General features: G+C 37.1%; 68 protein-coding genes, 1 rRNA gene, 1 pseudogene and 2 other annotated features (1 of these 72 running past the window's edge). All 70 genes and pseudogenes read left to right on the forward strand.

Annotated features, from left to right (window positions below):
- Positions 1–100, forward strand: a 5S ribosomal RNA gene (gene rrf / locus CAB05_RS20195); the annotation flags it as partial.
- A 305-nt stretch (positions 101–405) separates the two neighbouring features.
- Positions 406–867, forward strand: a complete 462-nt coding sequence (locus CAB05_RS20200) for a CtsR family transcriptional regulator (RefSeq protein WP_088003714.1) — start codon at positions 406–408, stop codon at positions 865–867.
- 20 nt (positions 868–887) lie between these two features.
- Positions 888–1,436: a protein-arginine kinase activator protein McsA gene (gene mcsA / locus CAB05_RS20205; protein ID WP_088003717.1), complete on the forward strand. Its 549-nt coding sequence runs from the start codon at positions 888–890 to the stop codon at positions 1,434–1,436.
- A gap of 5 nt (positions 1,437–1,441) precedes the next feature.
- Positions 1,442–2,506 (forward strand): protein-arginine kinase McsB, encoded by a 1,065-nt coding sequence (mcsB, locus tag CAB05_RS20210; RefSeq protein WP_088003719.1) that lies wholly within the window; start codon positions 1,442–1,444, stop codon positions 2,504–2,506.
- 20 nt (positions 2,507–2,526) lie between these two features.
- Positions 2,527–4,968: an ATP-dependent protease ATP-binding subunit ClpC gene (gene clpC / locus CAB05_RS20215; protein WP_088003722.1), complete on the forward strand. Its 2,442-nt coding sequence runs from the start codon at positions 2,527–2,529 to the stop codon at positions 4,966–4,968.
- Positions 4,969–5,143: 175 nt separating this feature from the next.
- Entirely contained in the window at positions 5,144–6,517 is a 1,374-nt protein-coding gene (gene radA, locus CAB05_RS20220) for a DNA repair protein RadA (RefSeq protein WP_088003725.1), read from the forward strand.
- A 10-nt stretch (positions 6,518–6,527) separates the two neighbouring features.
- Positions 6,528–7,601 carry a DNA integrity scanning diadenylate cyclase DisA gene (gene disA, locus CAB05_RS20225; protein ID WP_088003728.1) on the forward strand — a complete coding sequence of 358 codons (1,074 nt, stop codon included), beginning with the start codon at positions 6,528–6,530 and terminating at the stop codon, positions 7,599–7,601.
- A gap of 80 nt (positions 7,602–7,681) precedes the next feature.
- The gene (locus tag CAB05_RS20230; protein WP_088003731.1) at positions 7,682–8,749 is read left to right on the forward strand and encodes a PIN/TRAM domain-containing protein; all 1,068 of its coding nucleotides are present in this window, start codon (positions 7,682–7,684) and stop codon (positions 8,747–8,749) included.
- 25 nt (positions 8,750–8,774) lie between these two features.
- Positions 8,775–9,461 carry a 2-C-methyl-D-erythritol 4-phosphate cytidylyltransferase gene (ispD, locus tag CAB05_RS20235; protein WP_088003734.1) on the forward strand — a complete coding sequence of 229 codons (687 nt, stop codon included), beginning with the start codon at positions 8,775–8,777 and terminating at the stop codon, positions 9,459–9,461.
- 11 nt (positions 9,462–9,472) lie between these two features.
- Positions 9,473–9,952, forward strand: coding sequence for a 2-C-methyl-D-erythritol 2,4-cyclodiphosphate synthase (gene ispF, locus CAB05_RS20240; RefSeq protein ID WP_088003737.1), 480 nt, complete (start codon positions 9,473–9,475; stop codon positions 9,950–9,952).
- 42 nt (positions 9,953–9,994) lie between these two features.
- Positions 9,995–11,455 carry a glutamate--tRNA ligase gene (gene gltX, locus CAB05_RS20245; RefSeq protein ID WP_088003740.1) on the forward strand — a complete coding sequence of 487 codons (1,461 nt, stop codon included), beginning with the start codon at positions 9,995–9,997 and terminating at the stop codon, positions 11,453–11,455.
- Between the two features lie 42 nt (positions 11,456–11,497).
- Positions 11,498–11,722, forward strand: a binding site (T-box leader).
- Between the two features lie 91 nt (positions 11,723–11,813).
- On the forward strand, positions 11,814–12,452 hold the full coding sequence (cysE, locus tag CAB05_RS20250; protein ID WP_088003743.1) for a serine O-acetyltransferase: 639 nt from the start codon (positions 11,814–11,816) through the stop codon (positions 12,450–12,452).
- Positions 12,453–12,456: 4 nt separating this feature from the next.
- The gene (cysS, locus tag CAB05_RS20255) at positions 12,457–13,857 is read left to right on the forward strand and encodes a cysteine--tRNA ligase (RefSeq protein WP_088003746.1); all 1,401 of its coding nucleotides are present in this window, start codon (positions 12,457–12,459) and stop codon (positions 13,855–13,857) included.
- A 4-nt stretch (positions 13,858–13,861) separates the two neighbouring features.
- The gene (locus tag CAB05_RS20260; RefSeq protein ID WP_088003749.1) at positions 13,862–14,278 is read left to right on the forward strand and encodes a Mini-ribonuclease 3; all 417 of its coding nucleotides are present in this window, start codon (positions 13,862–13,864) and stop codon (positions 14,276–14,278) included.
- A gap of 1 nt (position 14,279) precedes the next feature.
- Complete coding sequence (gene rlmB / locus CAB05_RS20265; protein WP_088003752.1) at positions 14,280–15,023, forward strand: 23S rRNA (guanosine(2251)-2'-O)-methyltransferase RlmB; 744 nt, start codon at positions 14,280–14,282, stop codon at positions 15,021–15,023.
- Positions 15,024–15,057: 34 nt separating this feature from the next.
- Positions 15,058–15,537, forward strand: coding sequence for an NYN domain-containing protein (locus CAB05_RS20270; RefSeq protein WP_235821574.1), 480 nt, complete (start codon positions 15,058–15,060; stop codon positions 15,535–15,537).
- 91 nt (positions 15,538–15,628) lie between these two features.
- A complete protein-coding gene (gene sigH, locus CAB05_RS20275; RefSeq protein WP_088003875.1) occupies positions 15,629–16,252 on the forward strand; it encodes an RNA polymerase sporulation sigma factor SigH in 624 nt (207 codons plus the stop codon).
- Positions 16,253–16,339: 87 nt separating this feature from the next.
- Positions 16,340–16,489, forward strand: coding sequence for a 50S ribosomal protein L33 (gene rpmG / locus CAB05_RS20280; protein ID WP_088003757.1), 150 nt, complete (start codon positions 16,340–16,342; stop codon positions 16,487–16,489).
- Positions 16,490–16,628: 139 nt separating this feature from the next.
- Positions 16,629–16,811, forward strand: coding sequence for a preprotein translocase subunit SecE (secE, locus tag CAB05_RS20285; protein ID WP_088003760.1), 183 nt, complete (start codon positions 16,629–16,631; stop codon positions 16,809–16,811).
- A 112-nt stretch (positions 16,812–16,923) separates the two neighbouring features.
- A complete protein-coding gene (gene nusG / locus CAB05_RS20290; RefSeq protein ID WP_088003763.1) occupies positions 16,924–17,457 on the forward strand; it encodes a transcription termination/antitermination protein NusG in 534 nt (177 codons plus the stop codon).
- Between the two features lie 166 nt (positions 17,458–17,623).
- Entirely contained in the window at positions 17,624–18,049 is a 426-nt protein-coding gene (gene rplK / locus CAB05_RS20295; protein WP_142283142.1) for a 50S ribosomal protein L11, read from the forward strand.
- Positions 18,050–18,164: 115 nt separating this feature from the next.
- A complete protein-coding gene (gene rplA / locus CAB05_RS20300) occupies positions 18,165–18,854 on the forward strand; it encodes a 50S ribosomal protein L1 (RefSeq protein ID WP_088003769.1) in 690 nt (229 codons plus the stop codon).
- A gap of 54 nt (positions 18,855–18,908) precedes the next feature.
- Positions 18,909–19,044, forward strand: a sequence feature (ribosomal protein L10 leader region).
- A 44-nt stretch (positions 19,045–19,088) separates the two neighbouring features.
- Complete coding sequence (gene rplJ, locus CAB05_RS20305) at positions 19,089–19,589, forward strand: 50S ribosomal protein L10 (RefSeq protein ID WP_088003772.1); 501 nt, start codon at positions 19,089–19,091, stop codon at positions 19,587–19,589.
- Positions 19,590–19,643: 54 nt separating this feature from the next.
- Entirely contained in the window at positions 19,644–20,006 is a 363-nt protein-coding gene (gene rplL / locus CAB05_RS20310; RefSeq protein ID WP_088003775.1) for a 50S ribosomal protein L7/L12, read from the forward strand.
- A 106-nt stretch (positions 20,007–20,112) separates the two neighbouring features.
- Positions 20,113–20,712 (forward strand): annotated as a pseudogene (locus tag CAB05_RS20315) (class I SAM-dependent methyltransferase).
- Between the two features lie 246 nt (positions 20,713–20,958).
- Positions 20,959–24,492 carry a DNA-directed RNA polymerase subunit beta gene (gene rpoB, locus CAB05_RS20320; RefSeq protein ID WP_088003779.1) on the forward strand — a complete coding sequence of 1,178 codons (3,534 nt, stop codon included), beginning with the start codon at positions 20,959–20,961 and terminating at the stop codon, positions 24,490–24,492.
- A gap of 41 nt (positions 24,493–24,533) precedes the next feature.
- A complete protein-coding gene (gene rpoC / locus CAB05_RS20325) occupies positions 24,534–28,142 on the forward strand; it encodes a DNA-directed RNA polymerase subunit beta' (protein WP_088003782.1) in 3,609 nt (1,202 codons plus the stop codon).
- 248 nt (positions 28,143–28,390) lie between these two features.
- Positions 28,391–28,813: a 30S ribosomal protein S12 gene (gene rpsL / locus CAB05_RS20330; RefSeq protein ID WP_088003785.1), complete on the forward strand. Its 423-nt coding sequence runs from the start codon at positions 28,391–28,393 to the stop codon at positions 28,811–28,813.
- A gap of 32 nt (positions 28,814–28,845) precedes the next feature.
- Entirely contained in the window at positions 28,846–29,316 is a 471-nt protein-coding gene (rpsG, locus tag CAB05_RS20335; protein ID WP_088003788.1) for a 30S ribosomal protein S7, read from the forward strand.
- Between the two features lie 234 nt (positions 29,317–29,550).
- Positions 29,551–31,629, forward strand: coding sequence for an elongation factor G (fusA, locus tag CAB05_RS20340; protein WP_088003790.1), 2,079 nt, complete (start codon positions 29,551–29,553; stop codon positions 31,627–31,629).
- Positions 31,630–31,749: 120 nt separating this feature from the next.
- Positions 31,750–32,937 (forward strand): elongation factor Tu, encoded by a 1,188-nt coding sequence (gene tuf / locus CAB05_RS20345; protein ID WP_088003792.1) that lies wholly within the window; start codon positions 31,750–31,752, stop codon positions 32,935–32,937.
- 333 nt (positions 32,938–33,270) lie between these two features.
- The gene (gene rpsJ / locus CAB05_RS20350) at positions 33,271–33,579 is read left to right on the forward strand and encodes a 30S ribosomal protein S10 (protein ID WP_088003795.1); all 309 of its coding nucleotides are present in this window, start codon (positions 33,271–33,273) and stop codon (positions 33,577–33,579) included.
- A gap of 33 nt (positions 33,580–33,612) precedes the next feature.
- Positions 33,613–34,242: a 50S ribosomal protein L3 gene (rplC, locus tag CAB05_RS20355; protein WP_088003797.1), complete on the forward strand. Its 630-nt coding sequence runs from the start codon at positions 33,613–33,615 to the stop codon at positions 34,240–34,242.
- A gap of 26 nt (positions 34,243–34,268) precedes the next feature.
- The gene (rplD, locus tag CAB05_RS20360; RefSeq protein WP_088003799.1) at positions 34,269–34,892 is read left to right on the forward strand and encodes a 50S ribosomal protein L4; all 624 of its coding nucleotides are present in this window, start codon (positions 34,269–34,271) and stop codon (positions 34,890–34,892) included.
- Positions 34,892–35,182, forward strand: a complete 291-nt coding sequence (rplW, locus tag CAB05_RS20365) for a 50S ribosomal protein L23 (protein WP_088003801.1) — start codon at positions 34,892–34,894, stop codon at positions 35,180–35,182. Before rplD ends, rplW begins: the two co-directional genes overlap by 1 nt.
- A 31-nt stretch (positions 35,183–35,213) precedes the next feature.
- Positions 35,214–36,044, forward strand: a complete 831-nt coding sequence (rplB, locus tag CAB05_RS20370) for a 50S ribosomal protein L2 (protein ID WP_088003803.1) — start codon at positions 35,214–35,216, stop codon at positions 36,042–36,044.
- 57 nt (positions 36,045–36,101) lie between these two features.
- Positions 36,102–36,380: a 30S ribosomal protein S19 gene (gene rpsS / locus CAB05_RS20375; protein WP_088003805.1), complete on the forward strand. Its 279-nt coding sequence runs from the start codon at positions 36,102–36,104 to the stop codon at positions 36,378–36,380.
- Between the two features lie 17 nt (positions 36,381–36,397).
- Positions 36,398–36,739: a 50S ribosomal protein L22 gene (gene rplV / locus CAB05_RS20380; RefSeq protein ID WP_056467425.1), complete on the forward strand. Its 342-nt coding sequence runs from the start codon at positions 36,398–36,400 to the stop codon at positions 36,737–36,739.
- A 3-nt stretch (positions 36,740–36,742) separates the two neighbouring features.
- Positions 36,743–37,402, forward strand: coding sequence for a 30S ribosomal protein S3 (gene rpsC, locus CAB05_RS20385; protein ID WP_088003807.1), 660 nt, complete (start codon positions 36,743–36,745; stop codon positions 37,400–37,402).
- Between the two features lie 2 nt (positions 37,403–37,404).
- Positions 37,405–37,839, forward strand: a complete 435-nt coding sequence (rplP, locus tag CAB05_RS20390; RefSeq protein WP_088003809.1) for a 50S ribosomal protein L16 — start codon at positions 37,405–37,407, stop codon at positions 37,837–37,839.
- Positions 37,829–38,029: a 50S ribosomal protein L29 gene (gene rpmC, locus CAB05_RS20395; protein ID WP_088003811.1), complete on the forward strand. Its 201-nt coding sequence runs from the start codon at positions 37,829–37,831 to the stop codon at positions 38,027–38,029. Before rplP ends, rpmC begins: the two co-directional genes overlap by 11 nt.
- Positions 38,030–38,050: 21 nt before the next feature.
- Complete coding sequence (rpsQ, locus tag CAB05_RS20400; RefSeq protein WP_088003813.1) at positions 38,051–38,314, forward strand: 30S ribosomal protein S17; 264 nt, start codon at positions 38,051–38,053, stop codon at positions 38,312–38,314.
- Positions 38,315–38,360: 46 nt separating this feature from the next.
- Positions 38,361–38,729, forward strand: a complete 369-nt coding sequence (rplN, locus tag CAB05_RS20405) for a 50S ribosomal protein L14 (RefSeq protein WP_088003815.1) — start codon at positions 38,361–38,363, stop codon at positions 38,727–38,729.
- Between the two features lie 56 nt (positions 38,730–38,785).
- A complete protein-coding gene (gene rplX, locus CAB05_RS20410; protein ID WP_056467443.1) occupies positions 38,786–39,097 on the forward strand; it encodes a 50S ribosomal protein L24 in 312 nt (103 codons plus the stop codon).
- Between the two features lie 28 nt (positions 39,098–39,125).
- Positions 39,126–39,665 (forward strand): 50S ribosomal protein L5, encoded by a 540-nt coding sequence (rplE, locus tag CAB05_RS20415; RefSeq protein WP_088003817.1) that lies wholly within the window; start codon positions 39,126–39,128, stop codon positions 39,663–39,665.
- A 34-nt stretch (positions 39,666–39,699) separates the two neighbouring features.
- A complete protein-coding gene (locus CAB05_RS20420) occupies positions 39,700–39,885 on the forward strand; it encodes a type Z 30S ribosomal protein S14 (RefSeq protein ID WP_069716795.1) in 186 nt (61 codons plus the stop codon).
- A gap of 33 nt (positions 39,886–39,918) precedes the next feature.
- On the forward strand, positions 39,919–40,317 hold the full coding sequence (rpsH, locus tag CAB05_RS20425; RefSeq protein WP_088003819.1) for a 30S ribosomal protein S8: 399 nt from the start codon (positions 39,919–39,921) through the stop codon (positions 40,315–40,317).
- Between the two features lie 30 nt (positions 40,318–40,347).
- Positions 40,348–40,884 carry a 50S ribosomal protein L6 gene (rplF, locus tag CAB05_RS20430; protein ID WP_088003821.1) on the forward strand — a complete coding sequence of 179 codons (537 nt, stop codon included), beginning with the start codon at positions 40,348–40,350 and terminating at the stop codon, positions 40,882–40,884.
- 31 nt (positions 40,885–40,915) lie between these two features.
- Entirely contained in the window at positions 40,916–41,278 is a 363-nt protein-coding gene (gene rplR, locus CAB05_RS20435) for a 50S ribosomal protein L18 (protein ID WP_088003823.1), read from the forward strand.
- Positions 41,279–41,298: 20 nt separating this feature from the next.
- On the forward strand, positions 41,299–41,799 hold the full coding sequence (gene rpsE, locus CAB05_RS20440) for a 30S ribosomal protein S5 (protein WP_088003825.1): 501 nt from the start codon (positions 41,299–41,301) through the stop codon (positions 41,797–41,799).
- Between the two features lie 15 nt (positions 41,800–41,814).
- Positions 41,815–41,997 (forward strand): 50S ribosomal protein L30, encoded by a 183-nt coding sequence (rpmD, locus tag CAB05_RS20445; protein WP_088003827.1) that lies wholly within the window; start codon positions 41,815–41,817, stop codon positions 41,995–41,997.
- A gap of 30 nt (positions 41,998–42,027) precedes the next feature.
- Positions 42,028–42,468 carry a 50S ribosomal protein L15 gene (gene rplO / locus CAB05_RS20450; protein ID WP_088003829.1) on the forward strand — a complete coding sequence of 147 codons (441 nt, stop codon included), beginning with the start codon at positions 42,028–42,030 and terminating at the stop codon, positions 42,466–42,468.
- Positions 42,468–43,766: a preprotein translocase subunit SecY gene (gene secY, locus CAB05_RS20455; protein ID WP_088003831.1), complete on the forward strand. Its 1,299-nt coding sequence runs from the start codon at positions 42,468–42,470 to the stop codon at positions 43,764–43,766. Before rplO ends, secY begins: the two co-directional genes overlap by 1 nt.
- A gap of 59 nt (positions 43,767–43,825) precedes the next feature.
- Positions 43,826–44,476, forward strand: a complete 651-nt coding sequence (locus CAB05_RS20460) for an adenylate kinase (protein ID WP_088003833.1) — start codon at positions 43,826–43,828, stop codon at positions 44,474–44,476.
- Positions 44,477–44,762: 286 nt separating this feature from the next.
- Positions 44,763–44,981, forward strand: coding sequence for a translation initiation factor IF-1 (infA, locus tag CAB05_RS20465; RefSeq protein WP_056467475.1), 219 nt, complete (start codon positions 44,763–44,765; stop codon positions 44,979–44,981).
- A gap of 38 nt (positions 44,982–45,019) precedes the next feature.
- A complete protein-coding gene (rpmJ, locus tag CAB05_RS20470) occupies positions 45,020–45,133 on the forward strand; it encodes a 50S ribosomal protein L36 (protein WP_000868344.1) in 114 nt (37 codons plus the stop codon).
- Positions 45,134–45,154: 21 nt separating this feature from the next.
- Positions 45,155–45,520, forward strand: coding sequence for a 30S ribosomal protein S13 (rpsM, locus tag CAB05_RS20475; protein WP_088003835.1), 366 nt, complete (start codon positions 45,155–45,157; stop codon positions 45,518–45,520).
- Between the two features lie 26 nt (positions 45,521–45,546).
- The gene (gene rpsK / locus CAB05_RS20480; RefSeq protein ID WP_056467481.1) at positions 45,547–45,936 is read left to right on the forward strand and encodes a 30S ribosomal protein S11; all 390 of its coding nucleotides are present in this window, start codon (positions 45,547–45,549) and stop codon (positions 45,934–45,936) included.
- Between the two features lie 169 nt (positions 45,937–46,105).
- Positions 46,106–47,050 (forward strand): DNA-directed RNA polymerase subunit alpha, encoded by a 945-nt coding sequence (locus CAB05_RS20485; RefSeq protein WP_088003837.1) that lies wholly within the window; start codon positions 46,106–46,108, stop codon positions 47,048–47,050.
- Positions 47,051–47,137: 87 nt separating this feature from the next.
- Positions 47,138–47,500, forward strand: a complete 363-nt coding sequence (gene rplQ / locus CAB05_RS20490) for a 50S ribosomal protein L17 (RefSeq protein WP_088003839.1) — start codon at positions 47,138–47,140, stop codon at positions 47,498–47,500.
- Positions 47,501–47,612: 112 nt separating this feature from the next.
- Positions 47,613–48,455 (forward strand): energy-coupling factor ABC transporter ATP-binding protein, encoded by an 843-nt coding sequence (locus CAB05_RS20495; RefSeq protein WP_088003841.1) that lies wholly within the window; start codon positions 47,613–47,615, stop codon positions 48,453–48,455.
- Entirely contained in the window at positions 48,431–49,297 is an 867-nt protein-coding gene (locus tag CAB05_RS20500; protein WP_088003843.1) for an energy-coupling factor ABC transporter ATP-binding protein, read from the forward strand. The genes CAB05_RS20495 and CAB05_RS20500 overlap by 25 nt, the downstream gene beginning before the upstream one ends.
- Positions 49,294–50,088, forward strand: a complete 795-nt coding sequence (gene cbiQ, locus CAB05_RS20505) for a cobalt ECF transporter T component CbiQ (RefSeq protein WP_088003845.1) — start codon at positions 49,294–49,296, stop codon at positions 50,086–50,088. Before CAB05_RS20500 ends, cbiQ begins: the two co-directional genes overlap by 4 nt.
- A gap of 12 nt (positions 50,089–50,100) precedes the next feature.
- Positions 50,101–50,844: a tRNA pseudouridine(38-40) synthase TruA gene (gene truA / locus CAB05_RS20510; RefSeq protein WP_088003847.1), complete on the forward strand. Its 744-nt coding sequence runs from the start codon at positions 50,101–50,103 to the stop codon at positions 50,842–50,844.
- Positions 50,845–51,000: 156 nt separating this feature from the next.
- Positions 51,001–51,438, forward strand: a complete 438-nt coding sequence (rplM, locus tag CAB05_RS20515) for a 50S ribosomal protein L13 (protein WP_088003849.1) — start codon at positions 51,001–51,003, stop codon at positions 51,436–51,438.
- Positions 51,439–51,459: 21 nt separating this feature from the next.
- A complete protein-coding gene (gene rpsI, locus CAB05_RS20520; protein WP_056467505.1) occupies positions 51,460–51,852 on the forward strand; it encodes a 30S ribosomal protein S9 in 393 nt (130 codons plus the stop codon).
- A 251-nt stretch (positions 51,853–52,103) separates the two neighbouring features.
- On the forward strand, positions 52,104–53,375 hold the full coding sequence (locus tag CAB05_RS20525; RefSeq protein WP_088003851.1) for a cation:dicarboxylate symporter family transporter: 1,272 nt from the start codon (positions 52,104–52,106) through the stop codon (positions 53,373–53,375).
- A gap of 18 nt (positions 53,376–53,393) precedes the next feature.
- Positions 53,394–54,830, forward strand: coding sequence for an aspartate ammonia-lyase (gene aspA, locus CAB05_RS20530; RefSeq protein ID WP_088003853.1), 1,437 nt, complete (start codon positions 53,394–53,396; stop codon positions 54,828–54,830).
- Between the two features lie 128 nt (positions 54,831–54,958).
- Positions 54,959–56,650 carry an NAD-dependent malic enzyme gene (locus CAB05_RS20535; RefSeq protein WP_088003855.1) on the forward strand — a complete coding sequence of 564 codons (1,692 nt, stop codon included), beginning with the start codon at positions 54,959–54,961 and terminating at the stop codon, positions 56,648–56,650.
- Positions 56,651–56,784: 134 nt separating this feature from the next.
- Positions 56,785–57,671 carry the 5' portion of an ATP-binding protein gene (locus CAB05_RS20540; RefSeq protein ID WP_088003877.1) on the forward strand. It continues 412 nt past the right edge of the window, so 887 of the gene's 1,299 nt are visible here — the first part of the coding sequence; the start codon lies at positions 56,785–56,787; the stop codon falls past the right edge of the window.

Raw genomic sequence — 57,671 nt, forward strand, 5'->3', positions numbered from 1 at the left:
AAGAGGTCACACCCGTTCCCATACCGAACACGGCAGTTAAGCTCTTCAGCGTCGATGGTAGTTGGGGGTTTCCCCCTGTGAGAGTAGAACGTCGCCTGGTAAATGAAAAACATCAGCTAATAAGCTGATGTTTTTTTGTGTTTGTAAAGATAGAGGATTGTTTTTAAAATGATCAGCAGGAATTTGAAAGAATTAGGAGTAATAAATAAAGTACTTCATTATTCAATGTAACTTATTAAAAATAACTACATAATAAACATTCATTTACATATATTTATATAATACAAATCAGATTAAGTCGTTCATACTTTGGCAAAAATAATAAAAGAGTTATTAGTTGAAATTTTTCTTGAAAGGAATATAATAATAGTCAAAGATAGTCAAAGTCAGTAAGGGTGGTTTGTAATGAAAAATATATCAGATATTATTGAACAATATCTAATGCAGTACTTTGATGTATCAGACAAAGATTATGTTGAAATAAAAAGAAGTGAAATTGCTAATAAATTCGATTGTGTACCATCACAAATTAATTATGTTATTAATACAAGGTTTACGTTAGAAAGAGGATATGTAGTTGAAAGTAAACGTGGTGGTGGAGGTTACATCCGAATTATCAAAGTGCAATTTCATGATAAGGCCAGCGTAATTGATCAGATAATGAATAGTTTTAACGCTAGTATCGCTCAATCCAGCTCAGAAGATTATATACATTTACTCCTTGAGAGAAATGTAATCACAGAAAGAGAAGCAAAAATGATGCTAAGTGTATTAGATCGCTCAGTTTTAATGGTCAATTTACCTTATCGTGATGAATTAAGGGCAAGGTTATTAAAGGCAATGTTAAGGAGTTTAAAATATAAATAGAATATGGAGGTTGCCCCCCAATGATATGTCAAGAATGTCAAGAACGTCCGGCAACATTACACTATTCTAAGATTATAAATGGTGAAAAGACAGATATTCACTTATGCGAGAAGTGTGCAAATGATTCAAACAACAAATATATTTTTTCCGAAATAGGTGGATATTCTGTAAATGATTTGTTAGCCGGATTATTTAAAGGTAATAATGGTATTTATGAAATGAAAAAAAATACAATTCATAAAGATCAACAAATTGAGTGTCCTAGATGTAAGATGACATTTCAAAAGTTTACTAAAATCGGACGCTTAGGTTGTTCAACTTGTTATGAGACATTTAAAGAGCAAATGAAACCAATTGTAAAAAGGATTCATAGCGGAAATGTTTCTCATACAGGAAAATTGCCTCAGAAAATTAGTGGAGCAATTTCATTAAAAAGAAAGTTGAATGATCTCAAAACGCAAATGAAGACTTTTATTGAAAAAGAAGAATTCGAGCAAGCAATCAAATTACGGGATGAAATTCGAACAATCGAAAAAGATTTACAAATCCTTCAAAAGGAGGGGGAGTAAGTTTTATGTCAATTCATCGCATTATAAATGAAGCAATTAGTCCTTGGATGAAGCAAGAAGGTCCCGATGATGACATTGTACTAAGTAGTCGTATAAGGCTTGCTAGAAATTTTAGCTCATATTTATATCCGACTTTATTAAGCCAAGACAAGGCAAAAGAAATTTGTCACTTAGTAAAACATTATTTTGAAGGAAGTACAGCTTTACCAAATGCACCTTTTGAATATATTGAAATTAATAAGTTAGAACCTGTAGAAAAACGTGTACTCATTGAAAAACATTTGATTAGTCCAAATTTAGTTGAATCTGTACATGGTGCATGTATTCTTTCTCAAAATGAACAAATTAGCATAATGATTAATGAGGAAGATCATTTACGTATTCAAGCCTTATACCCAGGTTTACAACTTAGAGAAGCATTAACAGAGGCGAATAATATAGATAATTATATTGAAAGTCAACTAGAGTACGCTTTTGATGAAACGATTGGTTATCTAACAAGCTGTCCAACTAATGTAGGTACTGGTTTAAGAGCATCTGTAATGATGCATTTACCGGCACTTGTCATAACAAAGCAATTTAATCGTTTGATCCCAACAATTAATCAACTTGGATTAGTTGTAAGAGGAATTTATGGTGAAGGTAGCGAAGCTTTAGGTAATATCTTTCAGATTTCTAATCAAATCACATTGGGGAAATCGGAAGAAGAGATTATTGAAGATTTGATTACAATCGTTCAACAGTTGATCAAACATGAAAAGTCAGCTAGAGACGCTCTTGTAAAAACTTCACTAATCAGACTGGAGGACCGAATCTATCGTTCTCTAGGGATACTAAAATATGGTCGAATTATTGAAACAAAAGAAAGTGCAGTTTGTTTATCAGATGTACAATTAGGTATCGATTTAGGTTTAATAACCGGTCTATCTAAAAACTTTTTAAATGAATTAATGATCCTAACCCAACCAGGTATACTACAACAATTTGTTGGTAATCAACTTACACCTGAAGAAAGGGATATAAGAAGAGCATCATTAATTCGAGAAAAACTATCTAGTAAAAATAACTAATTATATGGGAGGAACCAATTATGATGTTTGGTCGATTTACAGAACGTGCTCAAAAAGTATTAGCTCTTTCTCAAGAAGAGGCAATCCGAATTGGACACTCAAATATAGGAACAGAACATATATTATTAGGGCTTGTACGTGAAGGAGAAGGAATTGCAGCAAAAGCATTACTTGCTCTTGGATTAAGTCCTGAAAAAGTACAACAAGAAGTAGAAACTTTAATAGGTCGAGGTCAAGGTGTAGCACAAACAGTACATTATACACCTAGAGCTAAAAAAGTAATTGAGTTATCTATGGATGAGGCTCGAAAACTAGGTCACTCTTATGTAGGGACAGAACATATCTTACTTGGCTTAATTCGTGAAGGAGAAGGTGTTGCTGCAAGAGTATTAAATAATCTTGGTGTTAGCTTAAATAAAGCTCGTCAACAAGTGCTTCAATTATTAGGTAGCAATGAAAGCTCATCTAATCATCAAAACGGATCAGCTAACCAAGCAAATACACCTACGTTAGATAGCTTAGCTCGTGATTTAACTGTATCTGCTCGAGAAGGTCGTTTAGATCCTGTTATTGGCCGTAGCAAAGAAATTCAACGTGTTATTGAAGTATTAAGCCGTCGTACGAAAAATAACCCTGTTCTAATTGGTGAACCAGGTGTTGGTAAAACAGCAATTGCTGAAGGATTAGCGCAACAAATTGTAAATAATGAAGTGCCAGAAATTCTTCGTGATAAACGAGTAATGACTCTTGATATGGGGACTGTTGTAGCTGGAACTAAATATCGCGGTGAATTTGAGGATCGCTTGAAAAAGGTAATGGATGAAATCCGTCAGGCAGGAAATATTATCTTATTCATCGATGAGCTTCATACATTAATCGGTGCTGGTGGCGCTGAAGGTGCAATTGATGCATCTAATATCTTAAAACCATCACTTGCACGTGGTGAATTACAATGTATCGGTGCTACGACAATTGATGAATACCGTAAATATATTGAAAAGGATGCAGCTTTAGAGCGTCGTTTCCAACCAATTACTGTGGATCAACCAAGTGTTGATGAGTCAATTCAAATTCTACAAGGGTTACGCGACCGTTATGAAGCGCATCATAGAGTATCAATTTCTGATGAAGCGATTATTGAAGCAGTAAAATTATCTGACCGTTATATTACAGATCGTTTCTTACCAGATAAAGCGATTGATGTAATTGATGAGGCTGGCTCAAAGGTTCGTTTACGTAGCTTTACAACGCCACCAAACTTAAAAGAATTAGAATTGAAATTAGATGAAGTACGTAAAGAAAAAGATGCGGCTGTTCAAAGCCAAGAGTTTGAAAAAGCAGCATCATTAAGAGATTCAGAGCAAAGATTACGTGAACAATTAGAAGATACAAAACGTCAGTGGAAAGAAAAGCAAGGTAAAGAGAATTCTGAGGTGACTGTAGAAGATATTGCTAATGTTGTATCTTCATGGACGAATATCCCAGTTACTAAGCTTGCACAAACTGAAGCCGATAAGTTGTTAAACATGGAAAGTGTTTTACACAAACGTGTAATCGGTCAAGAAGAAGCTGTTGTTGCTGTATCTAAAGCAGTAAGACGTGCAAGAGCTGGCTTAAAGGATCCTAAACGTCCAATCGGTTCATTTATCTTCTTAGGGCCAACTGGTGTCGGTAAAACAGAATTAGCGCGAGCTCTAGCAGAAACAATATTTGGTGACGAGGATGCAATGATTCGTATTGATATGTCTGAGTACATGGAGAAACATGCAACTTCAAGACTAGTTGGTGCACCTCCAGGATATGTAGGATATGATGAAGGTGGTCAATTAACTGAAAAAGTTAGACGTAAGCCATATTCAGTTATTCTATTAGATGAAATTGAAAAGGCTCATCCAGACGTATTTAATATCTTACTTCAAGTATTAGAAGATGGTAGATTAACTGATTCTAAAGGTCGAACTGTTGACTTTAGAAATACACTAGTGATCATGACTTCTAACGTTGGAGCAAGTGCATTAAAAACAAATAAATACGTTGGATTTAATATTAATGATGGAGCGAAAGACTATCAAGATATGAAAGGGAAAGTAATGGAGGAATTAAAGAAAGCATTCCGACCAGAATTCCTTAACCGTATTGATGAAACAATTGTGTTCCATTCATTAGAGAAAAAACACATTAAAGAGATTGTTCATTTAATGGTAAATAGTTTAACAAAACGATTAAAAGAGCAAGAAATCGAATTAGAACTATCTGATGCAGCGATTGATAAAATTGCAGATGAAGGATTCGATCCTGAATATGGTGCTCGTCCATTAAGAAGAGCAATCCAAAAGCAAATTGAAGATAGATTATCAGAAGAACTATTAAAAGGTGCTGTTGAGAAAGGACAAAAAGTTGTACTTGATGTTCAAGAAAATGAATATGTCATTAAATCAGCTGCCGAAATTGTAAATCAATAATTAATAATTGTTTCTTATCCTTTTAAAATAGGATTATAGAATACGGAAACAATCAATTAACTAATTTTTGAAAAAGGGCGTGAAGCCCTTTTTCTTATATCATAAAAAAGGTAGGATAGACTTAGAATAAATATATTAAATTAAGTAATCATGTTGCATGAGAGGTACAATACATATGGCTAAAAAGAAAACTAAATTTGTCTGTCAATCTTGTGGTTATGAATCTGTTAAATGGGTAGGAAAGTGTCCAGCTTGTAATGAATGGAATACAATGGTTGAGTTCATGGAACAAGCACCAAGTTCTAGAAGATTAACATTTAATACAAGCTCTTCTACTGAAGGTTCTAAGCCAATCTCCATTATGGAAGTTGAAATTGGGTCTGAAACGCGTATTGAAACGACTTTTCAAGAGTTTAATCGTGTATTAGGTGGAGGAATTGTTTTAGGTTCTTTAGTATTAATTGGTGGAGACCCTGGTATCGGGAAGTCGACGATGCTTTTGCAGGTTTCTTCACAATTAGCAAAAAAGGATCATAAAGTGTTATACGTTTCTGGAGAGGAATCACAGAAACAAATAAAACTTAGAGCAGAACGTCTAGGAATTGTTACAAAAAACTTATTTGTGTTATCAGAGACTGATCTTTCTTACATTGCTAGATTTATGGATGAAATGGCACCAGATTTTGTTGTAATAGACTCGATTCAAACAATTTATTTGAATGAAGTAACCTCAGCTCCTGGCAGTGTTTCACAAGTAAGGGAATGTACATCTGAATTAATGAAAATTGCTAAAACAAAAGGTATACCTATATTCATAGTAGGTCATGTTACGAAGGAAGGGGCAATTGCAGGTCCTCGTTTATTAGAACATATGGTAGATGCAGTTTTATATTTTGAAGGTGAAAGACATCATACATATCGCATTTTAAGAGCGGTAAAAAATCGCTTTGGTTCAACAAATGAAACTGGCATTTTTGAAATGAAGGAATTAGGTTTGGTCGAGGTGTTAAATCCTTCTGAAATTTTCTTGGAAGAGCGTCCTTTTGGCGTAGCTGGTTCTACAGTCGTTTCTTCAATGGAAGGGACAAGACCTGTTTTAGTGGAGTTACAAGCGCTTGTATCACCTACTAGTTTTGGAAATGCAAGAAGAATGGCAACGGGAGTCGATCACAACCGTGTATCTTTAATTATGGCTGTTCTTGAAAAAAGAGTCGGTCTATTATTACAAAATCAAGATGCATATTTGAAGGTTGCAGGAGGCTTAAAGTTAGATGAACCTGCTGTAGATTTAGCTGTTGCGGTCAGTATTGCTTCAAGTTTTCAAGACAAGCCTACGAAACCAACAGACGTCGTAATTGGTGAAATTGGCCTAACCGGTGAAGTACGAAGAGTATCTAGGATCGAGCAAAGGGTACAGGAAGCTGCCAAACTTGGTTTTAAACGAGCAATTATTCCTGCAAAAAATATTGGAGGATGGAGTTTTCCTGAAGGAATGGAAATAATAGGGATAAACTCTGTTCAAGAGGCTTTAAAACATTTGTTAAGTTAGGAGGGTATAGATGGAAGATCAAAAGCAAAAAACCAAAACGATGCTACCGGTACTAGAGATGATTTCACCTGGTACGCCATTACGTGATGGGATTGACAATGTTTTGCGAGCACAGACAGGTGGTTTAATTGTACTGGGCTTCAATGATGAAACAAAACAAATGGTAGATGGCGGCTTTCATATTAATGATCCATTTTCTCCAGCAAGCTTGTATGAGTTAGCGAAAATGGATGGTGCAATTATTTTAAATGAAAATGGCTCTAAAATTCTTTTGGCAAATGCGCAATTAATCCCTGATCAGTCTATTTTTACAAAAGAAACTGGTATGCGTCATCGTACTGCTGAACGTGTATCAAGACAAACTGGAAATTTAGTGATTGCAATCTCACAAAGAAGAAATGTCATTACTTTGTACAAAGGGAACCTACGTTATACTTTAAAAGATATAGGGGTCATTTTAACAAAAGCAAACCAAGCGATTCAAACGCTTGAGAAATATAAAAGTGTATGGAATCAAGGGATTACTTCTCTTAGTATTTTAGAATTTGAGGAATTAGTCACTTTATTTGAAGTTGTCAATGTATTACATAGTGTTGAAATGGTATTACGTATTAAAAATGAAATTAATAATTATGTTATAGAACTCGGTGATGAAGGTAGATTGATTGAATTACAATTAATTGAAATCATTTCGGACCTTGAGGAGGAGGCATTATTATTAATTAAAGATTATCATTATAATAAAGAGCAAAATCCTAAATATATTTTGCAAAAACTACAAGAGTTAGCAAATGAAGAGTTATTAGAGGACCACGTCATTATTAAACTGCTTGGCTTCCCTAATAATACGAATTTAGAAGAAATGGTTGAGCCGAGGGGTTATAGGATGTTAATGAAAATTTCTAGATTACCACCTTTGGTCATCGAGAATTTAACAGAGCGGTTCAGACATTTAAAAGGGATATTTAGAGCTTCACTTGATGAGCTTGATGATGTCGATGGAATAGGTGAAATCCGTGCTAAAAAAATCAAAGAAGGATTAAAACGAATCCAAGAGCAATTGTATATCAATAGACATAATTGAGTTGTTTCGTCTAAGATAGAGTTAATTACAATATAAATAACCATAGTTGTAATTATATATTATTGATAGGAGGTGGCGAAGTGATAAAAAGGATAGTACAAGTAATTTATATCTTTGTGGGAAGTACATTATGTTTAGTATTGTTTCCACTCTTAGATAAGTTGTTAAAAACAGAGATGCCTTCAATATTACTTAATTCATACGTACAAGCATTAAGTGGGGCAGTAATCTTTTTCATTTTATCGCTTTGGTTAGTAGATCCAACAGTAATGTTTATTAGGTATATAGAGGAGAAATTGTTAAAGGCTCCTATTTCAATGATTTTGTTTGGTAGTTTAGGACTTGTTTTTGGACTTATTCTGGCATTTCTTATTTCATTGCCAATTGACTCGATTAGATTACAATATGTGTCATCAATTATTCAGATTGTCGTTACGATTTTGTTAGGTTATTTAGGATTCCAAGTTGGGATTAAGAAAAGAGAAGAATTACTTGGGTTATTTACTTTATCAAAAGCTTCTAAGAGAAAAGCAACAGATGAGCAGGATACAGTAGAAACGCCGGTTAAAATTTTAGATACGAGTGTCATTATTGATGGACGTATCGCTGACATTTGTCAAACCGGGTTTATAGAAGGAACGATTGTTATTCCGCAATTTGTATTAGCTGAGCTACAGTACATAGCAGATTCTTCTGATACGTTAAAACGAAACAGAGGTAGAAGAGGTTTAGATATTCTAAATCGAATTCAAAAAGAGCTTGCTATGAACGTAGAAATTTATGAAGGTGACTTTGAAGATGTTCCAGAAGTTGATGCGAAGTTAGTTAAACTTGCAAAGCTAAAGAACGGTATTCTAGTGACGAATGATTTTAATTTAAACAAAGTAAGTGAACTACAACAAATTAAGGTATGGAATATAAATGATTTAGCAAATGCTATCAAACCTGTTGTATTACCAGGCGAAGTGATAACGGCATTTGTGGTAAAAGAAGGTAAAGAGAAACTGCAAGGTGTTGCTTACCTGGATGATGGAACGATGATTGTTGTAGAAGATGGAAAAGAATCAATCGGAAAACGCATAGATACAATCGTTACTAGTGTTCTGCAAACATCTGCAGGCCGTATGATATTCGCAAAAGTAAAGTAAGGTAAAGTAAAGGGGTAACAGAGGCATGCAATATAAAGTTATTATCCCAGCAGCGGGTTCAGGCTCTCGAATGGGCGCAGGCTTCAATAAATTATTTCTTAAGATAAAGAATTCACCTATTATCGAATTAACAATTAAAATATTTGGTGAAGATCAGAGATGTAATGAGATTATATTACCAATCAAAGAAGCTGAGAAACATCTATTTGAAACATTGAACCTACCTAATTCCATTAAACAAAAAATCACATATGTACAAGGTGGGTCTGAAAGACAGGAAAGTGTATATAATGGTTTACTGTCGATTAAAGATGCAGCGGACTATGTTCTTGTACACGATGGTGCAAGACCTTTTGTATCAAAAGATGTCATTGAACGAATTTTAGAAAGGCTGAATGACCATCAAGCAGTTATTTGTGCAGTTCCTATGAAAGACACTATTAAAAAAGTAATTGATGATCAAGTAGTTGAAACAATTGATCGATCTACACTTTGGGGAGTACAAACTCCCCAAGCTTTTACTTATGAATGCTTGGTGCAAGCTCATCAAAAAGCGATTCAAAATGGTTTTTTAGGGACTGATGATGCAAGCTTAGTTGAATGGAATGGACAAGTTGTTTCAGTGGTAAATGGTGATTATAATAATATAAAAGTTACAACAAAAGAGGATTTGTTTTTTGCTGAAACAATCTATGAACAATATCGAGATTAGAAGGTGTTTACATGTTTAGAATCGGACAAGGGTTTGATGTTCATGCTTTTGCAGAAAATCGCCCATTAATTATTGGTGGCATTGAAATTCCGTATGAGCTTGGCTTACTTGGACATTCAGATGCTGATGTGCTTCTTCATACAATTTCAGACGCTTTATTAGGCGCGATAGGAGAAGGCGATATTGGGAAACATTTCCCAGACACGGACCCAGCTTTTAAAGATGCTGATTCGGCAAAGCTCTTAATTCATGTTTATCAACTTGTAAAAGATAAAGGTTATGAATTAGTCAATGCTGATTGTACAATTATTGCACAAGCACCAAAAATGGCGCCATACATACAATCAATGAGAAGCAGAATTGCAGAATTACTAGAAACGTCTTCTGATCGTATTAATGTAAAAGCAACGACAACTGAAAAGTTAGGTTTTACTGGAAGAAAAGAAGGAATTGCCTCACAAGCGGTTGTATTGTTACAGAAGAAGGCTTAAACTAATAAAGTATAATTATAAATCAGTGGAGAGTGTCTACAAATGTCAAATAGAGTAAGAGTTCGTTATGCACCTAGTCCAACAGGTCATTTACATATTGGTAACGCGCGTACTGCATTATATGTTTATTTATTTGCGAAACATTTTAACGGCGATATGGTATTACGTATTGAGGATACAGATATCGAGCGTAACGTTGAAGGTGGCGAAGAAAGCCAAGCTAAATATTTACACTGGTTAGGAATCGACTGGAATGAAGGCCCAGATAAGGGTGGAGAATATGGTCCATACCGTCAGTTAGAACGTTTAGATTTATATAAACAATACGCTAACGAGTTAATTGAAAAAGGTCACGCTTATAAGTGTTATTGTACAGAAGAAGAACTTGCAGCTGAACGTGAAGCTCAAATTGCTTCTGGACTTCCAACTACTCGTTATAGCGGTAAATGCCGTCATTTAACAGCGGAAGAAAGAACAGCAAAAGAAACAGAAGGTGCAGAATATACAATTCGTTTTGCAGTACCAACATCTGATACTTACGAATGGGAAGATATTGTACGTGGAAATATCAAATTCGAATCAAAAGATATCGGTGACTGGGTTCTTGTGAAAAAGAATGGAATTGCTACGTATAACTATGCAGTAGTAGTAGATGATGCGTTAATGAAAATTAGCCATGTATTACGTGGAGAAGAGCATATTTCGAATACACCAAAACAGTTAATGGTCTACCGTGCATTAAATTGGGATGCACCTGAATTTGGACACATGGCTGTAATTGTGAATGAAAACCGTAAAAAGCTTTCAAAACGTGATGAATCTGTATTACAATTTATTGAGCAATATCAAAACCTTGGTTATTTACCAGAAGCTTTATTTAACTTCATTGCACTTCTTGGATGGTCACCAGTTGGTGAGGAAGAAATTTTCAGTAAAGAAGAATTTATTAAAATTTTCGACCCTAGCCGTTTAAGCTCAGCACCAGCAATGTTTGATAAGCAAAAGTTAACTTGGATTAACAACCGCTATATTAAAGAGCAACCATTAGAGAAAGTTGTAGAAATTTCATTACCACATTTAATCGAAGCTGGTTATGTAAAAGAAGAGCGTACTGCAGATGAAAATCTTTGGGTAACGAATCTTGTTGCACTTTACCAAGATCAAATGAGCTTTGGTGCTGAAATTGTAGAACTATCTAGCTTATTCTTCAAAGATGAATTAACATTTGGTGAAGAAGAGCAAGCAGTTATTTCTGAAGACCAAGTAAAAGAAGTTCTAGCTGCTTTAGTTGAAGAATTAAATTCTTCTGCTGAGTTCACTGTAGATTCGATTAAAATTTCTATGAAAAATGTACAAAAAGCTACAGGACATAAAGGTAAAAAATTATTTATGCCAATTCGTGTTGCAACAACTGGACAATGTCACGGACCTGAATTGCCAGCTGCAATGACTTTATTAGGAAAAGAAAAAGTTATTGCTCGTTTACAACAAATTATTGGTTAACAATTTTGCATTCGTGTAATATATATAAATAACATTCATATAGGAAAAATGTTGATAGGGAAGAGTAAATGATTGTTCGTTATCCAGAGAGAATCACAGGTGGTGGGAGTGATTTTAACGATATACATGGAAGTGCGCCCTTGAGTCTTTAGCCGAACGATTATTTTAGTAGGTTAAAGCGGTGGAAACCGTTATATTACATGAGTTGAGATGATTTTTAATAATTATCTAAACAGAGTGGAACCGCGCAAAACAAGCGTCTCTGTGTTTAATTACACAGGGACGCTTTTTTATTTTTAGTACCATATTGAGATAGAGAGAACGGAATTCTTAATAAATTCTTTAAGGGGAAATGAAAATGCTAAGGTACATGAAGGAAGATGTGGCGACGATATTTGAACGTGACCCAGCTGCAACAGGGTATTTAGAAGTCATTCTAACTTATGCTGGATTACATGCATTATGGCTTTATCGATTTGCGCATTATTTCTATCGTAGAAAATGGTACTTTATTGCAAGAAGTATTTCACAATTTGCTCGCTTTCTAACAGGCATTGAAATTCATCCAGGTGCAAAAATCGGTAGACGATTCTTTATCGATCATGGGGCAGGAGTAGTTATTGGAGAAACTTGTGAAATTGGCGATGATGTCACTATTTATCAAGGAGTAACATTAGGTGGAACAGGGAAAGAAAAAGGTAAAAGACACCCGACTCTATTAAACGGAGTACTAGTAGCGACAGGGGCAAAAGTATTAGGCTCGATTACAGTCGGAGAAAATGCAAAGATAGGTGCAAATTCAGTCGTATTAAAAGATGTTCCAAATAATACGACAGTAGTTGGTATACCTGGAAAGATAGTTGTTCAAGATGGAATTAGAGTGAACGATCAGTTTGATCATTGTAATTTACCAGATCCTGATGCAGATAGATTGCTTCAATTAGAAGCTGAGATTCAAGAATTGAAAAGTTTACTGAGCATAACTGAAAGGAAGTAAAAACATGGCGATTCAAATTTATAATACATTAACGAGGAAAAAAGAAGATTTTAAACCTTTAGAAGAAGGTAAAGTAAAAATGTATGTGTGTGGGCCAACGGTATACAATTATATTCATATCGGTAATGCAAGGCCAGCAATTGTATTTGACACAGTACGACGTTATTTCGAATACCGTGGATATGACGTGAATTTTGTTTCAAACTTTACTGATGTAGATGATAAATTAATTAAAGCAGCTAACGAACTGGGTTCAGATGTGCCAACAATCGCTGACAAATTCATAAGTGCATATTTTGAAGACGTTCAAGCTCTTGGCTGCAAAACAGCTACAAATCATCCACGTGTAATGGAAAATATGGATATTATTATTGAGTTTGTTGAGGAATTAATCAAAAAAGGGTATGCATATGAGTCAGAAGGCGATGTGTATTTCAAAACAAAAGAATTTAATGGATACGGAAAACTTTCTCATCAATCTATTGAAGACCTACGTATCGGTGAAAGAATTGAGATTGGTGAAAAGAAAGAAGATCCCCTTGATTTTGCTCTTTGGAAAGCGGCGAAACCAGGAGAGATTTTCTGGGAAAGTCCTTGGGGTAATGGTCGACCAGGCTGGCATATCGAGTGCTCTGCAATGGCAAAAAAATATTTAGGGGAAACAATTGATATTCACGCAGGTGGTCAAGATTTATCGTTCCCACATCATGAAAACGAAATAGCTCAATCTGAAGCGTTAAGCGGAAAAACTTTTTCAAATTACTGGATGCATAATGGCTATATTAATATTGATAATGAAAAAATGTCAAAATCACTTGGTAACTTTGTTCTAGTACATGACATCATCAAATTAATTGATCCGATGCTTTTAAGATTCTTTATGTTATCTGTACATTACCGTCATCCAATCAACTATAGTGAAGAACTTCTACAAGAAGCTAAAAATGGATTCGAACGTATTAAAACAGCATATCAAAATATGAAGCACAGACTTGAAAGTAGCACAAATTTAACTGAAGAAGACGAGAAATGGTTAAAAGAAATTGAAGGCGAGAAACAAGTCTTTATTAAAGTTATGGACGATGACTTTAATACTGCGAATGCAATTTCAGTGTTATATCAATTAGCTAAATCAGCAAATCAATATTTATTGGAATCACATACTTCAACGAATGTAATAAATCAATTCCTTCAGACTTTTGATGAATTATCTAGCGTTCTTGGTATCAATCTAGTAAAAGAAGAAGCAATGTTAGATGAAGAAATCGAGGCGTTAATTCAAAAACGTACAGAAGCAAGAAAAAATCGTGATTTTGCTTTAGCTGATCAAATTCGTGATCAATTAAAAGATTTAAATATTATCATTGAAGACACTCCGCAAGGTATTCGCTGGAAAAGAGGATAACTTGATGATTGAAAGTAGTCAAAATATAGATGTAAAACAGCTGAATAGTTTAGCTCTTGCATATATAGGTGATGCTGTATACGAAATTTATGTACGACATCACCTCCTTGCAAAAGGAACCGTACGACCGCATCAACTCCATAAAGCAGCAACTAGTTTTGTTTCTGCAAAAGGACAAGCTAAAGTAATCAGAGAAATGCTATCTTCTGACTTTCTGTCTGAAGAAGAAATAGCTGTTGTAAAAAGAGGGAGAAACGCCAAGTCGGGTACAGTCCCTAAAAATACAGATGTTCAAACATATAGATATGCTACGGCAATTGAAGCCTTGATTGGATATCATTATTTACTAAAAAATGAAGATAGACTCAATAGTATTGTGCAATTTGCAATTCAATTTATTGAGAATGAAAAAGGAGTATAACATGTCAGAGGAATTTATTATTGGACGTAACCCCGTTATGGAAGCGATACGTTCAGGTCGAGATATTAATAAAATATGGGTAAGTGATAGCGCAAATAAAGGACAAATTCATAAGCTTTTAGAATTAGCGAATGAAAACAAAGTATTAGTTCAAAAAGCACCTAATAAAAAATTAGATGGTATGGTTCAAGGGAATCACCAAGGTGTAATTGCTCAAGTTGCTGCTTATGAATATGTTGAGGTTGAAGACTTATTCGAGGTTGCGAATAGTCGTAATGAACAACCATTCTTCATCATACTTGATGAAATTGAAGATCCACACAATTTAGGGTCTATTATGAGAACTGCAGATGCTGTTGGTGCACATGGTATTATCATTCCAAAAAGAAGAGCGGTTGGATTAACTTCAGCAGTAGCAAAATCTTCTACAGGAGCAATTGAATATATCCCTGTTGCAAGAGTAACGAATCTTGCAAGAACAGTAGATGACTTAAAACAAAAAGGCGTTTGGATTTTCGGTACGGATGCAAAAGGTGCTGAGGATTATCGTAAAATGGACGGCGAAATCTCACTTGGTTTAATTATCGGTAGTGAGGGCAAAGGTATGAGCAGAATTTTAAAAGAAAAATGTGACTTTCTAATTAAACTGCCAATGGTTGGTAAAGTTACTTCGTTAAACGCATCTGTTGCTGCAAGTTTATTAATGTATGAAGTACACCGCAAGAGAAATCCTCTTGAATCATAAAAAGAAAGAAATCTTGATAGTAGATGGTTATAACATGATTGGAGCTTGGCCAAATCTAAGAAATCTTCGAGATGTAGACTTTGATAAATCTCGAGACTTGCTGATTACATTACTTGCTGAGTACAAAGCTTCTACTGGAATGAGCGTCATTGTCGTATTTGATGCTCATTTTGTAAACGGAATTGAAAAAGTAGATAAGCATTCGAAAGTAGAAGTAATTTTTACACGTAAAAATCAATCTGCTGATGAAAAGATTGAAAAACTTGCAATCGAGCTCCGTCATGTAAACCATCAAATCTATGTTGCAACTTCGGATTTTACAGAGCAATGGCAAATTTTTGGGCAAGGTGCGCTTCGGATTCCGGCAATGGAGTTATATCGTTCAGTTACACAAAATAAAAAAATGATCAGTAGCAAAATTAAAGAAATACCTGATCAAAGGCTGACAATAGGCAAAAAATTAAATTCAAAACAAACAGAAATTTTAGAAAAATGGCGAAGAGGGGAACGATGACTTATTGTTTCCTTTTTCTTTGTACTGTATAATGAGGTAAATTGTACGGTCGGAGGTGCTAATTTTGAACGTTGAACAGGAATTAAAACTAATGGTAGAATATGGTCCTTTGGAGGATGAGGTAATCTTAGAATATGTCCGAGAAGGAGACCAAGAAGCACTTACATTTTTAATTCAAAAATACCGTAATTTTGTTAAAGCTAAATCTAGATCTTATTTTCTAATTGGTGCAGACCGTGAAGATATTATTCAAGAGGGTATGATAGGCCTGTACAAAGCAATTCGTGACTATAAAGAAGACAAGCTTTCGTCCTTTAAGGCGTTTGCAGAATTATGCATTACAAGACAAATTATTACAGCGATCAAAACAGCAACAAGACAAAAGCATATACCATTAAATTCATATGTATCGTTGGACAAGCCAATATACGATGAAGAGTCAGATCGTACTTTATTAGATGTATTGACTGAATCTAAAAATATGGATCCAGAAGAACTTGTTATAAATCAAGAAGAAAATGTGGACATAGAATTAAAAATGTCAGAATTATTAAGCGATTTAGAAAGAAAAGTATTATCACTTTACTTAGACGGGCGTTCCTATCAGGAGATTTCCGAGGAATTAAACAGACATGTAAAGTCAATTGATAATGCACTACAACGTGTAAAAAGGAAGTTAGAAAGATATATGGAAATTAGAGAACTATCTGTATAGAGGTTTTCTTTAATACGGTTTGACAGTTTAGGGGACACATGTTACATTTTTAATGGATAATTATAGATGAATTAGGTTGGTGTCACCATGAGAAAAAAAGTTGTCCTGTCGTGCACTACTTGCAATAATAGAAACTACTCCACAATGAAAAATTCTACTACTACTGTAGAACGTTTGGAGATGAAGAAGTTTTGTAAAACGTGTAATGAACATACTACACATAAAGAAACAAAATAAATGAAATAATTGCGGGTGTCCTTGATCAGTATTAGAATCATAGCTTTTCTGTATATAGCATGTAACGACGCTCTATTTGTACGGACAAGCGGGACGTTTACGCATTTCTCTAAACAAGTATATATTGGGGGTTGCGTCAATGGGTCGTATCGGTAAATTTTTTCGCGATGTAAAAAGCGAAATGAAGAAAGTTTCTTGGCCTAAAAGAAAAGAATTAGTTAATTCAACGGTGACAGTTGTAGCTACAGTTGTTGTCTTTGTATTATTCTTTGCTGTGCTTGATACAGGAATTTCTGAGTTAATCCGACTTATTCTTGAATAAGTTAAAACTAAATGTGCTATAATGAATGATAATGTTTAAAGAAAAGCCCGGTAACGGGTTTTTTAATTTGCAAAGAAAGTTGACCGGGGAGGGAAGGACTTAGTCCTCTAAAATGGAAAAAAGTTGGTATGTTGTTCATACTTATTCAGGATATGAGAATAAGGTAAAAGCTAATCTAGAAAAGCGTGTAGAAACAATGGGAATGCAAGATAAGATTTTCCGAGTAATCGTTCCTGAAGAATCAGAAGTTGAAATGAAGAACGGTAAAGAAAAAGTTACAAAACGTAAAGTGTTTCCTGGTTACGTTTTAGTTGAAATCGTTATGACGGATGATTCATGGTATGTTGTACGTAATACACCAGGTGTAACAGGGTTTGTTGGTTCAGCGGGTTCAGGTTCAAAGCCGACACCTCTGTTAGAAGAAGAAATCACACATATCCTTAAACATATGGGTCTTGATGAACAAGTAATTGATTTCGATTTAGAAGTAAATGAAGTTGTTCGTTTAAAAGAAGGACCATTTGCTAATTACACTGGTTCAATAAAAGAAATTGATTTTGAAAAGAAAAAAGTTACAGTGCTAGTAGAGTTCTTTAATAAAGAAACGCCTGTAGAACTAGATTTACATCTTGTAGAAAAATTATAATACTAGACCTTGCTTTTTTATTTTGAAAGTGTTAGACTTTTAAAGGTCAATATGCATCGATTAGATGGTATTAACTTCTGTATAAGAATATGCATGAGAATGCAAACGATATGAGTGGGAGGGTGAATCCCTATTACCACATCACGGACTTAAGGAGGTGTGTCTCGTGGCTAAAAAAGTAATTAAAATGGTAAAATTGCAAATTCCTGCAGGAAAAGCAAACCCAGCACCACCAGTTGGTCCTGCATTAGGACAAGCAGGTGTTAACATCATGGGATTCTGTAAAGAGTTCAACGCTCGTACAGCTGACCAAGCTGGTTTAATTATTCCTGTTGAAATCACAGTATTCGAAGATCGTTCGTTTACGTTTATTACGAAAACTCCTCCTGCTGCTGTACTTCTTAAAGTAGCGGCTGGTATCGAGTCTGGTTCTGGTGAACCAAATCGTAAAAAAGTAGCAACAGTAAAACGCGATAAAGTACGTGAGATTGCTGAAACTAAAATGCCTGATTTAAACGCTGCTTCAGTTGAAGCTGCTATGCGTATGGTTGAAGGTACTGCACGTAGTATGGGTATCGTTATTGAAGACTAATCCCATCTTCAATAAGGTGTGATTGAGGAGGTTGCGAACATCGCTTTTGGTGTACTATCGCAACCTTTATTCGTGGGAGGAAAATCCGTTAAAACCACATTAGGAGGAAAAGAACATGGCTAACAAAGGTAAAAAGTACCAAGAAGCTATTAAATTAGTAGATCGTACAGCTGTTTACGCTGTAAACGAAGCTGTAGAACTAGTAAAGAAAACTACAACTGTTAACTTTGACGCAACTGTTGAAGTGGCATTCCGTTTAGGAGTAGATCCAAAGAAAGCTGACCAACAAATTCGTGGTGCAGTAGTTCTTCCACACGGTACTGGTAAAGTACAACGTGTATTAGTATTCGCTAAAGGTGAAAAAGCTAAAGAAGCTGAAGCTGCTGGTGCTGATTTCGTAGGCGATGCTGAAATGATCGCTAAAATCCAAAAAGGTTGGTTCGACTTTGATGTAGTAGTAGCAACTCCAGACATGATGGCTGAAGTTGGTAAATTAGGACGTGTATTAGGACCTAAAGGTTTAATGCCAAACCCTAAAACAGGAACTGTTACATTTGATGTAACTAAAGCTGTTAACGAAATCAAAGCTGGTAAAGTTGAATACCGTGTTGATAAAGCTGGTAACATTCACGTACCAATCGGTAAAGTATCTTTCGAAAACGAAAAGTTAGTAGAAAACTTTACAACAATCTTCGAAACTATGGTTAAAGTTAAACCTGCTGCTGCTAAAGGAACATACATGAAGAACGTAGCAATCACTTCAACTATGGGCCCTGGTATCAAAGTAGATCCAGCTAGTTTCTAAGATAAAAAACAAAGTTGACAATTCGACAAGAACTCTCTATAATGGAGATTGTCTTGCTAATTAAATAGACTACCGTAGACAGTAGGTGCGTAAGCTTAATATCCTGCCGAGGTGTATAACTGATAAATTCGTGCATATACAGCCTCCATGTCTTTTTTTGAAAAATTCGTGGAGGTTTTGTTATGAGTTACACTTTTGCGGTATACACACTAAAACCCACAGGAGGTGTAATAAATGAGCGCAGTATTAGAAGCAAAAAAACAAGTTGTATCTGAAGTAGCTGCTAAATTACGTGAGAGCAAATCAACAATTGTTGTTGACTACCGTGGTTTAAATGTTGCTGAAGTAACTGAATTACGTAAGCAATTACGTGAAGCTGGTGTTGAGTTCAAAGTTTACAAAAACACTTTAACTCGTCGTGCTGCTGAAGAAGCTGGCTTAGCTGGTTTAAACGAAGCATTAACTGGTCCAAACGCAATCGCGTTTAGTACGGAGGATGTAATTGCTCCTGCTAAAGTAATCAACGACTTCGCTAAAAAACATGATGCTTTAGAAATTAAAGCTGGTGTAATCGAAGGAAACGTTGCTACAGTTGAAGAAGTGAAAGCTCTTGCTGAACTTCCATCTCGCGAAGGTTTACTTTCTATGTTGCTTAGCGTGCTACAAGCACCAATCCGCAACTTCGCTCTTGCAACTAAAGCAGTTGCAGAACAAAAAGAAGAACAAGGCGCTTAATGCCAAAATTGCATAAAAACTATTATTGAAGGTATATATAAGGAGGAAATAACAATGACTAAAGAACAAATCATTGAAGCAGTTAAAAACATGACTGTATTAGAATTAAATGACTTAGTAAAAGCTATCGAAGAAGAGTTTGGCGTAACTGCTGCTGCTCCTATGGCTATGATGGCTGGTGGCGGTGCTGAAGCTGCTGCTGAGCAAACTGAATTTGACGTAGTATTAGCTGGCGCTGGCGACCAAAAAATTAAAGTAATCAAAGTAGTTCGTGAATTAACTGGATTAGGATTAAAAGAAGCTAAAGAATTAGTTGACAACACTCCTAAAGCAGTTAAAGAAGGAATCAGCAAAGAAGAAGCTGAAGAAATGAAAGCTAAACTTGAAGAAGTTGGCGCTTCTGTAGAAGTTAAGTAATTTCTAATCGTTTTTACAAAAGCTCGCATTTATGCGGGCTTTTTTTGTACATATAGAGTTGTGATTGGGAAGACTAATCAGTATCAAAGATGGAAGAAGGATTTAAATGGCTGATCACTATTTTACGAACCAACCGAATAGCAAAACCGATAAGAAAGTATTTTCTTTTACATTAAGAGGAAATGCGTTAAAGTTTCAATCTGATGCCGGAGTTTTTTCAAGAAATGAAGTTGACTTTGGTTCTCGAGTATTAATAGAGACATTTACATTTCCGGGAATTGAAGGAACGATTTTAGATGTGGGCTGTGGGTATGGTCCGATTGGATTGTCGATTGCTAAAGATAATGAGAATCGACTAGTGGAAATGGTCGATGTAAATTTAAGAGCGATTGAATTAGCTAAAGAGAATGCTAAAGTAAATAATATAGAGAATGTTAAAATCTATGAAAGTAGTATCTATGAAAATGTAACTGGAGAATACGCTGCGATTTTAACAAATCCACCAATATGAGCTGGGAAAGTCGTAGTTCACACGATTTTAAGAGAAGCTCACGAAAAATTACTTCCTGGTGGTGAACTTTGGGTAGTGATTCAAAAGAAGCAAGGAGCTCCTTCCGCGTTAGATCTACTAAAAGAGCTGTTTGATGAAGTGGACGTTGTAAAAAAGGAAAAAGGGTATTATATCATAAAAAGTAAAAAAGATTGACTCTAAATTTCGCTTGTGATAGTATTATTAAATGCCAATATATATTTATTTTCAAAAATCATTTTTTGGAAGTGGGTATATTTCTATATTCTTTGGAAATGATAGTAAAATGACTGTCGTTGAGTTTAATAAATGGTTTTCATTTTGAAACCATTTTATTTTTTGTTTAACAAGTAAGGGGTTTTTTGTGCTTATTTGTTACTATTTTTTTGTTTTAAATACTCTTAAATTTAAGGGGTGAATATGTTGACAGGTCAACTAGTTCAATATGGACGACACCGCCAACGCAGAAGTTATGCTCGTATCAGTGAAGTTTTAGAGTTACCTAACTTAATTGAAATTCAAACAGCATCTTACCAATGGTTCTTAGATGAAGGTTTGAGAGAAATGTTCCAAGACATTTCACCGATTGAGGATTTTACAGGTAATCTATCATTAGAATTCATTGATTACAGTCTAGGTGAGCCGAAGTATGTTGTAGAAGAATCAAAAGAGCGTGATGTTAACTACGCTGCTCCACTTCGAGTGAAAGTTCGCCTATTAAATAAGGAAACTGGCGAAGTTAAAGAGCAAGATGTTTTCATGGGAGATTTCCCATTAATGACGGACACAGGCACATTTATTATTAATGGTGCTGAACGTGTTATCGTTTCACAATTAGTACGTTCTCCAAGTGTGTACTATAGTGGAAAGATCGACAAAAACGGTAAAAAAGGTTATACAGCTACAGTTATTCCAAACCGTGGTGCTTGGTTAGAGTACGAAACGGATGCGAAAGACGTAGTATATGTACGTATTGACCGCACAAGAAAATTACCTGTTACTGTCTTACTACGTTCGCTTGGATTTGGTACAGACCAAGAGATTCTGGACTTATTAGGCGAAAACGAATACCTACGTAACTCACTTGAAAAAGATAATACAGATAGCACTGAAAAAGCGCTTCTTGAAATCTATGAGAGACTACGTCCGGGTGAACCACCTACAGTAGAAAATGCAAAAAACCTATTAATTACTCGCTTCTTCGATCCGAAGCGTTATGATTTAGCTAGCGTAGGTCGCTACAAAATCAATAAAAAATTACACATTAAAAACCGACTATTTAATCAACGTATCGCTGAAACTTTAGTGGATCCAGAAACTGGTGAAATTATTGTAGAAAAAGGGACAACTCTTGATCGTCGTACGTTAGATAGAATTCTTCCGTTCTTAGAGAAGAATATCGGTGAAAAAGTAGTTCAACCTGCAGGTGGCGTACTAGAAGAAGAGATTAATTTACAATCTATTAAAATCTATGCACCAGTTGAAGGCGATGGCGAACAAGTAATTCAAGTCATTGGAAATGCTAATGTAAGCAAAAGTGTGAAAAATATTTCACCTGCTGACATTATCGCTTCGATTTCTTACTTCTTTAACTTACTACATAACGTAGGAGACACAGACGATATTGACCACTTAGGTAATCGTCGTTTACGTTCAGTTGGAGAATTACTTCAAAACCAATTCCGTATCGGTTTATCTCGTATGGAACGTGTAGTTCGTGAACGTATGTCAATTCAAGATACAAACGCAGTTACTCCACAGGCGTTAATTAATATTCGCCCTGTAATTGCTTCAATTAAAGAATTCTTTGGTAGCTCACAGTTATCTCAATTCATGGACCAAACAAACCCACTAGCAGAATTAACTCACAAACGAAGACTATCAGCGCTAGGACCAGGTGGTTTAACACGTGAACGTGCTGGATTCGAAGTACGTGACGTTCATTACTCTCACTATGGTCGTATGTGTCCGATTGAGACGCCTGAGGGACCGAACATCGGATTAATTAACTCACTTTCTTCTTATGCGAAAGTAAATCAATTTGGTTTCATTGAAACACCATACCGTCGTGTTGATTCTGAAACTGGCCGTCTTACTGATAAAATTGATTACTTAACAGCTGATGAAGAAGATCTATACGTTGTAGCCCAAGCGAATGCTCGTTTAGGTGAAGATGGTAGTTTCTTAGATGAGGATGTAGTAGCTCGTTTCCGTGGAGACAACACTGTTGTTAAACGTGAACGTATCGACTATATGGATGTATCTCCAAAACAAGTAGTATCAGCTGCGACAGCATGTATTCCTTTCTTAGAGAATGACGATTCAAACCGTGCCCTAATGGGAGCGAACATGCAACGTCAAGCAGTTCCATTATTAAACCCTGAGTCTCCAATCGTGGGAACAGGTATGGAATATGTATCAGCGAAAGACTCTGGTGCTGCAGTAATCTGTAAACACCCTGGTATCGTTGAACGTGTTGAAGCGAAAGAAGTTTGGGTACGTCGTTACTCAGAAGTTGATGGACAAAAAGTTAAAGGTGACCTTGATAAATATCGTATGTTAAAATTCGTACGTTCAAACCAAGGTACTTGTTATAACCAACGCCCAATCGTAAGTGTTGGTGACGAAGTAGTAAGAGGTGAAATTCTTGCAGATGGACCTTCTATGGAAAAAGGTGAATTAGCTCTTGGACGTAACGTACTTGTAGCATTCATGACATGGGATGGTTACAACTATGAGGATGCGATCATTATGAGTCGCCGTCTTGTTAAAGAAGATGTTTACACTTCAGTTCATATTGAAGAATATGAGTCAGAAGCTCGTGACACTAAATTAGGACCAGAAGAAATCACTCGTGATATTCCAAACGTTGGTGAAGATGCTCTTAAAAATCTTGATGAGCGTGGAATTATCCGTATTGGTGCAGAAGTTAAAGATGGTGATTTATTAGTTGGTAAAGTAACACCTAAAGGGGTTACTGAATTAACTGCTGAAGAACGTCTACTTCATGCAATCTTTGGTGAAAAAGCTCGTGAAGTTCGTGATACTTCTTTACGTGTTCCACACGGTGGAGGCGGAATTATTCTTGATGTTAAAGTATTCACTCGTGAAAACGGTGATGAATTACCACCAGGAGTTAACCAACTTGTTCGTGTTTACATCGTTCAGAAGCGTAAAATCTCTGAAGGGGATAAAATGGCTGGACGACATGGTAATAAAGGGGTAATCTCCCGTATTTTACCAGAAGAAGATATGCCATTCTTACCAGATGGAACGCCAGTTGATATCATGTTAAACCCATTAGGGGTACCTTCTCGTATGAACATCGGTCAGGTATTAGAGTTACACTTAGGTATGGCTGCTAGATATCTTGGCATTCATGTTGCTTCTCCTGTATTTGATGGAGCGCGTGAGGAAGATGTTTGGGGTACGATTGAAGAAGCTGGTATGGCACGTGATGCTAAAACTGTACTATATGATGGACGTACGGGTGAGCCGTTCGATAACCGTGTATCTGTAGGTGTCATGTATATGATCAAACTTGCGCACATGGTTGACGATAAGTTACATGCTCGTTCAACTGGACCATACTCACTTGTTACGCAACAACCACTTGGTGGTAAAGCACAATTTGGTGGACAACGTTTTGGTGAGATGGAAGTATGGGCACTTGAAGCATACGGTGCTGCTTATACACTACAAGAAATCTTAACAGTTAAGTCTGATGACGTTGTTGGACGTGTGAAAACATATGAAGCAATCGTTAAAGGCGAAAACGTACCTGAGCCAGGTGTTCCTGAATCATTCAAAGTATTAATTAAGGAATTACAATCTCTAGGTATGGATGTTAAGATGATGTCTGCTACAGATGAGGAAATCGAAATGCGCGATACTGAAGATGACGATGATCAAGCTTCAGAACATTTAGCGATGGATATGGAATACGTAAAAGAATAAGTATTGGGTAAAACCTTAGGACAGAAAGGGAGGTAGGCCCCTTGATAGATGTAAATAATTTCGAGTATATGAAGATCGGACTTGCATCGCCTGACAAAATTCGCTCGTGGTCATACGGGGAAATTAAAAAACCTGAAACAATTAACTACCGTACATTAAAACCTGAAAAAGATGGTCTTTTTTGTGAACGTATTTTCGGTCCTACAAAGGATTGGGAATGTCATTGCGGTAAATATAAACGTGTACGTTATAAAGGTGTAGTTTGTGATCGTTGTGGAGTTGAAGTAACTCGTGCAAAAGTACGTCGTGAACGTATGGGTCACATTGAATTAGCTGCTCCAGTTTCACATATTTGGTATTTCAAAGGTATTCCAAGCCGAATGGGACTTGTTTTAGACATGTCCCCTCGAGCTTTGGAGGAAGTTATCTACTTTGCTTCTTATGTTGTAACTGAAACAGGTGATACGCCTTTAGAAAAGAAACAATTGCTTTCTGAGAAAGAATTCCGTGCTTATCGTGAGCGCTATGGTCAAACTTTCCAAGCATCCATGGGTGCTGAAGCAATTAAAAAGCTTTTAAGCGACATTAACCTTGAAAAAGATGTTGATTCTTTAAAAGAAGAATTAAAAACTGCTCAAGGACAACGTCGTACAAGAGCAATTAAACGATTAGAAGTATTAGAAGCATTCCGTAACTCTGGTAATGAACCATCTTGGATGATCCTTGATGTACTTCCAGTTATTCCACCTGAATTACGTCCAATGGTTCAATTGGATGGTGGACGTTTTGCTACTTCAGATTTAAATGATTTATATCGTCGTGTAATTAACCGTAACAACCGTTTAAAACGTTTATTAGACCTTGGTGCTCCAAGTATCATCGTTCAAAACGAAAAACGTATGCTTCAAGAAGCAGTTGATGCGTTAATTGACAATGGTCGTCGTGGCCGTCCAGTTACTGGACCAGGTAACCGTCCATTAAAATCACTTTCTCACATGCTTAAAGGTAAGCAAGGACGTTTCCGTCAAAACTTACTTGGTAAACGTGTTGACTACTCTGGCCGTTCGGTTATCGTTGTAGGACCAAACTTACAGATGTATCAATGTGGTCTACCAAAAGAAATGGCAATTGAATTATTCAAGCCATTCGTGATGAAAGAATTAGTAGAGCGTGGGTTAGCACATAACATTAAGAGTGCAAAACGTAAAATCGAGCGTTTACACCCAGAAATTTGGGATGTATTAGAATCGGTTATTCGTGAGCACCCAGTGTTACTAAACCGTGCCCCAACTCTTCACAGACTTGGTATCCAAGCGTTCGAACCTACTCTAGTAGAAGGCCGTGCGATTCGTCTACATCCACTTGTATGTACTGCATACAATGCCGATTTTGACGGTGACCAAATGGCTGTTCACGTACCGTTATCAAGTGAAGCTCAAGCAGAAGCTCGTATTCTAATGCTTGCAGCACAAAACATCCTGAATCCGAAAGATGGTAAACCAGTAGTTACACCATCTCAAGATATGGTATTAGGTAACTATTACTTAACGCTTGAGCGTGCAGGCGCTGTCGGTGAAGGTATGGTATTTAAAGATATCAATGAAGCGTTAATCGCATACCAAAACGGTTATGTACATTTACATTCTCGTGTTGCTGTTGCGGCTGGAACGTTAAATAACGAAACATTTACTGAAGAACAAAATAATTCATTATTAATCACAACTGTTGGTAAGCTGATCTTCAATGAAATCTTACCTACATCGTTCCCTTATATTAATGAACCAACGCAGAGTAACCTTGAAAAAGAAACTCCGCAGATGTATTTTGTTTCTAAAGGTGCAAATGTGAAAGAAATTATTGAAAGTAGAGAAGAAATTGCTCCTTTCAAAAAGAAAATTCTTGGAAATATCATTGCTGAAGTATTTAAACGTTTCAAAATTACTGAAACATCAAAAATGCTTGATCGCATGAAGGATCTTGGATTTAGACATTCTACTAAAGCTGGAATCACAGTAGGTGTTGCTGACATCATCGTATTACCGGAGAAGCAACAAATTATTGCTGAGGCACAAGAAAAAGTAGATAAAGTATTGAAGCAATTCCGACGTGGATTAATCACAGAAGATGAGCGTTACGATCGTGTAATCGCAATTTGGAGTGACGCGAAGGATGTAATTCAAGGAAAACTGATGGCTTCATTAAATAAACGAAACCCTATCTTTATGATGAGTGACTCTGGTGCCCGTGGTAACGCATCGAACTTCACTCAGCTTGCAGGTATGCGTGGTCTAATGGCCAACCCGGCTGGACGTATTATTGAGTTACCAATCAAATCTTCATTCCGTGAAGGTTTAACGGTACTTGAATACTTCATCTCAACACATGGTGCTCGTAAAGGTCTTGCCGATACTGCACTTAAAACAGCCGATTCAGGTTACCTAACTCGTCGTCTAGTAGACGTTGCACAAGATGTAATCGTTCGTCAAGATGACTGTGGTACTGATCGTGGTTTACATGTAAAAGCAATTAAAGAAGGTAACGAAATTATTGAAGGTCTATACGATCGCCTAGTAGGTCGTCATTTACGTGCAACTCTACGTCACCCAGAAACTGGTGTATTACTTGCTCAAGAGAACGATTTAATTACAGAAGACTTAGCTCGTGAAATTATCGATGCTGGTATTGAAGAAGTTAATATCCGTTCTGCGTTTACATGTAATACGAACCACGGAGTATGTAAAAAATGTTATGGTCGCAATTTAGCTACAGGTGCTGAAGTTGAAGTTGGTGAAGCAGTTGGTATCATTGCTGCTCAATCAATCGGTGAACCAGGAACTCAGTTAACAATGCGTACATTCCATACAGGTGGGGTAGCAGGAGACGATATTACTCAAGGTTTACCTCGTATTCAAGAGCTATTTGAAGCGCGTAATCCTAAAGGTCAAGCGGTTATATCTGAAATTGATGGTGTTATCTCGATTTCAACTGATGCAAAAGACAAGCAAGAAATTATTGTTGAAGGTTCAGTTGAATCTAGAAGCTATCCAGTTCCATATGGCGCTAGATTAAAAGTTCAAGAAGGTGAAAGAATTGAACGCGGTCAAGTAATGACTGAAGGTTCTATTGATCCGAAAGAGCTATTAAAAGTAAAAGGTACAAATGCTGTTCAAGAATACTTACTACGTGAAGTTCAAAAAGTATACCGTATGCAAGGGGTAGAAATTGGCGATAAACACGTAGAGGTAATGGTTCGTCAAATGCTGAAGAAAGTTCGTGTAATGGATGCAGGGGAAACTGAGTTACTTCCTGGTACATTATTGGAATTACATCAGTTTACTGAAGCGAATAAAGAAGCTTTATTTGCAGGTAAACAACCAGCAACTGCTCGTCCATTATTATTAGGTATTACAAAAGCATCATTAGAAACAGACTCATTCTTATCAGCTGCGTCATTCCAAGAAACAACGCGTGTGTTAACAGACGCTGCGATCAAAGGAAAACGTGATGAGTTGCTAGGATTAAAAGAGAATGTTATTATAGGTAAGTTGGTTCCAGCTGGTACAGGTATGAACAGATACCGTAAAGTTGATCTTGTAAAAGATGTAAACGAATCAGTTGAAATGAACGAAGAAGTTTTAGTTGAAAAATAAAACTTAAAATATTTTCATTCTTGAGTTGACATCAAATGATGAAAAATGATAAGATATTCAAGGTTGCTCCTAGACAATAGCACTGCTAATCTTAGCAGGTTAGACCCGGGGCTAATTTAGGAATATACAGTTAAAACTGTTTTTGTGAGAAGGAAGATTCCTTCCTTCTTGCAAAAACTTTGTTTTCAACTAATTATGAACCACCTGGATGTGTGGTCTTATAAATATGTGAAGGGAGGAAAAAACTCATGCCTACTATTAACCAGTTAGTGCGTAATGGACGTACTTCTAAAGTATGGAAATCAAAATCACCAGCATTAAACAAAGGTTTCAACTCATTAAAGAAAAAATCAACTGATTTATCAGCTCCACAAAAACGTGGTGTTTGTACTCGTGTTGGTACTATGACTCCAAAGAAACCGAACTCAGCATTACGTAAATATGCTCGTGTACGTTTAACTAACCAAATCGAGGTAACTGCTTATATCCCAGGTATCGGACACAACTTACAAGAGCACAGTGTTGTTCTTATTCGTGGAAGACGTGTAAAAGATTTACCAGGGGTACGTTATCACATCGTTCGTGGTGCGTTAGATACTGCAGGTGTTGACAAGCGTATGCAAGGTCGTTCTAAATACGGAACTAAGAGACCAAAAGCAGCTAAGAAGTAATAGATAACAACTAGTCGAAAGGAGGAAATCACATGCCACGTAAAGGTCCTGTTGCAAAAAGAGATGTATTGCCAGATCCACTTTATAATTCAAAATTAGTTTCTCGTTTAATCAACAAAATGATGATTGACGGAAAAAGAGGAAAATCTCAAGCTATCTTATACGGAGCTTTTGAATTAATCCAAGAACGTTCTGGTAAAGAACCAATGGAAGTATTCGAAGCAGCTCTTAAAAATATCATGCCAGTTCTAGAAGTTAGAGCTCGTCGTGTTGGTGGTTCTAACTACCAAGTACCAGTTGAGGTACGTCCTGAGCGTCGTACAACTTTAGGTCTTCGTTGGTTAGTTAACTATGCTCGTCTTCGTGGAGAAAAAACGATGGAAGAGCGTTTAGCTAACGAAATTCTTGATGCAGCTAACAACGCAGGTGCTGCAGTTAAGAAACGTGAAGATACACACAAAATGGCAGAAGCGAACAAAGCGTTTGCTCACTACCGTTGGTAAGATTAAAAGCATTTTAGTTATTTCTGCACATAATGAATGTTGGTTAAGTCGTTCACCTATTTTTAAACTAGTCTACTAGTTTGAATAGGTGAACGTCGGATTACATAACTTAGGATGACATGAAAGTTCTTTGCTTGTAGTGCTTAACTTAATAACATGAAATATGTATAGGAATAACTTTTTCTTATACAATAAAAAATCCTACTTACAAATTGGAAGGGAGAAAGAACCCTTATGACAAGAGAGTTCTCCTTAAATAACACTCGTAATATCGGGATCATGGCTCATATCGACGCTGGTAAAACAACGACTACTGAGCGTATCCTTTATTACACTGGTCGTATTCACAAAATCGGTGAAACTCATGAAGGAGCTTCACAAATGGACTGGATGGAGCAAGAGCAAGAGCGTGGTATCACTATCACATCTGCTGCTACAACAGCTCAATGGAATAACCACCGTGTAAATATCATTGATACTCCAGGTCACGTAGACTTCACTGTAGAAGTTGAACGTTCTCTACGTGTACTTGATGGCGCAGTTGCAGTACTTGATGCTCAATCTGGTGTTGAGCCTCAAACTGAAACAGTATGGCGTCAAGCAACAACTTACGGAGTTCCACGTGTTGTATTCGTTAACAAAATGGATAAAATCGGCGCGGATTTCTTATACTCTGTAGGAACATTGCACGATCGTTTACAAGCTAACGCACACCCAATCCAATTAGCGATGGGTGCTGAAGATAACTTCTGGGGTATTATCGACCTTGTTGAAATGAAAGCTATCAAGTATAACAATGACTTAGGTACTGACATTGAAACAATTGAAATCCCTGAAGAGTACAAAGAGCAAGCTGAAGAATACCGCGGAAGATTAGTTGAAGCAGTAGCTGAGCTTGACGAAGAATTAATGATGAAATACCTTGAAGGTGAAGAAATCACACTTCCTGAATTAAAAGCTGCTATTCGTAAAGCAACTTGTTCAGTACAATTCTACCCAGTAGTTTGTGGTTCTGCTTTCAAAAACAAAGGTGTTCAATTAATGCTTGATGCAGTAATTGACTACTTACCATCACCATTAGATGTACCAGCAATCATGGGAACTGTACCTGATTCTGATGAAGAGAAAGTTGTTCCTTCAAGTGACGACGAGCCATTCGCTGCTCTTGCATTCAAAATCATGACTGATCCTTATGTTGGTAAATTAACGTTCTTCCGTGTATACGCAGGTACGTTAGAATCTGGTTCATACGTTCAAAACTCTACAAAAGGTAAGCGTGAGCGTGTAGGACGTATCCTACAAATGCATGCTAACTCTCGTCAAGAGATTTCGAAAGTATATGCTGGTGACATCGCTGCTGCTGTAGGTCTTAAAGATACTACAACTGGAGATACTCTATGTGATGAAAAGAATTTAGTAATTCTTGAGTCTATGGAATTCCCAGAGCCAGTTATCCACATTGCAATCGAACCAAAATCTAAAGCTGACCAAGATAAAATGGGTCAAGCATTAGTTAAATTAACTGAAGAAGATCCTACTTTCCGTGCACATACTGACCAAGAAACTGGTCAAGTAATCATCGGTGGTATGGGTGAACTTCACCTTGATATCATCGTTGACCGTATGCGTCGTGAATTCAAAGTAGAAGCTAACGTTGGTGCTCCTCAAGTAGCATACCGTGAAACTTTCCGTTCTTCTGCACAAGTAGAAGGTAAATTCGTTCGTCAATCAGGTGGACGTGGACAATTCGGTCACGTTTGGATTGAATTCTCACCAAACGAAGAAGGAAAAGGCTTCGAGTTTGAAAACGGTATCGTTGGTGGTGTTGTTCCTCGTGAATACATCCCAGCTGTAGCTGCAGGTCTTGAAGATTCTCTTAAAAATGGTGTATTAGCTGGATTCCCACTAATCGACATTAAAGCTCGTCTATTTGATGGTTCTTACCATGATGTTGACTCGAATGAGATGGCGTTTAAAGTTGCTGCTTCATTAGCACTTAAAAACGCTGTTAAGAAATGTAACCCAGTTCTACTTGAACCAATCATGAAAGTAGAAGTTGTTATACCTGAAGAATACTTAGGAGATATCATGGGTGACGTTACTTCTCGTCGTGGACGCGTTGAAGGTATGGAAGCTCGCGGTAACGCTCAAGTAGTACGTGCAATGGTACCTCTTGCTGAGATGTTTGGTTATGCAACTTCATTACGTTCTAACACTCAAGGTCGTGGAACGTTCTCAATGGTATTTGACCATTATGAAGATGTACCAAAATCAATCTCTGAAGAAATTATCAAAAAATATAAAGGTGAGTAATTGATTATTTAGTTCTCATCATGTATAACTATGTATGTTAGTCATAAAGGGGACTTGCCCCTTTATGGCATAATAATAAAACTAAAATAAATTTTCTTAATTATAAGGAGGATTTTTACAATGGGTAAAGCTAAATTCGAACGTGTAAAACCACACGTTAACATTGGTACAATCGGACACGTTGACCATGGTAAAACTACATTAACAGCTGCTATTACTACAGTATTAGCTAAAGTAGGTGGAGCTGAAGCTCGTGCTTACGATCAAATCGATGGTGCTCCAGAAGAAAGAGAACGTGGTATCACAATCTCTACTGCACACGTTGAGTACGAAACTGAAACTCGTCACTATGCACACGTTGACTGCCCAGGTCACGCTGACTATGTTAAAAACATGATCACTGGTGCTGCTCAAATGGACGGTGGTATCTTAGTAGTATCTGCTGCTGATGGTCCAATGCCTCAAACTCGTGAGCACATTCTTTTATCTCGTCAAGTAGGTGTACCTTACATCGTAGTATTCATGAACAAATGTGACATGGTTGACGATGAAGAGTTACTTGAATTAGTTGAAATGGAAATTCGTGATCTATTATCAGAATATGAATTCCCTGGCGATGACATTCCAGTAATCAAAGGTTCAGCTCTTAAAGCTTTAGAAGGTGACGAAGCTTGGGAAGCTAAAATCCATGAATTAATGGCTGAAGTTGATTCTTATATCCCAACACCAGCTCGTGAAACTGACAAGCCTTTCTTAATGCCAGTTGAGGATGTATTCTCAATCACTGGTCGTGGAACAGTTGCTACTGGTCGTGTTGAGCGTGGTATCGTTAAAGTTGGTGACGTAATCGAGATCATCGGTCTTGTTGAAGAGCCAAAATCAACTACTGTAACAGGTGTTGAAATGTTCCGTAAACTTCTTGATCAAGCAGAAGCTGGAGACAACATCGGTGCACTTCTTCGTGGGGTTGCTCGTGACGATATCCAACGTGGTCAAGTTTTAGCTAAACCAGGTTCAGTTAAACAACACACTAAGTTCAAAGCTGAAGTTTACGTTTTATCTAAAGAAGAAGGTGGACGTCATACTCCATTCTTCGCTAACTACCGTCCACAATTCTACTTCCGTACAACTGACGTAACTGGAATCATCCAATTACCAGAAGGTACTGAAATGGTTATGCCTGGCGACAACATCGAAATGACTGTTGAGTTAATCAACGCAATCGCTGTTGAAGAAGGAACTAAGTTCTCTATCCGTGAGGGTGGACGTACTGTAGGCGCTGGCGTAGTTGCTACAATCGTTGAATAATTAAACATTTAAAAGCTTAGAAGATTTTCTTCTAAGCTTTTTTTCTTTAAATTGGAAATGAATTTTAACCTATATAATATCTTTCAAGCTTGCTTTTCATTGGTAGAGATAATATAATAACAAAGTACAAAAGACGACAAAATATTATTTACAATAAACATATAACTAATGCTTGCAATAGCATTATTTTTTATGTATAATAGATGATGTTGGTCTTTGACTGCGTAGAAATGGAAGGTTGCTGATACACCCGGCCGCTTTGCCATGGCGAGTGTAAGGAAATTTCCATGGAGTATGTCTATTATTTAAATAGGCGAAAAAGGAGGGAAAATTATGGCAAAAGAAAAAATTCGTATTCGTTTAAAAGCTTACGACCACCGTATTTTAGATCAATCTGCAGAGAAAATCGTTGAGACTGCGAAACGTTCAGGTGCTTCTGTATCTGGTCCGATCCCATTACCAACTGAGAAATCAATTTACACGATTCTTCGTGCGGTTCATAAATACAAAGATTCTCGTGAGCAATTCGAAATGCGCACACACAAACGTTTAATCGATATCGTGAACCCAACACCACAAACTGTTGATTCACTAATGAGACTAGACTTACCGTCTGGCGTTGATATTGAAATCAAACTTTAATAACGATATATATAAATTCAGGAGGTGTGACTTATGACTAAAGGAATCTTAGGGAAAAAGATCGGTATGACACAAGTATTTGCTGAAAACGGCGAGTTAATTCCAGTTACTGTTATCGAAGCTACTCCAAACGTAGTTTTACAAAAGAAAACTGCTGAAACTGACGGATACGAAGCAATCCAAATCGGATTCGCTGACAAACGTGAGAAATTAGCTAACAAACCAGAACAAGGACACGCTGCTAAAGCAAACACTGCACCTAAGCGCTTCGTTCGTGAAATTCGTAATGCTGATATGACAGCTTATGAAGTAGGTCAAGAAGTCAAAGTTGATATTTTTGCAAATGGTGACATCGTTGATGTGACTGGAACTTCAAAAGGTAAAGGATTCCAAGGTAGCATCAAGCGCCACGGACAATCTCGTGGACCTATGTCTCACGGTTCTCGTTACCACCGTCGTCCAGGTTCAATGGGACCTGTAGCTCCAAACCGCGTATTTAAAAACAAAGCATTACCAGGACGTATGGGTGGAGAAAAAGTAACTGTACAAAACTTACAAATTGTTAAAGTTGACGCTGAGCGTAACTTACTATTAGTAAAAGGTAATGTACCAGGTGCTAAAAAATCTTACGTAACAATCCGTTCTGCGGTTAAATCTAACTAATTAATTAGAAGAAAGGAGGAAACCAAATGCCTAAAGTTACTATGTTTAACCAAACTGGTGCTCAAGTAGGAGAAATCGAATTAGCTGATGCTGTATTCGGAATCGCTCCAAACGAACACGTTTTATTTGATGCTGTAATGATGCAACGTGCGTCTTTACGTCAAGGTACTCACAAAGTAAAAACACGCTCTGAAGTGCGTGGTGGTGGTCGTAAACCATGGAGACAAAAAGGAACTGGCCGTGCTCGTCAAGGTTCAATCCGTTCTCCACAATGGCGTGGTGGTGGTATCGTATTCGGTCCAACTCCAAGATCATACTCATATAAATTACCTAAAAAGGTACGTCGCTTAGCGATTAAATCTGCTTTATCTACGAAAGTATTAGAGCAAAGCATGTTAGTGCTTGAAGATTTAGCGTTAAACGCACCAAAAACAAAAGATATGGTTGCTGTATTACAAGGCTTATCAGTTCAAAAGAAAGTCTTAATCGTAACAGCTGACTTAAATGAAAACGTAGCTTTATCTGCTCGTAACATTCCTGGAATTTCAGTAATTGCAGCAAATGAAGTTAATGTAATCGACGTTTTACATCATGATACTTTAATCATGACTAAAGCTGCGGTGGAAAAAGTAGAGGAGGTGCTTGCGTAATGAAGGATCCTCGTGATATTATCAAACGCCCAGTTATCACTGAAGCTTCTATGGATGCTATTTCTGAGAAAAAATATACTTTCGAAGTTGATGTAAGAGCTAATAAGACTGAAGTTAAAGATGCTGTTGAAGCAATCTTCGGTGTTAAAGTAGAAAAAGTTAACGTGATGAATTACAAAGGTAAGTTTAAACGTATGGGTAAACATGCTGGTTACACTAACCGTCGTAGAAAAGCAATCGTTAAATTAACTGCTGATAGCCAAGATATTCAATTATTCGAAGGCGTTTAATACTAACTACTAGAAAAGGAGGGAACTAACGATGGGAATCAAAAAGTATAAACCAACCACTAACGGTCGCCGTGGAATGACTACTAATGACTTTGCTGAGATCACTACTGACAAACCAGAAAAATCATTATTAGCACCACTTAGCAAAAAAGCTGGCCGTAATAACCAAGGTAAAATTACTGTTCGTCACCAAGGTGGTGGACACAAACGTCAATACCGTATCATCGATTTCAAAAGAGATAAAGATGGTATACCAGGACGCGTTGCTACAATCGAGTACGATCCAAACCGTTCTGCAAACATTGCGTTAATTAACTACGCTGATGGAGAAAAACGCTACATTCTTGCTCCTAAAAACTTAGTAGTAGGTATGGAAATCGTTTCTGGTCCAGAAGCAGATATTAAAATCGGTAACGCTTTACCACTTGTTAACATTCCAGTAGGTACTACAATCCACAACATCGAGTTAAAACCAGGTCGTGGAGGACAATTAGTACGTTCAGCTGGTACTTCAGCTCAAGTATTAGGTAAAGAAGATCGTTACGTATTAGTACGTTTAAATTCTGGTGAAGTACGTATGGTATTAGCTACATGCCGCGCGACTGTAGGTCAAGTAGGTAATGAGCACCACGAACTTATTAACATCGGTAAAGCAGGTCGTTCTCGTTGGATGGGTAAACGCCCAACTGTACGTGGATCTGTAATGAACCCAGTTGATCACCCACACGGTGGTGGTGAAGGACGCTCTCCAATCGGACGTAAATCACCAATGTCTCCATGGGGTAAACCAACTCTTGGTTACAAAACTCGTAAGAAAAACAAAGCGTCAGACAAGTTTATCGTACGTCGTCGTAAAAAATAACGCGGTTGTGCTACGGTTCACTAGAACCGTAGGTCAATCACGAAGGGAGGTACCACAATGGGACGCAGCCTGAAAAAAGGTCCATTTATTGATGATCACTTATTAACTAAAGTGGAAAAATTAAACGAAACTGAATCAAAACAAGTTGTAAAAACTTGGTCACGTCGTTCTACTATTTTCCCACAATTTATCGGACATACTATTGCAGTGTACGATGGTCGTAAACACGTACCTGTTTATGTAACAGAAGATATGGTAGGTCACAAACTTGGCGAATTTGCTCCAACTCGTACTTATAAAGGTCACGATGCGGATGACAAGAAAACTAGAAGATAATGAGAGGAGGCACTCCAATGCAAGCAAAAGCTGTACTGAGAACAGTTCGTATCGCTCCTCGTAAAGTTCGTCTTGTAGTCGATTTAATCCGAGGTAAACAAGTTGGCGAAGCGATCGCAATCCTTCGACACACACCAAAAACTGCTTCTCCTGTTGTAGAAAAATTATTAAAATCTGCTATTGCAAATGCAGAACATAACTATGATATGGATGTTAACAACTTATACATCGAAAAAGTATTCGTTGATGAAGGTGCAACATTAAAAAGATTCCGCCCACGTGCACAAGGACGTGCTAGCGCAATCAACAAACGCACAAGCCACATTACAATCGTGGTATCAGAGAAGAAGGAGGGATAATCGATGGGTCAAAAGGTAAATCCAGTCGGACTTCGTGTCGGTATTATCAAAGATTGGGAATCTAAATGGTACGCAGAGAAAGATTACGCAGACCTTTTACATGAAGATATCAAAATTCGTGAATATATTAGTGCTCGTTTAAAAGATTCTGCTGTTTCTAAAGTAGAAATCGAAAGAGCAGCAAACCGTGTAAACATTACTGTTCACACTGCAAAACCTGGTATGGTAATCGGTAAAGGTGGTTCAGAAGTTGAAGCTCTTCGTAAAGCTTTAAACAACTTAACTGGCAAACGTGTTCATATCAACATTATCGAAATCAAAAGAGCTGATCTTGATGCTAAATTAGTAGCTGAAAACATCGCTCGTCAATTAGAAAACCGTGTTTCATTCCGTCGTGCTCAAAAGCAAGTATTACAACGTGCAATGCGTGCTGGTGCATTAGGTATCAAAACACAAGTTTCTGGTCGTCTTGGCGGAGCAGATATCGCTCGTTCTGAATCATATAGCGAAGGTACAGTGCCACTTCATACATTACGTGCAGACATCGACTATGCAACTGCAGAAGCAGATACAACATACGGTAAACTTGGCGTAAAAGTATGGATTTACAAAGGTGAAGTTCTTCCTACTAAAAAGAAAGCTTCTGAGGAAGGAGGAAATTAATTATGTTAATGCCTAAACGTGTTAAATATCGTAGAGAGCACCGTGGAAAAATGCGCGGACGTGCTAAAGGTGGCACAGAAGTAGCATTCGGTGAATTTGGTTTACAATCAACTGAAGCATCTTGGATTACTAACCGTCAAATCGAAGCAGCGCGTCGTGCAATGACTCGTTACATGAAACGTGGCGGTAAAGTATGGATTAAGATCTTCCCTTCTAAGCCTTACACAGCTAAACCTCTTGAGGTACGTATGGGTAGCGGTAAAGGTGCTCCAGAAGGTTGGGTTGCAGTTGTTAAACCTGGCAAAATCATGTTCGAAATCGCTGGTGTATCTGAAGAAGTAGCTCGTGAAGCACTACGCTTAGCAGCTCACAAATTACCAGTTAAATGTAAGTTTGTAAAACGCGAAGACAATGGTGGTGATTCTAATGAAAAGTAATGAGATTCGCGATCTTACCACTGCTGAAATTGAATTAAAAGTGAAATCTCTTAAAGAAGAGTTATTCAACCTTCGTTTCCAATTAGCTACAGGACAATTAGAGAACACTGCGCGTATCCGTGAGGTTCGTAAAGCTATTGCTCGTATGAAAACTGTAGTACGTGAAAGAGAAATTAACTCTAACAACTAATCATGAGGGGAGGTTTGCACAGTGAGCGAACGTAACCAACGTAAAGTTTACACAGGACGTGTAGTTTCTGATAAAATGGATAAGACAATTACTGTTGTAGTTGAAACTTACAAAACACACAAACTATACGGAAAACGCGTTAAATATTCTAAGAAATATAAAGCGCACGATGAGCTAAACCAAGCAAAAGTTGGCGATATCGTAAAAATCATGGAGACTCGTCCATTATCAGCTACAAAACGTTTCCGTTTAGTTGAAATCGTAGAAGAAGCTGTTATTATCTAATAGATGATCGGATATTATTCTTAATCCGAAAGGAGGTCAATTTGACATGATCCAACAAGAAACTCGTTTAAAAGTTGCTGACAATTCAGGCGCACGCGAATTACTTACTATTAAAGTATTAGGTGGTTCAGGCCGTAAAACTGCTAACATCGGTGATATCATCGTATGTACAGTAAAACAAGCAACACCAGGTGGCGTTGTTAAAAAAGGTGATGTAGTTAAAGCCGTTATCGTTCGTACGAAACGCGGTGTTCGTCGTCCAGATGGTACTTACATCCGTTTTGACGAAAACGCAGCTGTTATCATCAAGGATGATAAGAGCCCACGTGGTACTCGTATTTTCGGACCAGTTGCACGTGAATTACGTGATAGCAACTTCATGAAAATCGTATCATTAGCTCCAGAAGTTCTATAATTAATGTACTACAATAAATACTTCAGAAAGCCTTATTAAGGAGGTGCACGAAGAAGATGCATGTAAAAAAAGGTGATAAAGTTCAAGTTATCTCTGGTAAAGACAAAGGAAAACAAGGCGTTATCCTTGCTGCTTTTCCAAAGAATAACCGCGTACTAGTTGAAGGTGTTAACATCATTAAAAAACACTCAAAACCTACTCAAGCTAACCCACAAGGTGGCATCATCGAGAAAGAAGCACCAATCCATGTTTCTAATGTTATGGCATTAGATCCAAAAACTGGAGTACCTACTCGCGTAGGTTACCAATTAGTGGATGGTAAAAAAGTACGTATTGCTAAAAAATCAGGCGAATTACTTGATAAATAATATCCATTTATGAAAGGAGGTCAACTGAATGAACCGCCTAGTTGAGAAATATCAAAAAGAAATTACTCCTGCTCTAATGAGCAAGTTTAACTATAAATCAATTATGGAAGTGCCTAAAATTGAAAAGATCGTCATCAACATGGGTGTTGGTGAGGCTGTTTCAAATTCAAAAGCATTAGATACTGCTGTTGAGGAATTAACTCTTATCGCTGGTCAAAAACCTGTTGTAACAAGAGCTAAAAAATCAATCGCACAATTCCGTCTTCGTGAAGGTATGCCTATCGGTGCTAAAGTTACATTACGTGGAGAGCGTATGTACGAATTCTTTGAGAAATTAGTTGCTGTAACATTACCACGTGTACGTGACTTCCGTGGAATCTCTAAAAAAGCATTCGATGGCCGTGGAAACTACACTTTAGGTGTTAAAGAACAATTAATCTTCCCAGAGATCGATTATGATAAAGTAAACAAAGTACGTGGTATGGACATCGTTATTGTTACTACTGCAAATACTGATGAAGAAGCTCGTGAAATGCTAACATTATTCGGAATGCCTTTTCAAAAATAATGAAAGCCAGCGCTAAAGAAGAGGAGGCGAAAACGTGGCTAAAAAATCAATGATTGCGAAACAAAAACGCGAACAGAAATTTAAAGTACAAGAGTATACACGTTGCGAACGATGCGGACGTCCACACTCAGTTTTACGTAAATTTAAACTTTGCCGTATTTGTTTCCGTGAACTTGCTTACAAAGGACAAATCCCTGGCGTTAAAAAAGCTAGTTGGTAATTTTATAGATATTAGGAAGGAGGTTATCTGAACATGGTCATGACAGATCCTATTGCAGATATGCTTACTCGCATTCGTAATGCGAACATGGTACGTCACGAGAAATTAGAATTCCCAGGTTCTAACCTAAAGAAAGAAGTTGCTGAAATTCTAAAACGTGAAGGTTTCATCCGTGACGTTGAGTACATTGAAGACGATAAACAAGGTATCATCCGTATTTTCTTAAAATATGGTGTGAACAACGAACGTGTTATCACTGGATTAAAAAGAATCTCTAAACCTGGCTTACGTGTTTACGCTAAAGCTGATGAAGTACCTCGCGTACTTAACGGTTTAGGTGTTGCGATTCTTTCAACTTCTAAAGGTGTAATGACAGATAAAGAAGCTCGCCAAGCTAAAACTGGTGGCGAAATCTTAGCATACGTTTGGTAATAAAACACAGAGCGAATGGAGGTGTAGTGAATGTCTCGTGTTGGTAAAAAAGAACTTGTAATTCCAGCTGGAGTTACTCTTACTAATAACAACAATACTATTACAGTAAAAGGACCTAAAGGTGAGTTAACTCGTACTTTTAGTCCAGATATGCAAATCGAATTAAACGAGAACGTATTAACAGTTGCACGTCCAACTGACAACAAAGAGCACCGTGCTCTTCATGGTACAACTCGTGCCCTTTTAGGAAACATGGTTGAAGGTGTAACTAATGGTTATACTCGTAACCTAGAACTAATCGGGGTAGGTTACCGTGCTACAAAAACAGGTGACAAACTTGTTCTTAGCGTTGGTTATTCTCACCCAGTTGAGATCACTCCTGAAAATGGTGTTGAAATCGAAGTACCTTCAAATACTAAAATCAGTATCAAAGGTATCGACAAAGAACGTGTAGGCGCTCTTGCTGCTTACATCCGTCAAGTACGTCCACCAGAGCCTTATAAAGGTAAAGGTATTCGTTACGAAGGTGAAACTGTTCGTCGTAAAGAAGGTAAAACTGCGAAGTAATCTAACTAGATAAGAGAAAGGAGTGACCAAGATGATCTTTAAGGCTGATAAAAATGCAGTACGTAAAAAGAGACATGCTCGTGTTCGTACTAAATTATCTGGTACTCAAGAACGTCCACGTTTAAACGTTTACCGTTCAAACAACCATATCTATGCTCAAATCATTGATGATGTTAATGGTGTAACATTAGCAAGTGCATCAACTTTAGATAAAGAATTAACTTTTAATGGTACTGGTAATATCGAAGCAGCAAAATTAGTTGGTGGTTTAGTTGCAAAACGCGCTACTGACAAAGGTGTTACTGAAGTTGTATTCGACCGCGGTGGTTACTTATATCATGGTCGCGTAAAAGCTTTAGCTGAAGCTGCTCGTGAAGCTGGTTTACAATTTTAATAAAAGAAGGAGGGACATACATGCGTCGCATTGATCCTAATAAATTAGAGCTTGAAGAACGCTTAGTTACGATCAACCGTGTTGCTAAAGTTGTAAAAGGTGGTCGTCGTTTCCGCTTTGCAGCATTAGTAGTTGTTGGTGACAAAAACGGTCATGTAGGTTTTGGTACTGGTAAAGCTCAAGAAGTACCTGATGCTATCCGTAAAGCTGTTGAAGATGCTAAGAAAAATCTAATTAATGTACCAATCGTTGGAACTACAATTCCTCACGAAATTACAGGTCGTTTTGGAGCTGGTGAAGTATTCCTAAAACCTGCTTCTGAAGGTACTGGATTTATCGCTGGAGGTCCAGTTCGTGCGGTATTAGAACTTGCAGGAGTTCACGATATCTTATCTAAATCTCTTGGTTCTAACACGCCAGTTAATATTGTTCGTGCTACAATCGAAGGATTAAGCAACTTAAAACGTGCGGATGAGGTTGCAAAATTACGTGGTAAATCTGTAGAAGAATTACTAGGTTAATAAGGAGGGATAACGATGGCTAAAAAGTTAGAAATTACCCTTACTCGTAGTGTTATTGGTCGTAAACAAGATCAAATCGCAACAGTTCGTGCGTTAGGTATTACAAAAACTAACCAAACAGTTGTTAAAGAAGATAACGCTGCAATGCGTGGGATGATTAACAAAGTTTCTCACCTTGTATCTGTAAAAGAAATTTAATGAAACATGAATAAGTAAGGAGGTGCCCTAATGAAACTTCATGAATTAAAACCTACAGAAGGTTCTCGTAAAGTATCGAAACGTATCGGTCGTGGTATTGGTTCTGGTACTGGTAAAACTGCTGGTAAAGGTCACAAAGGACAAAACGCTCGTTCAGGTGGCGGTGTTCGTCTTGGATTTGAAGGTGGTCAAACTCCTTTATTCCGTCGTTTACCAAAACGTGGTTTCACTAACATCAACCGTAAAGAATACGCAATCGTTAATGTTGAAACGTTAAACCGCTTCGAAAACGGAACTGAAGTAACTCCTGAGTTACTGATTGAAACTGGTATCGTTCGTAAAGAATTAGCTGGTATTAAAATTTTAGGTAAAGGTAAGTTAGAAGTTAAACTTACTGTAAAAGCTCATAAGTTCTCATCTACTGCAGTAGAGGCAATCGAAGCAGCTGGTGGAAAAACTGAGGTGATCTAATGTTCCGGACAATCTCCAACTTTATGCGCGTTGCAGATATTAGAAGAAAGATTCTCTTCACGTTATTAATGTTAATTGTATTTCGTATTGGGACGTTTATACCTGTTCCAAACGTCAACGCTGATGTGCTTGCTTCCCAAGATAGCTCGCTGAGCGTCTTTGGTGTACTAAATACATTCGGTGGAGGAGCTCTTAAACAGTTCTCGATTTTTGCAATGGGTATAATGCCTTACATTACAGCATCGATCATTATTCAGTTACTTCAAATGGACGTTGTTCCAAAGTTAACTGAATGGTCGAAGCAGGGTGAGATTGGTCGACGTAAATTGACTCAACTGACTAGATATATCACAATTATTTTAGGATTTATTGAAGCTATTGGGTTATCGATCAGTATGAACAATGTTACAGGCGGAATGTTAATTGAAAATGCTGGTTGGTCTACCTACCTATATATAGCAACTGTACTAACAGCTGGTACAGCTTTCTTATTGTGGTTAGGTGAGCAAATTACTGCTAAAGGTGTTGGGAACGGTATATCAATTATCATCTTTGGTGGTATAGTAGCTGCTATTCCAACTACAATTTCACAAATCTATCAGCAACAATTTAAAGGTGCTGGAGATGAGCTATTCTTAAACATTGTTAAGGTTGGCTTAGTTGTGTTGGTATTATTACTAGTTATTGTTGCTGTTATTTACATCCAACAAGCAACTCGTAAAATTCCGATCCAATATGCTAAACGTAATAATGGAAATAATAGCTATGTTGGAGGACAATCTACTCACTTGCCATTAAAAGTAAATGGTGCTGGGGTTATTCCGGTAATCTTCGCTGTTTCATTTTTAATAACTCCATCAACAATCGCATCGTTCTTACCAAATAACAGTGTGACTGATTGGATTGAAAAAGTATTTACTTATAACAATCCATGGGGTATGGCATTTTATCTAATTTTAATTATTGCTTTTTCATACTTTTATACTTTTGTTCAGGCTAACCCTGAGCAAATGGCTGAAAACTTACAAAAGCAAGGTGGCTACATCCCAGGCATTCGCCCAGGTAAGAGCACACAAGAATATATAATCAAAGTCTTATATCGCTTAACGTTTGTAGGATCAATTTTCTTAGCTTTCATAGCTTTATTACCAATTGCATTTGGTAAAATTGCTAACTTACCACCTTCAGCTCAAATTGGAGGAACAAGTTTACTAATCGTTGTCGGCGTTGCGCTTGAAACAATGAAGCAATTAGAAAGTCAGCTTGTAAAACGAAACTACAAAGGCTTTATAAAATAACGAGCGTTAGGGAAGTAGAAATTTCCCTTTTGCTCACCTAATTAAGAGGAGGATCAACCATGAATTTAATATTAATGGGACTTCCTGGTGCAGGCAAAGGCACACAAGCTGAGAAGATTGTCGAAAAATACGGCATTCCTCATATTTCTACTGGTGATATGTTTCGTGCTGCTATTAAAGATGGTACAGAACTAGGTCTTAAAGCAAAATCGTTTATGGATCAAGGCCATCTTGTTCCTGATGAAGTAACAATAGGTATTGTACGTGAACGATTAGCTAAAGATGATTGCCAAAACGGTTTTTTATTGGACGGCTTTCCTAGAACAGTTGCGCAGGCTGAAGCACTAGAAGAGACACTGAAATTAATGAATCGTAAATTAGACTTCGTGTTAAACATTCATGTAGACCAACAACTTTTAATTGATCGTTTAACAGGACGTCGTATTTGCAAAGAGTGTGGAGCTACTTATCACTTAATTTTCAATCCTCCAGCTGAAGAAGGAATCTGCTCTAAATGTGGTGGTGAACTTTATCAACGTGCGGATGATAATGAAGAAACAGTTGCAAACCGCCTTGAAGTAAATATTAAACAAACTCAACCTTTACTTGATTTCTACAATAACCTTGGTTATGTAAAAACAATTGAAGGTGACCAAGAGATTAGCAAAGTTTTTGTAGACATTGATAATCTTTTAAAAGAGTTAGTTTAAAAAAACGAACGAGAGATCGTCGTTCCATGTGTATGACGTTTTGTCGTTTCGTCAAAACTAATCACTATGAATAAAAGCTTCGATTTAGCTTTGATTGGAACGATTGATATAATATAGGATCTACAATTCAATTGGTAATAGGGTCAAACCTATACTACTGACAGAAAGATTTTCTTACTTATGTAGGCCAATTAATCTCCAACATATCAGAGCACTTTGGCTTAATATTCCTAAGCGTATGTTTGCCTACAGCAAGCTACTGATTTGAAGAAAGGAGAATGCCCTAATGGCGAAAGATGATGTAATTGAAATTGAAGGTACCGTTACGGAAACACTTCCGAATGCGATGTTCAAAGTTGAATTAGAAAATGGTCATGTTGTTCTAGCACACGTTTCTGGTAAAATTCGTATGAACTTCATTCGAATTCTTCCTGGTGACAAGGTAACTGTTGAACTATCTCCATATGATTTAACTCGTGGTCGTATTACGTACCGTTTTAAATAATAATTATGCACTCCGTAATCTACAAGGAGGTTTAAATCATGAAAGTGAGACCATCAGTAAAACCAATCTGTGAGAAATGTAAAGTTATTCGCAGACGTGGTAAAGTAATGGTAATTTGTGAAAATCCAAAACATAAACAAAAACAAGGTTAATAAAGAAGGAGGTGCACTAGAATGGCTCGTATTGCTGGTGTAGATATTCCTCGCGACAAACGCGTGGTTATTTCTTTAACTTATGTATTCGGAATCGGTCGTGCAACTTCTGAAAAAATCTTAGCTGAAGCTGGTATTTCAGAAGACACTCGTGTACGTGATTTAACAGAAGAAGAATTAGGTAAAATTCGTGAATTAATTGACAAGTTAAAAGTTGAAGGGGATCTTCGTCGTGAAGTTTCTTTAAACATCAAACGTTTAATCGAAATCGGTTCATATCGTGGTATTCGCCACCGTCGTAGCTTACCTGTTCGTGGTCAAAACACTAAAAACAATGCTCGTACTCGTAAAGGCCCACGCCGTACAGTAGCGAACAAAAAGAAATAATATTTAAGTAAAGGAGGGTATTCAACATGGCACGTAAAACAAACGTACGTAAACGTCGTGTGAAAAAGAATATTGAAGCTGGTACAGCTCATATTCGTTCAACTTTCAACAACACAATCGTAACAATTACTGATGTTCATGGTAACGCGATTTCATGGTCAAGTGCTGGATCATTAGGTTTCAAAGGTTCTCGTAAATCTACACCTTTTGCTGCACAAATGGCTGCTGAAACAGCTGCGAAAGCATCTATGGAACATGGTTTAAAAACTCTTGACGTAACGGTTAAAGGTCCTGGCGCTGGTCGTGAGGCTGCTATCCGTGCTCTTCAAGCTGCTGGTCTTGAAGTAACTGCTATCAGAGACGTTACTCCAGTTCCACATAACGGATGCCGTCCACCAAAACGTCGTCGTGTATAATTTGTCTGTATAAGTTTTCAAAAATTGTCTATAATGGATTATGATATATGTTTGGCAAATATTAACAGACATCTCTTGTTGTGCACAATTAGGAACTGCCTAATGGGGACTTTCGGTTAGCATTATTGTCTAACCGAGGGTTTCGACGTTTTGAAGGAGGGTTTATAAAATGATTGAAATCGAAAAGCCGAAAATCGAAACGGTTGAGATCAGTGACGATTCCAAGTACGGTAAATTCGTTATTGAACCACTTGAGCGTGGATATGGTACAACGCTAGGTAACTCCTTACGTCGTATCCTTTTATCCTCACTTCCTGGTGCCGCTGTAACCGCTATTCAAATTGATGGTGTGTTACATGAGTTTTCTACAGTTGAAGGAGTTGTAGAAGACGTTACAACAATTATTCTTAATGTGAAAAAACTTGCTCTGAAGATTTATTCAGAGGAAGACAAAACATTAGAAATTGATGTACGCGGTGAAGGACCGATTACTGCAGCTGACATTACGCATGATAGCGATGTTGAAGTTCTGAATCCAGATCTTCATATTGCGACTCTTGCTAAAGATGCTCATCTTCGTATCCGTCTAACTGCTAGACGTGGTCGTGGATACATCCCTGCAGATGGTAATAAGAGAGAGGATCAAGCAATAGGTGTTATTCCTATCGACTCGATTTACACTCCAGTGTCTCGTGTCACATACCAAGTAGAAAATACACGTGTGGGACAGGTTTCAAATTTCGATAAGTTAACACTTGATGTTTGGACTGATGGAAGTATTGGACCTAAAGATGCAATCGCACTTGGTTCAAAAATTCTAACTGAACACTTAAACATTTTTGTAGGTTTAACTGACGAAGCTAAAAATGCAGAAATCATGGTCGAAAAAGAAGAAGATCAAAAAGATAAAGTACTTGAAATGACGATTGAAGAACTTGATCTTTCTGTTCGTTCATATAACTGCTTAAAGCGAGCTGGTATTAATACAGTACAAGAGCTTGCTAATAAGACAGAAGAAGACATGATGAAAGTACGTAACTTAGGTCGTAAGTCTTTAGAAGAAGTGAAACACAAGTTAGAAGAATTAGGTTTAGGCCTACGTAAAGAAGACTGACTGTTGCTTTGATAAAGGGAGAGGCGTTCTCTTCATCTAGTCTATATGACCCAATTTTGATACTACCTACAAAGGAGGGAACTAGAAATGGGATACAGAAAATTAGGACGTACCAGTTCACAACGTAAAGCTATGTTACGTGACTTAGCTACTGACTTAATCATCAACGAACGTATTCAAACAACTGAAACTCGTGCGAAAGAATTACGTTCTGTTGTTGAAAAAATGATTACTTTAGGTAAACGTGGAGACTTACACGCTCGTCGTCTAGCTGCTGCTTACATCCGTAATGAAGTTGCTAACGCTGAGACTGGTCAAGACGCATTACAAAAATTATTCGCTGACGTTGCTCCTCGTTACACTGAGCGCCAAGGTGGATACACTCGTATCGCTAAAATCGGTCCTCGTCGTGGAGACGCAGCACCAATGGTTGTTATCGAATTAGTTTAATATTCGTTACTAAAGGGCTCGACGTTTATTGCAAACATGTCGTTGCCCTTTTTTTATATTTACTTTTAGACTATTATATATCTATAAACAAACAAGAATTATAGGTGAAATCATGAGAAAAGATAGTATTAAAGTAGATAATATATCCTTTAAATATCCAAATGCCCAAACAAATGCAGTTCACTCAGTATCTTTTGAAATAAAAGAAAATGAATGGATCGCGATTGTAGGGAGAAATGGATCAGGTAAGTCAACTTTAGCTAAATTATTAAATGGTCTTATTCTTCCTGAAGAAGGTACTATTACAATAGATGATGAAATTATTTTAGCTGAGGAAACGATATGGGACGTACGAAAAAGAATAGCAATGGTGTTTCAAAATCCTGATAATCAGTTTGTTGGAACAACTGTATTAGATGATATAGCTTTTGGATTAGAAAACCATGGCATTGAAAAGGCCGAAATGGATCGCAGAGTTCAAGAAGTGTTAAACATCGTTAATATGATGGAATTTAAACTACATGAGCCACATTCTCTCTCTGGTGGCCAAAAACAAAGAGTTGCTATTGCAGGTGCTCTTGCTATACAACCGAGTATATTAATTTTGGATGAGGCAACTTCTATGTTAGATCCATTTGGACGCAAAGAAGTGATTGAAACAATCCGTAACCTACATAAGGACATTAATATGACTGTTATATCGATTACACATGATATCGAAGAAGCAGTACACGCTGATCGTATATTAATTATGCATGATGGTCATCTAGTTCAAAGTGTGACGCCCGAGGAACTCTTAACAACCGAATATTCACTAGAATCACTTGGATTAGCATCTCCTTTTACAAATAACCTTTCTAAGCTACTAGTAGACAAGGGTTTACCTATTAAGCAAGACCATTTAGCGCAAGAAAGTTTGGTGAGCGAATTATGCAAATTACTTTTGAAAAAGTAGGATATACCTATCAGCCTAATACGCCTTTTTCGTATCGTGCATTACATGAAATAGATGTTTCCATTCCTGATGGTTCTTACTACGCTGTAATAGGTCACACAGGCTCAGGTAAATCAACTTTTCTACAACATTTAAATGGCCTCTTACAACCTACTGAGGGGATAGCTAGAATAGATGATATTACCCTCAATTCAGATAAAAAAAATAAGAAATTAAAATCACTACGTAAAAAAGTGGGATTAGTTTTTCAGTTTCCAGAACAACAATTATTTGAAGAAACAGTAGAAAAAGATATTTGTTTTGGACCTATGAATTTTGGTGTTTCAGAAGAAGAAGCAAAAAAAAGAGCGAGAATCTTAATCGAAAAAGTAGGATTAAACGAAGATTACTTATTGAAGTCACCTTTTGAGTTAAGTGGTGGACAGATGAGGAGAATTGCCATTGCTGGCGTATTAGCGATGGAGCCGGATGTACTTGTATTAGATGAGCCAACTGCTGGACTTGATCCTAGTGGTCAAAAAGCGCTTATGGATATGTTTTATCAATTACATAAAGAAAATGGCCTTACAATCATCTTAGTGACACATAGCATGGAAGATGCTGCAAGATACGCTGATATGATTCACGTGCTTCAAAAGGGCACTACATACTTAAAAGGAAGCCCGTTAGAGGTATTCTCATATGAGAAGGAATTAGAAGCAATCGGATTACAAATCCCTTTATCATTAAAATTCCATCAAGAATTAAATCGTAGGTTAGGTATCGAGAAACAAGCTACAAGTTTAACATTAGAGCAACTTGCAGATTATATAGCAAATCTTTACAATGGGGAAACTACATGAATGGTTTAATTATCGGTAAATATATACCAATTGATTCGCTGATTCATCGTTTAGATGCAAGAGCTAAGCTTCTGACGATGTTCCTTTTTATTTTTATTGTCTTCTTTGCAAATAATTTAATAACGTATTCTATCTTATTCGTATTTGTGATGACCTCAGTTCTATTGTCAAAAGTACCTATAAGCTACTATATAAGAGGTCTCAAAACAATTTGGTGGTTAGTTTTATTTACGTTTATTCTTCATGTTTTTACAAATAAAGAAGGGCCACTACTATATGAATATGGTTGGTTAGAAATTCATAAAGAAGGAATCATTCAAGGGATTTTTATATCAGTCCGATTTTTCCTTCTAGTTTCAATTACAACAATACTAACTTTAACAACGAACCCAATCGAAATAACTGATGGTTTAGAATCATTATTCCATCCTTTTAAGCGATTTGGTTTGCCTGTTCACGAAATGGCTTTAATGATGTCAATTTCGTTACGTTTTATTCCGACTTTGATGGAGGAAACTGAAAAGATTATGAAGGCTCAGTCGTCAAGAGGAGTAGATTTTTCTTCAGGGCCTATAAAAGAGCGTCTAAAGGCATTAGTTTCATTACTAGTACCATTATTCATTCATTCTTTTAAGAGGGCTGAGGACTTAGCTATTGCGATGGAGGCCAGAGGATATCAAGGTGGAGAAGGAAGAACTAAGTTTCGAATCATGAAGTGGAAAATGAGTGATACTTTATGTCTTGTTATTTTAGTCATTCTATTTTTATTATTACTGTTTTTACGTAAGTAATGGAGAAGTGAAATGAATCGTATAAAATGTATAATCGCATATGAAGGTACACTTTTTAATGGGTATCAAGTTCAACCTAATCAACGTACTGTTCAAACAGATATTGAAAAAGTACTGACTAGGATGCATAAGGGAATGCCAATACGTATCCACGCTTCTGGTCGTACAGACACAGGAGTACATGCAGTTGGACAAGTTATTCATTTTGATAGTGAATATAATCTAGAACCAGACCAATGGAAAAAGGCATTAAATGCACAATTACCAAAGGATATATATATTAAGTCAGTTACGATCGTAGATCCGACGTTTCATTCACGCTTTGATGTTGTTCAAAAAGAATACAGATATGTAATTTGGAATGAAACGGAAGAAAATATTTTTTCGAGAAACCAACATTATTTTTTTCCATACGAGCTAGATTTTGGAAAGATGCAGGAAGCACTTCAATACTTAATTGGAACCCATGACTTCAGTTCATTCTGTGCTTCAAATACTGATATACAAGATAAAGTTCGGACAATTTATGAAGGAACGATTACGAAAGAAGAACAAGGAATCGTTATTAAGCTTGTCGGAAATGGTTTTCTTTATAATATGGTAAGGATAATTGTTGGAACATTACTCGAAGTGGGGCAAGGAAAACGCGATGTACTGAGTGTGAAAATCGCTTTAGAAGCGCGTGATCGAAGCTTTGCTGGCAAGACTTCACCGCCTCAGGGATTATTTTTATGGAAAGTAGATTATAACAACTAATCCTGGTGTAACATTTGCTTGACATTAGAAGGTAGATTGTTTAATATTAAATACGGTATTGTTTTAAGAACCACGATTAGCCCCGGAACCAGTCGTGTTAAGATAAACAATAAAAACAATTTTACTTTATGTATATTGTATTAGGAGGAAAATAGAATGCGCACAACTTATATGGCAAAAGCTAGCGAAGTTGAACGTAAGTGGTTCGTTGTTGACGCTGAAGGTAAAACTTTAGGTCGTCTTGCAACTGAAGTAGCTGCTTTACTTCGTGGAAAACACAAACCAACTTTCACACCACACATTGACTCAGGTGATAACGTAATCATCATCAATGCTGAGAAAGTTGAATTAACAGGAAATAAATTAAACAACAAAATTTACTACCGTCACACAATGTATGCTGGTGGTTTAAAAGAGCGTACTGCTTTAGAAATGCGTACTAACTACCCAGTTAAAATGCTTGAATTAGCTGTTAAAGGTATGCTTCCAAAAGGACGTCTTGGACGTGCTCAAGTTAAAAAATTACACGTGTATGCTGGTAACGAGCATCCACACCAAGCACAAAAACCAGAAGTTTACGAACTTCGCGGATAATAATAAAAGGAGGGCATTCACATGGCACAAGTACAATACTATGGCACAGGACGTCGTAAAAGCTCAGTAGCTCGTGTACGTTTAGTTCCTGGCGAAGGACGCGTTATCATTAACGGTCGTGATTTTGAAGATTACATCCCATTCGCTGCATTAAGAGAAGTTGTTAAACAACCACTTGTTGCAACTGAAACTTTAGGTAGCTATGATATTCTAGTAAACGTTAACGGCGGTGGATACACTGGTCAAGCTGGTGCAATTCGTCACGGTATCTCTAGAGCATTATTACAAGTTGATCCTGAATACCGCGGAACTTTAAAACGCGCTGGATTATTAACTCGTGATGCACGTATGAAAGAGCGTAAAAAATACGGTCTTAAAGGTGCACGTAGAGCTCCTCAGTTCTCAAAACGTTAATTTTATTTTTACAAGGCTCTTTTCCACTCAGTGGGGAAGAGCTTTTTTCATTTACAATCAGTATGTTTATTATAAATACGTGAATGATATACGAATTATTCTAGTAAGCCCAACCAATTGGTTGGGCTTTTTTGTTCCTCAAAATTTTTTCGAATCATTCTGTAGGTTTCTGTATTGTTTTGTAGTTTTACTTTTAGACTTAGTTAAGTATTAATTATTTTAATTTGAAAGCGTTCACAAGGGGGATGTTCATGAAGAAATTTGGATTAGCTACGCAAATTTTTGTTGCTCTTATATTAGGAATCGTGGTTGGGGCTATATTTTACGGAAACGAAACAGCAATAGCTTATATTGCACCGATTGGTGATATATTCATTCACTTAATAAAAATGATTGTTATGCCGATTGTAATAGCAGCACTGATTGTTGCAGTTGCAGGTGTGGGTGATATAAAAAAGTTAGGAAAACTTGGTGGTAAAACGCTACTTTATTTCGAAGTAATCACAACGATTGCATTAGGAATTGGATTATTGGCTGCTAACTTGTTCCATCCTGGTACAGGAATTGATATGGATCATCTTCAAAAAGGAGATATTTCCGCATACGAACAAACAGCTACTGCTACACAAAACAAAGGCTTCGCAGAGACGATTGTTCATATTTTTCCAAAGAATGTGTTTGAATCTATGTCACAAGGCGACCTTTTACCGATTATTTTCTTCTCAGTTCTATTTGGTTTAGGGGTTGCTGCAATTGGAGACAAAGGTAAGCCAGTATTACATTTCTTTGAAGGTGTATTAGAAGCAATGTTTTGGGTTACAAACCAAGTAATGAAGGCTGCTCCATTTGGGGTATTTGCGTTAATAGCTGTAACGGTTGCTAAGTTCGGCGTAAGTACATTGCTTCCGCTAGGAAAACTTGTATTAGCCGTGTATTTAACTGTTCTGTTTTTCGCAATTGTCATTTTAGGTATTAATGCAAAAATGGCAGGAACAAATATTTTTACGCTAATTAAAATTTTAAAGGAAGAACTAATCCTTTCATTTACAACAGCGAGTTCTGAAGCAGTGCTTCCAAACATTATGAAAAAAATGGAGCAATTTGGCTGTCCGAAAGCAATTGTTTCATTCGTTATTCCGACTGGATATACATTTAACTTAACTGGTTCTGCAATTTATCAAGCACTTGCTTCACTTTTTGTTGCACAGATGTATAATATACACATGTCCTTTTTTGAACAAGTTACATTATTATTTGTACTTATGTTAACCTCAAAAGGTATGGCAGGTGTTCCTGGTGCATCGTTCGTTGTTGTACTGGCAACACTAGGTTCAATGGGATTACCATTAGAGGGAATCGCATTAATTGCGGGAATAGACCGTATTTTAGATATGATTCGCTCAGCTGTAAACGTATTAGGAAACTCATTAGCAGCCATTACGATGGCGAAATGGGAAGGCGAATTTGATAAAGATAAAGCGCAACAATATATGAATTCTGTTAAGGAATCAAAAGTTGCGTAAAGATTGGAGAAGAGTGCGATGACATTTACTGAAACTAAACCTAATATTCGGTTAGAGAAAGATTTTCTAGGGGAAAAAGAATTGCCTGCGGATGCTTATTATGGGATCCAAACATTACGTGCTGTTGAAAACTTTCCGATTACAGGATATAAAATTCATGAAGAATTAATTAAAGCTTTGGCTGTTGTTAAAAAAGCTGCAGCTCTTGCAAATATGGAAACAAAGCGCCTTTATGAAGGAAATGCTATGGCCATTGTAAATGCAGCTCAAGAAATCATTGATGGCAAATGGCATGATCATTTCATTGTTGACCCAATTCAAGGTGGTGCGGGTACTTCAATGAACATGAATGCGAATGAAGTCATTGCCAATCGTGCTCTAGAATTGATTGGTAAAGAAAGAGGAGACTATTTCTGTATTAGTCCCAATAGCCATGTAAATATGTCACAGTCTACAAACGATGCTTTTCCGACTGCAATTCACATTGCAACTTTAAATATGCTAGAAAAATTATTAAAAACAATGGAATATATGCATGAGGTTTTTGAGTCAAAAGCAAAAGAATTTGATCATGTCATCAAAATGGGTCGTACTCACTTGCAGGATGCTGTTCCAATTCGTTTAGGTCAAGAGTTTGAGGCTTATGCTCGAGTAATTGCTCGCGATATCAAACGTATCAAGCAATCACGCCAGCACTTATATGAAGTAAATATGGGGGCAACAGCGGTAGGGACAGGCTTGAACGCTGATCCTCGCTATATTGAGCTTGTCGTAAAACATCTTGCTGAAATTAGTGGTTTATCACTTGTAGGTGCAGAACATCTTGTAGATGCAACTCAAAATACAGATTCCTACACGGAAGTATCAGCTTCACTTAAAGTATGTATGATGAACATGTCCAAAATTGCGAATGATTTACGATTAATGGCATCAGGTCCTCGAGCAGGTTTAGGAGAGATTACATTACCTGCACGTCAACCTGGTTCTTCAATTATGCCTGGAAAAGTAAACCCAGTTATGGCTGAAGTTATTAATCAAGTGGCATTCCAAGTAATTGGAAACGATCATACAATTTGTTTGGCATCTGAAGCAGGTCAATTAGAACTAAATGTTATGGAGCCAGTACTTGTTTTCAACTTACTTCAATCAATCAATATTATGAATAATGCATTCCGTGCATTTACAGATTACTGCTTAAAGGGCATTGAAGCGAATGAAGAAAGAGTAAAAGAATATGTAGAAAAGAGCGTAGGGATTATCACTGCTGTTAATCCGCATATTGGCTATGAAGTTGCGGCTCGAATTGCACGAGAAGCAATTTTAACTGGTCAACCGATTCGTGAGCTTTGCTTAAAATATGATGTGTTAACAGAAGAAGAACTTGATTTAATTCTAGATCCTTATGAAATGACTCACCCAGGTATTGCGGGTGCATCTCTATTAGATAGACAGTAATGAACTGAATCAGCAAAAGAGGGCGAAAAAGCCCTTTTTTTGCTTAACATAAATTAAATCTACTTAATGGGTTCATATAAAAAATAACTAAATGAATGAATGATGATTGGAAAAAAGGAAGGGATTATATGTATAAATTTAAGGTAGACTCTAATGGGGAAGTAAAAACTACCTTACGTGGTGCCGAACTAATGGCTATCCCGTTATTAAATAAAGGCGTTGCTTTTACTGAAGAGGAGCGAAAGGAATTAGGATTAACTGGATTACTGCCACCAGCAGTATTGTCTTTAGATGAGCAGGCACGACGCGCTTACGAGCAGTTTTCTTCGCAACCGACTGATTTGCATAAAAATGTAACGCTATCTGCATTACATGATCGAAATGAAATACTATTTTATCGTGTGTTGACAGATCATTTACCTGAAATGCTTCCGATTGTCTATACTCCAACAGTTGGTTTGGCAATCAAACGTTTTAGTAATGAATATCGCCGACCTCGTGGGATGTATTTATCAATCAATGATTTTGATGGCATTGAACAAGCAATTGATAATTTTGGTGCTAGTGCAGAAGATATTGATTTAGTTGTTATTACCGATGGAGAAGGTATTTTAGGAATTGGTGACTGGGGAGTTGGCGGCATCAATATCGCAATTGGAAAATTAGCCGTTTATACAGCGGCTGCTGGAATCGATCCTGCGAGAGTACTTCCTGTCATATTAGATGTGGGTACAGACCGTGAAGAGCTTTTAAGCAACCCATTTTATATTGGAAATCGCCATCCTCGTGTGCGTTCTGATATTTATGATGATTTCATTGAGAAGTTTGTGAGTACTGTAGTAAGAAGATTTCCTAATGCATTATTACATTGGGAAGATTTTGGCACACAAAATGCGCGAGATATATTAGAGAAGTATCGAGATAGTGTGTGTACATTTAATGACGATATTCAAGGCACTGGAGCTGTTTCGCTAGCTGCTGTGTTAGCCGCAGTACGTGCTTCTGATATTCCGTTAAGCGAACATCGTATTGTAGTGTTTGGAGCGGGGACAGCGGGAATTGGAATAGCCGATCAAGTTCGTGATGCAATGGTACGCGAGGGGCTTTCATGGGAAGCTGCTAACAGAAGATTTTGGTGTATTGACCGAAATGGTTTACTTTCAGAGGATATGGAGTTATACGACTTCCAGCGACCATATGCACGCCCAATAGATGAGAATAATTCAGGAGCAAGCTTAGCAGAAGTTGTTGGTCAAGTTCATCCGACTATTTTAATTGGTACATCAACAGTAGCTGGGGCTTTTACTGAAGAGATAGTAAAGGAAATGGCAGCACATGTTGAAAGACCTGTTATTATGCCTATGTCTAATCCGACACCTCTTGCAGAGGCAAAACCTGCTGATTTAATTCATTGGACAGAGGGAAGAGCTTTAGTGGCAACTGGTAGTCCATTTCCTAATGTCACATATAATAAAACAGTTTATGTGATTGGACAATCTAATAATGCTTTAATTTTCCCAGGGCTTGGTCTTGGAACGAATGTTTCTCGTGCACGCATTATAACTGACGGAATGTTTGCAGCGGCTGCAGAAGCTGTGGCTTCGATGATTGACGTTAGTAAATTAGGTGCACCTTTACTTCCGCAAATTGAAAATCTTCGTGAAATTTCTGAAGTCGTTGCGATAGAAGTAGCAAAAGCAGCTGTAGCTGATGGTGTAGCTCGCGTTCTGCATGATGATATTCAACAAGCTGTAAGAAATGCCATGTGGGAACCTGAATATCGACCTATTAAAGCTGTAACAAACGCTTATATTGGATAGTATAGAAAGTACCGGTACAGCTTGTTTAAATGAACAAGCTGTATTTTCTTATTAAATTACGTAGTGTATGGAGGGCAACTGTGTTTATAAATCCAAAACGAAGTACTCTTGGCATAAATCGGGGAGTATCAGAATTGAAGCCAGATCAACTTCAAGACAAGGACGTCTGGATTGTTATTGCTTTAATGATTATCGTACCGATTGCGGGTGAATTAAACTTTCATCCATTCGATAATATATTTCGTGTCAGTTTTGGAACGCCTATTTTCTTTTTTTCTTTATTGTACTTTAGAAAAATTTCACCCTTTTTTTTAGGGCTTTTTGTAGGAGCGGCCGTTTTTATCTTTCGTGTTGGTTTGGACTGGGTGGTTTTGGCAGATTTTAGTCTAGATAGTTCATTCTCTATAAGATACCCGACGTTTTTTTACTATCTAATGTATGCCTTTCTGTTTTACCTACTCAGAGTAAATCGTTTCCAACATCCTTTACTGATTGGCTTTTTCGGCATTACAATCGAAATTGCATCTAGTCTTTTAGAGCTAATACTCCAACTGATTGGAATCGGTTCAGAACTTACGGTAGGTGAATTAAACAAAATTATTATTATTGCTATATTTCGAAGCTTTTTTGTTTTAGCTTTTATTAATATGATGAAACTGTACGAACTAAGATTAAAAGAATCGCAAACCCGGAGAGAGAATGAGAATATGCTCATGCACCTTTCCAATTTATATGTTGAGTCTGTTTATTTGAAAAAGACGCTACAAAATGCAGAGACAATCACAAAGGAATCCTATCATTTATATCGTAATATGAATCAAGTTAATCCTGATCAAGGGTATCCAATTGAAGAGTGGGGAAAAAGAGCCTTGCGAATCGCAGGAGAAGTACATGAAATAAAAAAGGATAATCAGAGAATCTTTGCAGGTCTTTCAAAGCTCATTTCAAGTGAAAGCTTGCCAGAATATATGAATGTAAATGAATTAGCGCTTATTATTATTAGAAGCAATCAGAAGTATGC

The sequence above is a fragment of the Gottfriedia solisilvae genome (genome assembly GCF_002128405.1).
Taxonomy (GTDB): Bacteria; Bacillota; Bacilli; order Bacillales; family Bacillaceae_G; genus Gottfriedia; species Gottfriedia solisilvae.

Bases quoted from the DNA above. Each gene is read 5' to 3' on its own strand.
- rplP (WP_088003809.1), top strand. From the start codon at position 37,405: ATGTTAATGCCTAAACGTGTTAAATATCGTAGAGAGCACCGTGGAAAA.
- rpmC (WP_088003811.1), top strand. From the start codon at position 37,829: ATGAAAAGTAATGAGATTCGCGATCTTACCACTGCTGAAATTGAATTA.
- CAB05_RS20525 (WP_088003851.1), top strand. From the start codon at position 52,104: ATGAAGAAATTTGGATTAGCTACGCAAATTTTTGTTGCTCTTATATTA.
- mcsA (WP_088003717.1), top strand. From the start codon at position 888: ATGATATGTCAAGAATGTCAAGAACGTCCGGCAACATTACACTATTCT.
- rpsK (WP_056467481.1), top strand. From the start codon at position 45,547: ATGGCACGTAAAACAAACGTACGTAAACGTCGTGTGAAAAAGAATATT.
- rplM (WP_088003849.1), top strand. From the start codon at position 51,001: ATGCGCACAACTTATATGGCAAAAGCTAGCGAAGTTGAACGTAAGTGG.
- rplB (WP_088003803.1), top strand. From the start codon at position 35,214: ATGGGAATCAAAAAGTATAAACCAACCACTAACGGTCGCCGTGGAATG.
- rpsG (WP_088003788.1), top strand. From the start codon at position 28,846: ATGCCACGTAAAGGTCCTGTTGCAAAAAGAGATGTATTGCCAGATCCA.
- rplJ (WP_088003772.1), top strand. From the start codon at position 19,089: ATGAGCGCAGTATTAGAAGCAAAAAAACAAGTTGTATCTGAAGTAGCT.
- rplW (WP_088003801.1), top strand. From the start codon at position 34,892: ATGAAGGATCCTCGTGATATTATCAAACGCCCAGTTATCACTGAAGCT.
- cysS (WP_088003746.1), top strand. From the start codon at position 12,457: ATGGCGATTCAAATTTATAATACATTAACGAGGAAAAAAGAAGATTTT.
- secY (WP_088003831.1), top strand. From the start codon at position 42,468: ATGTTCCGGACAATCTCCAACTTTATGCGCGTTGCAGATATTAGAAGA.
- CAB05_RS20535 (WP_088003855.1), top strand. From the start codon at position 54,959: ATGTATAAATTTAAGGTAGACTCTAATGGGGAAGTAAAAACTACCTTA.
- rpmG (WP_088003757.1), top strand. From the start codon at position 16,340: ATGAGAAAAAAAGTTGTCCTGTCGTGCACTACTTGCAATAATAGAAAC.
- CAB05_RS20485 (WP_088003837.1), top strand. From the start codon at position 46,106: ATGATTGAAATCGAAAAGCCGAAAATCGAAACGGTTGAGATCAGTGAC.
- rpsJ (WP_088003795.1), top strand. From the start codon at position 33,271: ATGGCAAAAGAAAAAATTCGTATTCGTTTAAAAGCTTACGACCACCGT.
- disA (WP_088003728.1), top strand. From the start codon at position 6,528: ATGGAAGATCAAAAGCAAAAAACCAAAACGATGCTACCGGTACTAGAG.
- infA (WP_056467475.1), top strand. From the start codon at position 44,763: ATGGCGAAAGATGATGTAATTGAAATTGAAGGTACCGTTACGGAAACA.
- rpsE (WP_088003825.1), top strand. From the start codon at position 41,299: ATGCGTCGCATTGATCCTAATAAATTAGAGCTTGAAGAACGCTTAGTT.
- nusG (WP_088003763.1), top strand. From the start codon at position 16,924: ATGGAAAAAAGTTGGTATGTTGTTCATACTTATTCAGGATATGAGAAT.
- rpsS (WP_088003805.1), top strand. From the start codon at position 36,102: ATGGGACGCAGCCTGAAAAAAGGTCCATTTATTGATGATCACTTATTA.
- truA (WP_088003847.1), top strand. From the start codon at position 50,101: ATGAATCGTATAAAATGTATAATCGCATATGAAGGTACACTTTTTAAT.
- ispF (WP_088003737.1), top strand. From the start codon at position 9,473: ATGTTTAGAATCGGACAAGGGTTTGATGTTCATGCTTTTGCAGAAAAT.
- tuf (WP_088003792.1), top strand. From the start codon at position 31,750: ATGGGTAAAGCTAAATTCGAACGTGTAAAACCACACGTTAACATTGGT.
- rpsI (WP_056467505.1), top strand. From the start codon at position 51,460: ATGGCACAAGTACAATACTATGGCACAGGACGTCGTAAAAGCTCAGTA.
- gltX (WP_088003740.1), top strand. From the start codon at position 9,995: ATGTCAAATAGAGTAAGAGTTCGTTATGCACCTAGTCCAACAGGTCAT.
- cbiQ (WP_088003845.1), top strand. From the start codon at position 49,294: ATGAATGGTTTAATTATCGGTAAATATATACCAATTGATTCGCTGATT.
- CAB05_RS20460 (WP_088003833.1), top strand. From the start codon at position 43,826: ATGAATTTAATATTAATGGGACTTCCTGGTGCAGGCAAAGGCACACAA.
- CAB05_RS20200 (WP_088003714.1), top strand. From the start codon at position 406: ATGAAAAATATATCAGATATTATTGAACAATATCTAATGCAGTACTTT.
- rpmD (WP_088003827.1), top strand. From the start codon at position 41,815: ATGGCTAAAAAGTTAGAAATTACCCTTACTCGTAGTGTTATTGGTCGT.
- rplF (WP_088003821.1), top strand. From the start codon at position 40,348: ATGTCTCGTGTTGGTAAAAAAGAACTTGTAATTCCAGCTGGAGTTACT.
- rpsH (WP_088003819.1), top strand. From the start codon at position 39,919: ATGGTCATGACAGATCCTATTGCAGATATGCTTACTCGCATTCGTAAT.
- rplN (WP_088003815.1), top strand. From the start codon at position 38,361: ATGATCCAACAAGAAACTCGTTTAAAAGTTGCTGACAATTCAGGCGCA.
- rplA (WP_088003769.1), top strand. From the start codon at position 18,165: ATGGCTAACAAAGGTAAAAAGTACCAAGAAGCTATTAAATTAGTAGAT.
- rplX (WP_056467443.1), top strand. From the start codon at position 38,786: ATGCATGTAAAAAAAGGTGATAAAGTTCAAGTTATCTCTGGTAAAGAC.
- rplO (WP_088003829.1), top strand. From the start codon at position 42,028: ATGAAACTTCATGAATTAAAACCTACAGAAGGTTCTCGTAAAGTATCG.
- rplE (WP_088003817.1), top strand. From the start codon at position 39,126: ATGAACCGCCTAGTTGAGAAATATCAAAAAGAAATTACTCCTGCTCTA.
- CAB05_RS20495 (WP_088003841.1), top strand. From the start codon at position 47,613: ATGAGAAAAGATAGTATTAAAGTAGATAATATATCCTTTAAATATCCA.
- aspA (WP_088003853.1), top strand. From the start codon at position 53,394: ATGACATTTACTGAAACTAAACCTAATATTCGGTTAGAGAAAGATTTT.
- rplL (WP_088003775.1), top strand. From the start codon at position 19,644: ATGACTAAAGAACAAATCATTGAAGCAGTTAAAAACATGACTGTATTA.
- rplD (WP_088003799.1), top strand. From the start codon at position 34,269: ATGCCTAAAGTTACTATGTTTAACCAAACTGGTGCTCAAGTAGGAGAA.
- rplQ (WP_088003839.1), top strand. From the start codon at position 47,138: ATGGGATACAGAAAATTAGGACGTACCAGTTCACAACGTAAAGCTATG.
- rplR (WP_088003823.1), top strand. From the start codon at position 40,916: ATGATCTTTAAGGCTGATAAAAATGCAGTACGTAAAAAGAGACATGCT.
- rpsL (WP_088003785.1), top strand. From the start codon at position 28,391: ATGCCTACTATTAACCAGTTAGTGCGTAATGGACGTACTTCTAAAGTA.
- CAB05_RS20270 (WP_235821574.1), top strand. From the start codon at position 15,058: ATGATTGGAGCTTGGCCAAATCTAAGAAATCTTCGAGATGTAGACTTT.
- CAB05_RS20500 (WP_088003843.1), top strand. From the start codon at position 48,431: ATGCAAATTACTTTTGAAAAAGTAGGATATACCTATCAGCCTAATACG.
- rlmB (WP_088003752.1), top strand. From the start codon at position 14,280: ATGTCAGAGGAATTTATTATTGGACGTAACCCCGTTATGGAAGCGATA.
- rpsC (WP_088003807.1), top strand. From the start codon at position 36,743: ATGGGTCAAAAGGTAAATCCAGTCGGACTTCGTGTCGGTATTATCAAA.
- secE (WP_088003760.1), top strand. From the start codon at position 16,629: ATGGGTCGTATCGGTAAATTTTTTCGCGATGTAAAAAGCGAAATGAAG.
- rplC (WP_088003797.1), top strand. From the start codon at position 33,613: ATGACTAAAGGAATCTTAGGGAAAAAGATCGGTATGACACAAGTATTT.
- rplV (WP_056467425.1), top strand. From the start codon at position 36,398: ATGCAAGCAAAAGCTGTACTGAGAACAGTTCGTATCGCTCCTCGTAAA.
- sigH (WP_088003875.1), top strand. From the start codon at position 15,629: ATGGTAGAATATGGTCCTTTGGAGGATGAGGTAATCTTAGAATATGTC.
- ispD (WP_088003734.1), top strand. From the start codon at position 8,775: ATGCAATATAAAGTTATTATCCCAGCAGCGGGTTCAGGCTCTCGAATG.
- fusA (WP_088003790.1), top strand. From the start codon at position 29,551: ATGACAAGAGAGTTCTCCTTAAATAACACTCGTAATATCGGGATCATG.
- CAB05_RS20260 (WP_088003749.1), top strand. From the start codon at position 13,862: ATGATTGAAAGTAGTCAAAATATAGATGTAAAACAGCTGAATAGTTTA.
- rpmJ (WP_000868344.1), top strand. From the start codon at position 45,020: ATGAAAGTGAGACCATCAGTAAAACCAATCTGTGAGAAATGTAAAGTT.
- clpC (WP_088003722.1), top strand. From the start codon at position 2,527: ATGATGTTTGGTCGATTTACAGAACGTGCTCAAAAAGTATTAGCTCTT.
- radA (WP_088003725.1), top strand. From the start codon at position 5,144: ATGGCTAAAAAGAAAACTAAATTTGTCTGTCAATCTTGTGGTTATGAA.
- mcsB (WP_088003719.1), top strand. From the start codon at position 1,442: ATGTCAATTCATCGCATTATAAATGAAGCAATTAGTCCTTGGATGAAG.
- rpsM (WP_088003835.1), top strand. From the start codon at position 45,155: ATGGCTCGTATTGCTGGTGTAGATATTCCTCGCGACAAACGCGTGGTT.
- cysE (WP_088003743.1), top strand. From the start codon at position 11,814: ATGCTAAGGTACATGAAGGAAGATGTGGCGACGATATTTGAACGTGAC.